Below are 55,890 nucleotides of genomic sequence, written 5' to 3'. Positions count from 1 at the left end.
TCTGCTGCTGACGACGACGGTGGTCAGCGGCGCGCTGACGGTGCCGGTGTGGACGGCGCCGACTGCCTTCGCACTGGGGCTGATGGCGCTGGTCGGCGCGATCGGCGCCGGCGCGCAGGTGCTGCTGACCCAGGCCTTCCGCCGCGCGCCGCCGGCGGTGGTGGCGCCCTTCGAATATACCGGCATGGTCTGGGCCAGCCTGTTCGGCTGGCTGGTGTTCGGCGATTTGCCGACCGTGCCGGTGATCGCCGGCGCCATGGTCATCATCGGCAGCGGGCTCTACATCCTGCATCGTGAAACCCTGGTGGCGCGTCGCCGGCTGGGTTCTTGACAGGACGGGGCCGGCGGCGACACTCTCGCCGCCTGTTCACGGCTGGGGTGCCCCTGCCTTTCGCCGGATCGGCGGATGCGGGGGCTGAGACAACACCCATCGAACCTGATCCGGGTCATGCCGGCGAAGGGAGCCGACCGGAACCCGACGGATCAGCCGCAAACGCCCCGTCCCCTCCGCGTCGCTCCGGTTGCCGGCGCGAGTTGAGGAGTTTTCGGTCATGCGGCGCGCGCTTCCCCTTCTGATCGGCCTGCTGGCGGCCACGTCCTGCCTGTCTCCGGCGGCGCGGGCCGACGACACGCTGTCCTTTCCGGTGCTGGTTCCGCTGACCGGATTCCTGTCGCTGGAGGGCACCAGCCAGCGCAACGGTGCCGTCCTGGCGCTGAAGCAGACGCCGGCCGGCGTCGCCATCGCGTCGGAGGTCGTCGACACCGGCACCTCGCCCGAGGCGGCGGTGACGGCGCTGGAGCGGGCGGCCGGCAGCGGAACCGTCGGGGCGGTCGCCGCCAGCATGCTCGGCACCCAGATGCTGGCGATGCTGCCGCTGGCGCAGGAGCTGAAACTGCCGCTGGTCACCGTGTCCGGCACCGCCTCGATCACCGAGCAGGGCAACCCCTGGGTCTTCCGCTTCTTCCCCGGCGACGCCGTGACCAAATCCGCCCACGCCCGCTATGTGGTGGAGGCGTTGGGCAAGCGGCACCCGGCGATCATCTATCAGACCACCGCCTATGGGCAGAGCGGCAAGACCCATCTCGACGCCGCCTTCAAGGCGCTGGGCGTCACGCCGGTGTTCGAGGAGGGGGTGGATCCGGCGGCCAAGGACCTGCTGCCGGTGCTGACCAAGGCGCTGGCCGCCAAGCCCGACGTGCTGGTGCTGCACCTGCATTCCGGCCCGACCGCGCTGCTGCTGCGGCAGGCGGCGTCCAGCGGCGTGACGCTGCCGATCGTCGCCGGCTCCGCCATGCATCAGCCGAGCACCGCGGCTCTGCTGGAACCGGCGGAGCTGAAGGGCGTCTGCGCCGAGACCGCGGCCTCGCCCATTTCCGGCGACACGCCAGAGGTCAAGGCCTTCACCGACGCTTACCGGACCGCTTTCGGTAAGGACCCGGACGCCTTCGCGCTCGGCCAGTATGATGGGATGACGATGGTGCTGGAGGCGGTGAAGGCCGGCGCCCGCACGCCCGACGCGATCCGCAAGGCGCTGTCGGCGGAGACGTTCAAGGGTCTCGCCATGACCTACAAGTCGGATGGCAAGGGCAACATGGCCCATTCCGCCGTCATCGTCTGCTATGACGGGACCAGCCGCGTGCCGAAGCTGGTGAAGCGGTACGACGACCCGACGCTCGCGGCGAAGTGAGCGGATGGCGGCGTTTCAACTGCTGGTCAATGGGGTGGCGCTGGGGGCGGCCTATGCCCTGGTGGCGCTGGGCTTCGTGCTGGTGCTGAACGCCACCTCGGCGGTGAATTTCGCGCAGGGCGACCTCGTGATGGCCGGCGGGCTGCTGGCGGTGGCGCTGGCGCCGCTGATCCCGTTGCCGGGCATCGTCCTGCTGCCTGTGGTGCTGGTGCTGATGGCGGCGTTGGGTCTGCTGCTGGCCCTGGCGGCCTATCTGCCGCTGCGCCGCCGGCCGCCGGTGTCGGTCTTCATCAGCACCATCGCGGTCGGCATCATCCTGCAGAACGGCGCCGCCATCCTGTTCGGGCCGGAGCCGCGCGCTGCACCGCCGCTGTTCGGCGACGAAACCCTGCACATCGCCGGGCTGGCGGTGCCGGAGCAGTCGCTCGCCATCGTCGCGGTGGCGGCCCTGCTGATCGGCGCGCAGCAATGGATCTTCGCGCGTACGCAACTCGGCCGCCGGCTGCGCGCGACGGCGCAGGATCCGGAGATGGCGCGCGCCTGTGGAGTGCCGGTCACCGCGATGATTCTGGTGACGTTCGCCATCGGGGCCGCCTGCGCGGGTGCAGCCGGGCTGCTGCTGGCCAACCGCTATTTCGTCACGCCGACCTCGGGCGGGGACCTGATTTTGAAGGCCTACATCGCGGTGACGGTGGGCGGTTGGGGCTCCGTGCCGGGCGCGGTGGTGGGGGCTTTGCTGATCGCGCTGTTCGAGGTCGGGGTGTCGTCGGTGCTGTCCTACCCGGTGGCGCTGGGGGCCTTGTACCTGACGCTGCTGGCGATCCTGGTGCTGCGGCCACAAGGGCTGTTCGGCGAAGCGGTGAAGCGTCGTGGTTGAGCGATCCGCGCAGCGCGTCCCCCTCACCCCAACCCTCTCCCCGGGGAGGAGAGGGGGCAGGGTCGGGGTGGAGAGTGTCATTCTGGCGGCTGGCGCCTTTGCTCTGCTGGGCTATGCGCTGGCCTTTGCCTCGCCCTATGGCCTGCGCGTCCTGACCGTTGCCGGGGTGTATGCGCTGGCGACCTTCGGCTTCCAGATCGTCTTCGGCCTGGGTGGTGCGCTGTCGCTGGCCCAGGGCGCCTTCTTCGGCGTCGGCGCCTATGTGACGGGCATCCTCGGCAGCCGCTACGGCCTCGGCTTCGAGGCGACCTTTCCGCTGTCGATGCTGGTTCCGCTGCTGCTGGCGCTGCCGGTCGGGCTGGCGGTGCTGCGGCTGGAGTCGCACTACTTCGCCCTGGCGACGCTGGGGATCGCGCAGGTGCTGCATCTGCTGGCGGTCAACCTGCCGGAGCTGACCGGCGGCTCCAACGGGCTCGCCGGAGTGCCGGCGGTGGTGCTGTTCGGCTGGGCGGTGCCGAGGGGCCTGCCGATGGCCGGGCTGGTCTGGGGGCTGGTGGCGCTCGGCGGGCTGATCGGCTGGCGGCTGGCGCGCGGGCGGCTCGGCCGGTCGCTGATCATGCTGCGCGACGATCCGCTGGCGGCGGGGACGTTGGGACTGGATGTCGGCCGGCTGCGGCTGGCCGCCTTCGGCATCAGCGCGGTTTTCGCCGGGGCCGCCGGAGCGCTGGCCGTCCATACCCAGCGCGTCGTCTCGCCGGAGGTGCTGGAATTTCCGATCATGGTCTCCATCCTCACCATCGCCATCGTCGGCGGGCGGGGGCGGATGGCCGGGGCGGTGCTGGGGGCCGTGCTGCTGCTGCATCTGCCGGAATGGTTCCGCTTCCTGGAGCGCGGCTATCTGGTCATCTACGGCGCCGCGCTGCTGCTGACCGTCGTGCTGGCGCCGGACGGGCTGACCGGGCTTCTCCACCGCCTTGCGGCCCGCCTCTACAGCGGCAAGCCCCGTATGCTGGCGGAGGCGAGGGAGCCGCCGCTGCCACCCGCCCAGCCGGATGGGCTGGCGGTCGAAGGCTTGCGGAAATCCTTCGGCGGCGTGCGGGCGGTGGACCGCGTGTCGCTGGACCTGCGACCGGGCAGCATCACCGGGCTGATCGGGCCGAACGGGTCGGGCAAGTCAACGGTCATCAACCTGCTGTCGGGGCTGGAGCGGCCGGATGCCGGCCGGGTGCGGCTCGGCGGGCAGGACGTCACCGGCGCCCGCGCCGACCGGCTGGCCCGTGCCGGGCTGGCCCGCAGCTTCCAGGCGGCGGCGCTGCCCAGTGGCGCCGGCGTGCTGGAGGCGGTGGCCGCGGCTCGGCTCGCCTTCGATCCGGACGCCGCGACGGCGGAGGCACATGCGCGCTGGGCGCTCGACCGGCTGGGCGTCGGCGAGCTTGCCGGGCAGTCCTGCGACGGGTTGCCGGCGGCGCTGCGGCGGCGGGTGGAACTGGCCCGCGCCCTGGTCCGCCGCCCGGCGGTCCTGCTGCTGGACGAGCCCGCCGCCGGACTGACCGACGGCGAAAAGGCCGAACTGGCGGTTTTGCTGCGCGACTTGGCGGGGGAGGGGATGGCGATCCTGTTGGTGGAGCACGACATGGGATTCCTGCTGCCGCTGGCCGGGCATGTGCTGTGCCTCGACCGCGGGCGGGTGATCTATGACGGATCGGCCGGCGGCGTGCGGCGGGACCCGGCGGTGACGACGGCTTACCTTGGCCGAGCGGATTTGGGCCGGGCGGGATCGGCATGACCGCGCTGCTGTCCATCCGCAACCTGACCGCCGGCTATGGCGGCGCCACTGCGCTCGATGACGTGTCGCTGATCGTCGCAGCCGGGGAGACGGTGGCGTTGCTCGGCGCCAACGGAGCGGGGAAGTCGACGCTGTTGAAGGCGCTGCTTGGCCTCGTACCGGCGCGGGGGGAACTGCGGTTCGACGGCGCCGATCTCGGCCCGCTGGCGACCGAGGCGCGGGTGAGGCGCGGCATCGGCTATGTGCCGGAGGGGCGGCGGGTTTTCCCCGGCATGAGCGTGCGCGACAATCTGGAGGTCGCCGGCCTGCCCGCCGCCCGCGACCGCGCCCGGGATGTCGAGCGCGTCTTCGCCCTGTTCCCCGACTTGGCCATGAAGAGCGGCGAGAGCGCCTGGCGGCTGTCCGGCGGCCAGCAGCAGATGCTGAGCCTGGGCCGCGCGCTGATGGGCCGGCCACGCCTGCTGCTGCTCGACGAGCCGTCGCTCGGTCTGTCGCCCAAGCTGGCCGACGAGGTCTTTTCCGCCGTCGGCCGCATCGCCGCCGCGGGCACCGCGGTGCTTCTGGCCGAGCAGAGCGCGGCACGCGCGCTGGCGGTCGCGCCGCGCGCCGTCCTGCTGCGGCTGGGCCGCGTGGTCGGCGACGGGCCGGTGGCGTCGCTGTCGGAAGAGGCGCTGCAGGGCGCGTTCTTCGGGGGGTAGGAGCATCCCCCTGCGTGTCCCGTGCAACAGGTGTCAGCCTCCCGCAACAGGAAGGGCGGTTGGGCTTGCGGATGGGGGCGGTCGCGGATAGCTTCGCCGCCACAACCATCTATGGATTACCTCGTGATGACCGCCCGCCTTGCCGTTCCGCTGTCCGCGCTCCTCCTGCTGGGCGTGGCGTCGACTCCGGCGGTGGCGGATCTGGTGCCGGTCGAGCCGAACATGCCGCCGGCCGCCTATTACGGGCTGCCCGAGCCGGAAGAAGAGATCCTGACTCCTGCCGCGCCGCAGCAGGGTGCCAAGCCGGCCAATCCGCCTGCCGCCGGCACTCCCGGCGGCGACAAGGCCGCCGCTCCGCCGAAGCCGGAGGGGCCGGGCGAACTGATCGAGAGCTGGGACGGCGGCGCCGCCAAGAAGAAGGACGGCAGCTTCGCCTATTGCGTGGCGGAGGGGGAATTCACCTCCGGCCATGTGCTGATGTTCGCCCGCAGCCCGAAGGGGGAGACCAACATCGGCATCGGCATTCCCGGTGCCGACCTGCCGAAGGGCGGCGAATGGCCGGTGACCATCGAGGTCGACAAGAAGCTGAAGCGGGAACGGGTCGCCATCGCTTCGCAGCCGGACATGCTGGTGGTCTCCAACGGCAAGGACGAGGAGCTGGTCAACGCCCTGATGGGCGGGAACGAACTGGTGGTTTCTTCGGCCTCGGACCGCATCGCCTTCAAGCTGGACGGCACGAAGAAGGTGCTGGGCGACCTGAAGACCTGCGTCGACAAGGGCGGCAACGTCCCGCCGATCAAGGTCGCCGCCGGCCGCCCGGCGGAGAAGAAGAACCGCCTGCCGGAAGGGCTGGACAGCCTGCTGACGGCGGCCGGGGTGCATGACGCCGAACTGGTGCCGATGGACAAGGTCCCGCAGGAGCGCCGCCCGGCCGACGTCGCCTGGCGCTTCGGGCCCATCGTCGGCGGCATCCGCGAGCGCGCGGTGGGCGAGGGCGCCAAGATCGACGAGCTGTCGGACAGCTTCGCCGACGCCATGAAGCAGCGCTGCGAAGGCACGCCGACGGTCAGCCTGAACCCGTCCGAACAGGCCGGTGCGGTCTGGCTGCGCACGGGATCGGTCGATTGCGCGATGCCGCAGGGAAAGCTGCACGTCACGCTCAATTTCCTGCTGTCGCAGCGCCGGCTGTTCACCGTGATCTTCCATGAGGCTGGCGAACCCGACGTCGGGCTGGCCGACAAGGTGCGCGACAACCTCGCCCAGGTGCTGCGCCGCGCCGGAACCGCGCCGGCGCCCACCACCACAGACGCGGCGCCGGTTCTGCCGGCACCCGTTCAGCCGGCACCTGCGGTGCAGACCCCCACTGCATCTCCCTCAGTATCTCCCGCACCGGCCCCATCCGCTCCGTCGGCGCCCGCGCCGGCGACGGTAAAGCCGCAATCAAAACCGCAGCAAGCCAAGCCCTGACGGAACTCACGCCCTTCCGGCCCATTGTCCCCTTACGGAAGGGCTACCAATCAGCGTGATCATGCCTGACAACTCGGCCTCCATCGACGGCGTGGGCGACAACGCCCGCGCCGGCAACGATCCCTATGCGACGCTCGATGCGTCCGCAGCCACAACCGTGTCCGACCGCTGGAGCGTACGCAACAGCGCGCTGGCTGTGGTGGTGCTTGCCGCGCTGGTCGGCGGGGTGGTCGGGCTGGCGGTCGGGCTTCTGCACGAAGCGGTGCTGCTGGCGCAGGCGCTGGCCTTCGACCTGCCGGAAGGCGAACGGCTGGGGCAGGGTGTGCCCGACCTGCTGCGGACGCTGGGCGTGCCGGTGGCGGGCGGGCTGCTGCTGGGTATCCTGTCGACGCTGGTGCGGCGCTGGCGCCCCAACGCCATCGTCGATGCGGTGGAGGCGAACGCGCTCTACGGCGGCAAGATGTCGCTGATCGACAGCCTGCGGCTGACGGTGACGACCGCCCTGTCCAACATTTCCGGCGCATCGGTCGGCATGGAGGCGGCCTATACCCAGGCCGGCGCCGGGATGGCCTCCTCGTTGGGGCAGCGGCTGCGGCTGCGCCGGGCCGATTTGCGCACCATGGTCGGCTGCGGGGCGGCGGCGGCCATCGCCGCGGCCTACCACGCGCCGCTGGCCGGCGCCTTCTATGCCTTCGAACTGGTGCTCGGCGGCTATACGCTGGCAGTGCTGGCCCCGGTCGGGGCGGCTGCGGCGATGGCGGTGGCGGTATCGGCCCTGCTGACCGGCGGCGAGGCATCGCTGGCGCTCGGTCGGCCGGTGGAAATCGCCGGCTGGGATTACGCCGCCTGCGGCGTCGTCGGTTTTTTGGCCGGCTGGCTCAGCATCCTCGCCATGCAGGCGGTGACGGTGGCGGAGCGCGGATTCAACCGCCTGCCGGTCCCCCGCTGGATGCGGCCGGCCATTGGAGGACTGACGGTGGGCGCGTTGGCGCTTGCTGTGCCGGCGGTGATGGGCAGCGGCCCCGGCGCTGTTCCGCCGGAGCTGGCGGGCGGCGTGCTGGCGCTGGGGGTGACGCTGGCGGCGAAGATCCTGGCATCGGCGCTGTCGCTGGGCTCGGGCTTCCGCGGCGGCCTGTTCAGCGCCTCGCTGTTCATCGGCGGGCTGTTCGGCGGCCTGCTGGGGCAGACGACCGCCGCCTTCCTGCCGGGGCTGGGGATCGACAGCGGCCTGCTGCTGCTGGTCGGCATGGGATCGGTCGCCGCCGGCATCGTCGGTGCCCCGGTCACCATGGTGCTGCTGGTGCTGGAGACGACGCAGGATCTATGGGCGGCGTCGGGCGTGCTGATCGGGGTGGTGCTGTCGACCACGGTGGTGCGTCAGGCTTTCGGCTATTCCTTCGCCACCTGGCGCTTCCACCTGCGCGGCGTGCCGATCCGCGGCGCCTACGACATCGGCTGGCTGTCTGAGCTGACGGCCTTCCGGCTGATGCGCCGCGACGCCAAGACAGTGCCCGCCACCCTGACGGTGGAGGCTCTGCGCCGCCTCTATCCGCTGGGGTCGACCAAGGCGGTCTTCGCGGTGGACGAAATGGGGCGCTATGCCGGAATCGTCGACATGTCGATGATCCACGACCCGGACCAGGACGCGGCTGCGACGGAGACGCGGGTCGGATCGCTGGCCTGCAAGGCCGACGCGGTCCTGATGCCGGGCGACGACGCCCGCACCGTGCTGAACCGCTTCGGCAGCGAGGAGGTGGAGGCCCTGCCGGTGCTGTCCTCTCCCACCGACCGGCGGATCATCGGCTATGTGACGGAGTCCTTCGCGCTCCGCCGCTATTCCCAGGCGCTTGAACGGCAGCGCGGCGAGGATCTGGGCGAGCGGGGGCTTTGGGGGCGCGACTGACGGACCCTCAAGGTTCGCTGTAGCCGGTGGGAACGATGCGAAGCTCGTAGCGGGCCGGGTCGTGCTGGAAGATCAGGCCGCCGAAGCGTTCGGAATAGGGCGGCAGATAGTCGAACTGCGCCTCCGCCGTCTCCACCACCCGGTCGCCGGAGCGCAGCTCTCCGCGCACGATCAGCGTTGCGGCGGTCGCGGCGGTCCGGTTGCGGATCTGGAAACGCACGGTGTGACCCAAGCCGCCGGTCCGCGTTTCCATCACGGTCACGTCCATCTCGCCGGGGACCGAACTGTGCTCCTTGAGAGCGTTTTGCACCATGTAGACGATCATCGCGGCGATCAGCAGCGCGCCGAGCCCCGCCACCACCCATTCGAGGGGGGAGGTCGGCGGTGCATGCTCCGCCTCGTCACTCGCCCGTGACACGTCGTTTACCCGTGAGTCGTCGTCGGTCGTCGCCATCGGCCTCTCTCCCCCCTTCACAGGATCAGGGTCACAGGATCAGTCGGGCCGCCGCCGCGCCGATGGCGCAGGGAAAGCCCAGGACCACGGTGGCGCTGATGATCTCGGCCAGCCCGGTGCCGTCGGTCCGGCCGAAGGTCCACAGCAGGTAAAGGCAGATCGCCAGCACGATGACATAGCCGACGACGGTGAAGCGCAGGAACAGGCTCCAGAACCCGACGCCGCCCGGCGGCTTCGACCCGCCGGGGAACTCCACCGCGTAGACGAAGGCGTGCATCAGCACCAGCGACAGCAGCAGCAACGCGATCTCCCGCCACGGATCCATCATGTAGGACAGCAGCACCATCTCCTCCGTCGGGGCGACGTTGAGGCCGAGGAACAGTGCCCCCACCCCCATCAGGAACAGCTCCTGCGGATAGGTCATCGCGGTCTGGCGCTGCATGCTCTCGCTGCTCTTCTCGCCCAGCTGGTCGCGGGCCAGCATGGCGCCGATGGCGGCTGGGAAGCTCTGCAGCGCGATCTTGCCGATCACCTCGCGCGCCGGCATGTCGACGGAAAGCACCTTGAAAACGCCGAGGATGACGACCGACATCACCACCGCCACGGCGATGGCGACGAAGGCGTCGGCAATGTCGTCGCGCAGGCTGGCGGTGGATTTGAAGCCGCTGACCACCGACAGCCCGACCAGCAGCGGGATCAGCAGCACCAGCAGCAGGACCAGCCGCCAGGAGTCCATGGTGAAGCCGATCCACCACATCTCCATCGTCATCAGCATCGGCAGCGAGAAGATCAGCGCTCCGGCGAAGGCCCGCGCCAATCCGACGAGGAAGGAGCGGTTGTCTTCGTAAGCGGGCCTGCCCGGCAACGCCGCCTCCGTCCGGCCTGTGTCGGCGGTCATGCATCGTCTCCTCAACCACCCTTTTGCCAACCCCGCCGCGATTACCGGGGCCGTACTTCCACCTTCAACGCTTACGGCCACGCACAGGTTTCGCGATTTCGCATGGGAACTTCGGATTGCCCACGAAACCGTCGAGCCTCGGCTGTGTTGACCCCGAGGGGGAAAATGGGCGTGGCCCGGCGAAGGGGAGGCGATCGACATGAACAGGGCGAGCCGGCGGTCTGCGCGAGCCTCTCTGCAGCCCGGCTTGCCCATTGCGGCGCTTGCCCTTTCAGGATGCGCCCTTCCCGGTGGTGGGGGGCGGCAGTCGGCCTTGGATGCCGCCGGGGTCAGTGCACAGGAAATCCTGGTCACCAGCTGGATCCTGTTCATCTGCGCCGGGGTGATCTTCCTGGTGGTGATGGCTCTGGCGCTCTACGCCGCGCTGGTCCCGCCGGAGCGGTTTCCCGGCCGCCGCGCCTGGGTGATCGGCGGCGGCATCCTGTTCCCGCTCGTCACCCTGACGGCACTCCAGCTCCATGAATTCGCCCTTGCCCGCCGTCTGGCGACCCTGACGCCGGAACCGGAGCTGGTGGTCGAGGTCACCGGCTACATGTGGTGGTGGGACGTCCGCTATCATGTGGAGGGACAGGAGCCGTTGCGCGGAGCCAACGAACTCGTGCTGCCGGCCGGGCGGCAGGTGGAACTGCGGGTCGCCAGCGCCGACGTCATCCACAGCTTCTGGGCGCCGAGCCTCGCCGGCAAGATCGACATGATCCCCGGCCATGTGAACCGGCTGCCGATCGTGGCGCAGCGGCCGGGGCTCTATCGCGGCCAGTGCGCCGAATATTGCGGCGCGCAGCATGCCTTGATGGCCTTCGACATCCGGGTCCTTCCGGCGGACGAATTCGACGCCTGGATGAGGACGCAGCGGCGCCCGCCCGCCGAACCGGAAACGCCGCAGCTCGTGCGCGGCCGGGACGCCTTCTTCGCCTTCGGCTGCCAGTCCTGCCATGCCGTGCGCGGGACGGAGGCGGCGGGGCTGGTCGGCCCGGATCTCAGCCGTGTCGGCGCCCGACCGTCGCTTGCCGCCGGGACGATGCCGACGCGGGTGGAGACCATCGCCGCCTGGATCCAGGGTGCCCAGCACATCAAGCCCGAGAACCGCATGCCGTCCTTCGACGTGATGGACGGCGAGACCCTGGACGCCATGGCCGCCTGGCTGGAGAGCCTGAAATGACGCTACGCACCGACGAGCCCCGCGACGAGTTCTCCGGCTGCAGGCCAACTCCCAGCCCCGTCCCCCGCCCGGAGGGGGAGGAGGAGAGGCTGCGCCGCCTCTGGCGGCTGCCGCGGGGAATCGCGCTGCTGACCGCGGTGAACAACACCAAGGTCGGCGTCTGGTACATCGGCACGGCGCTGCTGTTCTTCCTGATCGCCGGGCTGCTGGCGCTGGTGATGCGCCTGCAGCTGGCTGTGCCTGACAACGACCTGCTCGACCACAACACCTACAACCAGTTCTTCACCGTCCACGGCACCGGGATGATGTTCCTGTTCGCCGTGCCGATCGTGGAGGCCATCGGCGTCTATCTGCTGCCCTCCTTCCTGGCGGCGCGCGACCTGCCCTTTCCCCGGCTGTCGGCCTTCGCCTTCTGGGCCTATTTCTTCGGCGGCATCGCCTTTTTCTGCTCGCTGATCTTCGGGGCGGCGCCCGACGGCGGTTGGTTCATGTATCCGCCGCTGACCAGTTACGAGCATTCGCCGGGCATCAACGCCGATTTCTGGCTGCTCGGCATCGGCTTCATCGAGATCTCGGCCATCGCCGGCGCCATCGAGATCGTGGTCGGCATCCTGCGGACCCGTCCACCCGGCATGACGCTGGACAAGCTGCCGATCTATGCCTGGTCGATGCTGGTGATGGCGGGGATGATCATCTTCGCCTTTCCCGCCGTGATCGTCGCCACCGCCTTGCTGGAGATCGAGCGCGCCTTCCATTGGCCCTTCTTCATCGCGGAGAAGGGTGGCGACCCGCTGCTGTGGCAGCATCTGTTCTGGTTCTTCGGCCATCCGGAGGTCTACATCATCTTCCTGCCCGCCGCCGGGCTGGTGTCGATGATGGTGCCGACCCTGGCCCGCCGGCCGCTGATCGGCCATGATCTCGTGGTGCTGGCACTGGTTGGGACCGGCTTCTTCAGTTTCGGGCTGTGGGTCCACCACATGTTCGCCTCCGGCATCCCGTCGCTGTCGCTCAGCTTCTTTTCCGCCGCCAGCATGGCAGTGGCGGTGCCGAGCGGCATCCAGGTCTTCGCCTGGATTGCCACGCTGGGGGCAGGGCGGGTGCAATGGACGGTGGCGACGCGCTTCCTGTTCGGCTTCCTGTTCATCTTCGTGCTGGGCGGGCTGACCGGCGTGATGGTGGCGGTGGTGCCCTTCGACTGGCAGGCCCATGACAGCTACTTCATCGTCGCGCACCTGCATTACGTGCTGATCGGCGGCATGGTGTTCCCGGTCTTCGCCGGGCTTTACCACTGGTGGCCGACGCTGAACGGCCGGCTGCTGTCGGAGCGGTTGGGAAGCTGGGCCTTCTGGCTGATGTTCATCGGCTTCAACGTCGCCTTCTTCCCTATGCACATCAGCGGGCTGCTGGGCATGCCGCGGCGGGTCTACACCTATCCCGGCGATCTCGGCTGGAACCTGCTGAACATGGTGTCGACCGTGGGGGCCTTCGTGCTGGCGCTGGGCGTGCTGCTGGTTCTGGTCGACATGGCGCGCAGCGCGCTGGGATGGGGGGAGAAGGCGTCCGACAACCCGTGGAATGCCGGAACGCTGGAATGGCTGCCCAACGAGCTGTACGCCGTGCGCAGCATCCCGCATGTCACCGGCCTGTATCCCCTGTGGGACAATCCCGACCTGCCGCGCGAGGTGCGCGAGGGCGCCCATTTCCTGCCCGGCGCGCCCACCGACAGGCGGGAGACCATCGTCACCAGCCCGATCGAGGCGAAGCCGCAATATCTCATGCCGCTGCCGGGGCCGCATTGGGCGCCCTTCCTGGCCGGGCTGTTCACCGCCACCCATTTCATAAGCCTGACGCTGAAATTCTATTATTTCTCCCTGGTCCCCGCGGTGCTGGCGGTCGGGCTGGTGATCTGGTGGCTGTGGGGCCTGGATAAGGGGGCGGACCATCCGCCGCAGGATGTCGGCGGCGGCTGGCGCGTGCCGGTCTATGTGCAGGGGCCGAAGAACCATAGCTGGTGGGGCATGGTGGTGCTTCTGCTGGTGGACGGCACCGCCTTCGCCTGTCTGGTCTTCACCTATCTGTTCCTGTGGACGGTCAGCCCGGATGTCTGGCCGACGGATGGAGACGGGCTGCCGGGCCTGCCCTGGCTAGCCGGCGGGCTGGCGCTGTGGGGATTGGCGGCGCTGGCCATCGGCTGGGCGCGCTCCGCCGTGGACCGTAACCGGCATGGCCGGGTCCGTCTCGGGTTGATCGTGGCCTGGGCGGCGATGGTCGGCGGCATCCTGCTGGACGCCACTGCGCAGATGCAGACCGGCCTCGTCGGCGCGGACAGCGCCTATGGCGCCATCGCCTACATGCTGGTGGCGTGGCAGGGCTTCCACGTCGCGGTGATGACGCTGATGCTGGGTTACACGCTGGCGCGCTCCGCCGCCGGGCTACTGCATTCGGAGCGGCGGGTGACCTTCGACAACACCATGCTGATGGGCTGGTACAGCGCGGCACAGGGTGGGACCGCCCTGCTGCTTCTGCACCTGTTCCCGCGTCTTGCGATATGAGGACCGTCATGGCGAGCCGCAGCTTTCCCGCCACCTTCGTCGGAATGCTGGCGCCCTTCCTGATCTGGGCGGCGCATTTCGGCGTGGTCTACAGCATCAACGGAATGGTCTGCGCCCGAAAGCCGGAGGGGGCGCTGCTGTTCGGCCTGCCGCTGTCGATGGCGCTGGTCGGCATCGCGACTCTTCTCGCCATGGGCTGGGTGGCGATCCTGCTGGTGAAGGCGTTGCGTGGCGCCGGTCCGGCCGGGCATGTCGGCGGTGCCGATCCACGCCGCTTCGCCCGCTGGTTCGTCGTTGCCGGATCGGGCGCCGCATTGGTCGCGATCCTGTGGGTCGGCACGCCCGCCCTGATCGTCCCCGCCTGCGGCTGAGAGGTCGCCCCAAAAGGACTACGCCGGTTCCCGGACGCCGCGACGGCCTGAGGTGCCGTCGCGATGCCCCGGAACCGGCGTAGAGGACCGGCATTCGGTTGGCTGTTAAGCCGGGGTTATTTGGTGCCGTTCTGGCCCATCGAGCCCTGCGGGGTGCTCTGGTTCTGCGGGGTGTCGCTGGGCATCGCGTTGCCCCGCGGGGTGCCGGTGTTGCCCATGTTGTTGGTGTTGCTGGTCCCGCTGGTGCTGCCGGACGTGCCCGTGGTGTTGCCGCTCAGGTTAAGGGCGGACATCGTCTGCTGGTCGGCGCGGCCGGTGGCGCGCAGGCCGTTGTCGCGCTGGAACTTCATCAGGGCGCTGCGGGTGTTGGCACCCCAGACGCCATCGACGGTGATGTCGCGGCCGTCGTTGCGGTCGTTCAGCGCCTGCTGGATCTCGCGCACCTGCTCGTGGCTCAAGTGGCTGCTGGAGGCCATGGTGCCGGAGCGGTGGGTCGAGGAGCGGTGCGTGGAGCTGCCGCCGGAGGTCTCGTCCTTCACCTCTGCGGTGGCGCGGTCGGTTGCGCGGTCGGTCTTCTTGCTCAGGCTTTCGTCCATGCTGTTGCCGGCCACGGCACCGCCGACGCCACCCACAACCGCGCCGACCGGGCCGCCGACGACGGCGCCGGCCACGGCACCCGTGCCGGCGCCGGTCGCGGTCCGCGAGGTTTCCGTGCTGCCGCAGGCACTCAGCGCGAACAGGGCGCCGGCCGCGGTGGCGGTCATGACGATCTTCGAAATCCCACGCATGGTTGCCATCCTTCTCGATTACGATTCGATGTTGGCGACCCGCCGCCCGGTGCGGCCTGTACTGTCCTGCCGCACGGCAAGCGACAGCTGGGTCATGTGATGAACAATCAGCAGCGGGCCTTCTTGTTCCCTGACGTCCCGTCAGGATTTTCCGTCATCGCCCTTCACCATGGCGCGTTCGGGGGCGCGGCGGGAGTAATACTCCGCCACTGCATCGATCTGTTCGTCGGTCATGCGGCGGACTGCGGCCTCCATGATGCGGGACAGCGCCGTGTTGCCGCGCGCGCCGTCACGCCACAGCCGCAACTGGGCGGCGATGTAGGACGCATGCTGTCCGTCCAGGGTCGGATACCGGGGATCACGGGCATGCCGGGTGTCGGCCCCCGTTCCCCCATGGCAGCCGGAACAGGCGGCGACGCCATCGTCCGGGACGCCGGACTCCGCGATTCGCCGGCCCAGATCGAGCAGCTCCGGCGACGGATCGGCGGTCTTAACCGTTGCCGTTGCAGGCTTTTGCGCTGCGTAATGCTCGGCCAATCCGCGGATCGCCTCTTCGTCCAATCCGGCCGTCACCGGCTGCATGATGCCGCTGAAGCGGTTGCCGTCGGCGTAGGCCTGCAGCGTCTCGCGCAGATAATCCGCCGACTGTCCGGCGATCCGCGGGAAGGCGCCGATGCCGTCGCCGTTCCCGTCAAAGCCATGGCAGCGGGCGCAATCCTGCAGGGTCTCTCCCAAACCTCTGCTCATCGGACCGCTGGCGGGGCCGGTCAGTTCGGCCACCCGCGCATGGTCGTCGGCCCGCGTCCGACCGAAAGCGAGGCCGTGATATTCTTCCGCGCTCATCCCTTTGAGTTGCAGGAGAAAGGCGGTAACCGCCCAGGGTTCGTCCTTGCGCTGCTGGGCCGGCCAAGCCGGCATGCCGGCGTACTTGATGCCGTGCAGGGTGATCCAATACAGCTCCCGCGGCTTCCAGTCGGCCACCTTGTCGGGCAGATAGGGCGGCTCCGGCATCATGTGGCGGGAGATCGGGTTGCGCGTCGTGTCGGGGGCGCCGTGGCAGGGAGCGCAGCCATCCTCGTAATGGCCGGCACCGCGGCGGATCAGCGCCGGGTCGTCCAGATCGGGCGGCTCGCCGACGGAAGCGGCATGCGTCTCCACCGAACGGCGCATCGCCATTTCGAAGAACATCTCGACCGGCGTCCAATGCGCCTTGCTCGCCGCCACGCTGTAGAGTCCCGACCACGCGAACAGGAGCCCGCCGATCCCGGCTGCCACGCCTGCGATGGCGAGTGTCTTCAGGGTCCGCCACATCCGCTCAACCAGCCTTTCCGCCGGAGAGTTGCCCGTCTTCTTCTCCTTGGCGCAGCCAGCGCGCCGCACTGGCCAGCACCAGCGCGACATAGGCCAGCGACCCGACGACCCCCATGATGAGGCCGCCCAGCTGCTGGTCGGCCAGCGGCGACAGGCCCCAGGGCGCGGTGGTGGTCAGATGGTAGGGAAACAGCGGTGTCCCGGCGAAGATCAGCAGCGCCGCCAGCATCGCCAGATGGACCGAGGTGCCGAAGGCCGCCAGAAGGCCGCGCAGCCGCATCGCATTGTCGGTCGGCGCCAGGACCGTCCGCCATGCCACCACCGCCCCGGCGAACAGCGTGCCGTGCATCAGCCACAGCACGGCGTCGTTCGCCAGCGCCGCCAGGTAGGGGCCGGGCAGATGCCAGACCCACAGCGTGATGCCGAACAGTCCCCAGGCCAGCTCCGGCTTGCCGAGCGGCCTTGCCATCCTGCGCAGCGGCTCCGGCCACCGCACCGCACCGCTCGGCCAGCCGAGCACGAACAGCGGCGCCGCGACCTGGATGGTCAGCAGATGCTGGGCCACGCGGGCGGAAAACAGGGCGGAGGTCAGGCTGCACAGCGGGGAGACGAAGGCGACGCCCAACACCAGCCAGCCGGCGGCCAAGCACATGGACCGATGACCGGCTTGTCCGCCGCGGCCGGCCGGACGGCGCGCCACCACCGTCAAGCCGATCGCGGCCAGAGCGAAGGCGGCCAGCAGCACCGGATCGCCGTTCCAGGCGGTCGACAGCTCACCCGGCACCGGCGGAACACCGCAGTAGGGAACGAAGGGAAAGCTGTCTGTCGCCATGGCGCGGCCTCGCGGGTTCCGGGGACTCTGCATGCTCTCCAATGACGGGAATGGCGGGATGTTCCCGGAAAAGGCGACGGTTCCGGCGGCGAATGACCCGATGGGCAGGGAGCAGATCGGTCGCCGGGATGTTGATGCGCGCAAGGCCAATCGGAAACGCAGCCGGAGACCGCCATGCCCGCCGCCTCGCCCCGCCGCACCCGCGCCTATTCCGCCGTCTGCGCGGCCGTGCTGTCGGGGCTGCTCGCCGCCACGCCGGCGCATGCGCAGGGGCAGCCTGGAGGTGGCCAGAAGGCGCCGCCCCCGGCGGTGACCACCGCACCGGTGCAGAGCCGCGACGTCGCCCCCGCGTCGGAGTTCATCGGCCGGATCGAGGCCATCCGCTCCTTCGAGGCGCGTCCCCGGATCGAAGGCACGGTCGAGCAGGTCGCCTTCCAGGAAGGGCAGGACGTCCATGAGGGCGATCTGCTCTATGTGATCGAGCCGGCGCCCTATCAGGCCGCGCTCGACAGCGCCAAGGCCCAGCTCGCCAGCGCCGAAGCCAAGCTGCGCGAGGCCGAACGCGCCTACAACCGCGCCGAGGAACTGCGCCAGCGCGGCAACGTCTCGCAGGCGCAGCTGGATCAGGCGCTGGCCGACCGCGACGCCGCCCAGGCGGCGGTGATGATGAACCAGGCCCAGGTCCGCACGGCGGAGATCAATCTCGGCTACACCCGCATCACCAGCCCGGTGGACGGCCGCATCGGCGCCACGGCGGTGACGCAGGGCAACCTCGTCAACCCGTCCACCGGCGTGCTGGCGACGGTGGTGCAGCTCGACCCCATCCGCGCCGTCTTCTCGGTCGCCGACCGCGACCTGCTGGCCTTCCAGCGCAAGTTCGACGTCCGCCAGCCATCGCAGGCGACGGAGAAGTTTGTGCCGACCCTGGTCCTGCCCGACGGCAGCGACTATGCCGAGGAGGGCCAGATCGAGTTCGCCAACAACCGCGTCGATCCACAGACCGGCACGGTCAGCATCCGTGCCACCTTCGCCAACCCGCAGCGCCTGCTGCTTCCCGGCCAGTATGTGACCGTGCGGGTCCGGCGCGACCAGCCGGAACAGCGCCCGGTGGTGCCCGTCGCCTCGGTCCAGCAGGACCAGCAGGGGCATTATGTGCTGGTGCTGGACGACCAGAACCGGGTGCAGCGCCGCCCGGTGGAGACCGGCGCGCAGGTCGACCAGTCGCTGGTGGTGGAAAAGGGGCTGACCGCCGGCGAGACGGTGGTGGTCGGCGGTGTGCAGAAGGTGCGGCCGGGCATGGTGGTGCAGCCCACCCCGGCCGACGAGGTGGCCGAAGGAACCATGTCGGGGAGCGGGGCCGGCGCCGGTTCGTCCGGCGGTGCCGCTGCGGCCGGCGGCGCCTCCGGTACGGAGAAGGAGTGAGGCGATGTTTTCCGCGCTCTTCATCCGCCGGCCGAATCTGGCGATCGTCATCGCCGTCGTCACGCTGATCGCCGGCTTTCTGGCGCTGAACGCCATTCCAGTCGCGCAATATCCCTCGATCACCCCGCCGACCGTCCAGGTGTCGGCAACCTATCCCGGCGCCAACGCCCAGGTGGTGGCCGACAGCGTCGCCGCCCCGATCGAGGCCCAGGTGAACGGCGTGGAAGGCATGCTCTACATGTCGTCCACCAGCACCGACACCGGCAGCTATTCGCTGACCATCACCTTCGCGCCCGGCACCGATCCCGACATCGCCGCGGTCAATGTGCAGAACCGCATGTCACTTGCGACCGCAAGCCTGCCGTCGGAGGTGACGCGCCAGGGCGTCACGGTGCGCCGGCAATCGTCCAACATGCTGATGGCGGTGAACGTCTATGCCCCCGACGGCAAGTTCGACCCGATCTTCATCTCCAACTATGCCAGCCTGAACCTGCGCGATTCCATCGCCCGCGTCCCCGGCGTCGGCGATGCCCAGGTGCTGGGCGCGCTCGACTACAGCATGCGGATCTGGATGAACCCGGACCGCATGACGGCGCTGGGCATCACCGCTCCGGACGTGATCGCTGCGATCCAAAAGCAGAATGTCCAGGCCCCCGCCGGCCAGATCGGCGCCCCGCCCATCGGCGACGACCAGCAGCAACAGCTGACCATCATCGCCCGCGGCCGGCTGAACGATCCGCAGGACTTCGCCGACATCATCATCCGCAGCAACGAGAATGGCGGCATCGTCCGCCTCGGCGACGTGGCGCGGGTGGAACTGGGGGCGCAGTCCTACACCTCCTCCTCCAAGCTGAACGGCGCGCCCGCGGCGACGCTGGTCGTCTACCAGTCGCCGGGCGCCAACGCGCTGGACGTCGCCAAGTCGGTGCGGGCGGAGTTGGAACGGCTGTCGCAGCGCTTCCCCGAGGGGCTGAAATACGCGGTCGTCTTCAACACCACCAATTTCGTCACCGCCACCATCGAAGAGATCGTGCTGACGCTGGGCATCACCTTCCTGCTGGTGGTGGCGGTCATCTACGTCTTCCTGCAGGACTGGCGGGCGACGCTGATCCCGACGCTGGCGATCCCGGTGTCGATCATCGGCGTCTTCGCCGTGCTGCTGGTTCTCGGCTACAGCGCCAACACCATCACGCTGTTCGCGCTGATCCTCGCCATCGGCCTCGTCGTCGACGACGCGATCGTCGTGGTGGAGAATGTCCGGCGCGTGATGGAGGAGCATCCCGACCTGTCGTCGACCGAGGCGGCGGCCAGGGCGATGGGGCAGGTCGGCGGCGCCATCGTCGCCTCCACCCTGGTGCTGGCGGCGGTGTTCGTGCCGGTCGCTTTCCTGCCGGGCATAACCGGGCAGCTCTACCGGCAGTTCGCGGTGACCATCGCAGCGTCCTTCATCATTTCCGGCATCAATTCCCTGACGCTCAGCCCGGCGCTGTGCGGCCTGCTGCTGCGCAAGCCGACGGAGCCGTGGCGGCCGCTGGCGGCCTTCAACCGCGGGCTCGACCGGGTGCGCGACGGCTATGGACGGCTGGTGCATGGGCTGGGGCGGCGGCTGATCGTCGGGATGCTGCTGTTCCTGGCGATCACCGCCGGCGCCTTCGCCCTGCTGCGCGCCCTGCCCACCGCCTTCCTGCCGGCGGAGGACCAGGGCTATTTCTTCGTCAACGTCCAGCTTCCCAGCGCCGCCTCTGTCACCCGCACCCAGGCCGTGATGGACCGCATCAGCGAAACCATCAAGGAGGAGCCGGGCGTCGCCGACGTCATCGCCATTTCCGGCTTCAGCATCCTCAGCGGCCAGGGCTCCAACGTCGGGCTCGTCATCGCCGCGCTGAAGCCCTGGGCGGAGCGGGGGAGCGACCAGACGGTGGACGCCATTCTGGGCAGCCTGCGCCCCCGCTTCGGCGCGATGCCGCAGGCGACGGTCACCGCTTTCAACCCGCCCTCCATCCCCGGTCTGGGCGCAACCGGCGGCTTCGACATGCGGGTGCTCGCCACCGGCGGGCAGAGCCCGCAGGAGTTGGGGTCGGTGCTGCGCGGCCTGCTGGTCGCCGCCAACCAGGATCAGAACCTGCAGGCGGTGTTCAGCACCTACAGCGCCGACGTGCCGCACCTGTATCTGGACGTCGACCGCACCCGCGCCTCCCTGCTGGGGGTGTCGCCGGCCGACATCTTCACCACGCTGCAGGCGCATCTGGGCGCCAGCTACGTCAACGACTTCAACCTGTATGGCCGCGTCTTCCAGGTGAAGGTGCAGGACGCCGCCCGCTTCCGCGATCAGGTGAAGGAGATCGACCAGCTCTATGTCCGCAGCCAGTCGGGCGACATGGTGCCGCTGCGCAGCCTCGTGTCGGTGCGCACCACGCTCGCCCCCGACAGCATCACCCGCTACAACCAGTTCATGTCGGCCTCGGTCAACGGGCAGGCGGCGGCCGGCGTCAGCTCCGGTCAGGCGCTGACCGCCATGCAGGACGTGGCGCGGAACACCCTTCCGCAGGGCTATGCCACGGAGTGGAGCGGCCTGTCCTATCAGGAAAGCCAGGTCGGCAATCAGGGGCTGATGGTCTTCGGCCTCGCCCTGCTGTTCGGCTATCTGTTCCTGGTGGCGCAGTATGAGGACTGGCTGGTGCCGCTGGCGGTGCTGCTGTCGGTGGCCGTCGCCGTGCTGGGGGCGGGCATCGGGCTGTGGGTAGCTGGGATTCCCAACGACATCTATGCGCAGATCGGGCTGGTGCTGCTGGTCGGTCTGGCGGCGAAGAACGCCATTCTGATCGTCGAGTTCGCGCGGGAGCAGCGGGCCGACGGCCGGTCGATCGTCGATGCCGCGGTGGCGGGCGCCCGCCAGCGCTTCCGCGCCGTGCTGATGACCGCGCTGGCCTTCATCCTGGGCACGGTGCCGCTGCTGATCTCCACCGGAGCCGGCGCGGCCAGCCGGCGGTCGATCGGCACCACCGTGTTCAGCGGCATGGTGGCGGCGACGGTGATCGGCATCGTCTTCGTCCCGGTGCTGTTCGTCGCCTTCCAGCGCCTGACCGAACGGCTGCGCGGCCGCCCGCGGGCCGTCCGGGCGGAGAACAGGCGCGCCTGAAGTGCAGTCGGACGATCCTTGTGCCCAGCCGATAACGGGGTGGTTGCCACAGCCCCCATGAGAAGGGCTTAACGCTTTTCCCCTCCGGCGCCGCGTTGGAAGGGTTCCCCCATCGCGTTGGACACCCGGCCGGCGAAAATGTCCATGGTGGGCTACATCCGCCGTGGCGGTGCCGAACCTTCGGTGGTCCGGTGCCACCGCGATTCGTCTGCTGACCCCCCTCAAGGGCGGCATCCGCCCCCGCCGGGGAGCCCGCCACAGCAGGAGAGGCACGGCTGTATGCAGCAACGTCAGGCACGCGACGCACGTCTCGATCTCTTCAAGGGCGTGGCCCTTCTGATCATCTTCGTCAACCATGTCGGCGGGAACCCGCTGGCAAAGCTGATGCCAGCCCGTTTCGGCCCCTCCGATTCGGCCGAGATCTTCGTCTTCATCTCCGGCTACGCCATCGCGCTGGCCTATGGTCCGGTGCTGGCGGAGCACGGGTTCGCCGCCTGCCAGCGCAAGGCGCTCGGCCGCTGCCGGCAGCTTTGGACGGCCAACATCCTGACCATGCTGGTCAGCGCGCTGGTCGTCGCGCTCGCCGTCCATGTCGGCGATCTGCCGATGGAGGCGTCGAACCGGCTGGAGAGCTTCGAGCCGCTGTTCGAAACCCCTGTGACCGCCATCGCGTGGCATGTGGTGCTGATGTATCTGCCCTTCGCCTTCGACATCCTGGCGCTTTACATCCTGCTGGTGGCGGTGGCGCCGCTGTTCCTGTGGACCTATGCCCGCTTCGGCTATGCGGCGGTGGCGTTGTCGCTCGTGCTCTATCTGGTCGCCCAGGCGGCGCCCGGACTGATCCCGCCCAACCTGTGGGACGAGGATTGGAACTTCAGCCCGTTGGCCTGGCAATGCGTGTTCTTTCTCGGCACCAGTCTGGCGCTGGTGGTGCGCAGCGGCCGGGTCCGGCTGCCGCAGTCCCGCTGGCTGTTGGTCGGGTCGCTGGCGCTGCTGGCCGGCATGGCGCTGTGGAAGTTCGCGGCATCGGACATCGGCCATGCGCTGACGCCGGCTGCACTGCAAGGCTGGCTGCCGGAGCAGACCATCCCCTGGGCCGACAAGGACACGCTGGGGCCGATGCGGCTTCTGCATTTCCTGGCGCTGGCCTGTGCGGTGGCGCTGCTGGTGCCGCGCGATGCGGGGTGGCTGCGCTCCGCCCCCGCCCGGATGCTGATCGCCTGCGGCCGGCATTCGCTGCCGGTCTTCTGCGTCGGCGTCGTGCTGTCCATCGCCGGCACCGCCGTTCTGCTGGCCGGGCGGAACTCCGTGACGGTGCTGGCGGTCAATCTGGCGGGGGTCGCCGTGCTGCTGGTGATGGCGATGGTGCTGGAGCGGCGGCGGACCCGCCGGCAGCCGGCCAAGTCGGCGGTACCGCAGGCGGCCGTGCCGGAGACTCCGTGAAAGGGTGGCAAGCCAGGGCTGGGCTTCTTGAATCCTGCACCGGATGAGCGCATATTTTGGGAATGCAATTCAATCCGGCCATACCGTCCTACCAGACGCTGAAGCCAACGCCGCAGATGACGCCTGCAGCGCAGATCGCCATGTCCCCGGCGGTCCAGGCGGCGCAGCAGGTGGCGCCGCCGGTGCGCACCCAGACGGTGGCAGCACCCCAGGCGGCCGGTAAGTCCGACCAGACCCGCGAAGCCCGCACCGCCACCCAGGGCAATCAGGCCGTCGATACCACCGCCGGTGCGCTCGCCGCCCGGGTGAATTCACAGGGCTATCGCCAGCGCGGTTCGCTGCTGGACGTATCGGTCTAGAGCAACATCGCACGCCCATGGAAAAGGCGGCGGAGGGCTTTCCCTCCGCCGCCTTTTTTCCGTGCGCGGTCTTAGTGGGACAGCTCGCTCAGCGGACCCTTGCCCTTCACGGTCTCGTAGCGGCCCTTCTGCCACTTCTCCAGACCCTGGAGCTGCTGCTCGGTCATGTTGAGGGTGACCTTGTCGCCCTTCATGTGCAGCTTGTTCAGCGGCAGCACGACGTCCTTGTCGCTGACGTCGACGGTGTGGTCGACGTCGATCACGGCATAGAGCTTGTTGTTGTAGCGGACGACATCCTCGATCTCCGCCATGTTCTCGCCCTTGGCGCCATAGATGTCCTTACCCTTCAACTGGTCGACATGCATCTTCATCAGCGCCGGGTCGACGCTGTCGTCGACGGCGGCGACCGTCGGGTTGTTAGACTTGGTCACGCTGTTGTCCGAAGACGCGGCCAGGGCCGGCGTGGCGGCGAGAAGCGCGGCAGTGCAGCCCAGGACAAGATAGCGTTTCATCGGTTGGCTCCATCTTATTGAGATGTTGTGGCGGATCAACACCCCTGCCGGCCGATGGGTTTCCTGTTTCCCAAAAGAAATTGGGCCTTCCTCCCATTCGGAGAAAGGCCCAATTTCTTTGGTCTACCGTGGAACCGTTACTTCAGCTCGTCCATCGTGTTGATGACGTGGCTGACGATGCCGTAGTCCTTCGCCTCTTCGGCGAGCATCCAATAGTTGCGGTCGGTGTCCTTGGCGACCTTTTCGTACGGCTGCCCGGTCTCACGCGCGATGATCTGGTTCAGACGCTCGCGCATGCGGATGATTTCCTTCGCCTCGATGGCGATGTCCGTCGCTCGGCCGCCCGTTCCGCCCAGCGGCTGGTGGATCAGGAAGCGGGTGTTGGGCAGGCAGAAACGGTCTTCCTTCTTCGCCGCCAGATAGATGTGGCAGCCGGCGCTGGCGACCCAGCCCGTGCCCAGCATCTTCACCCGCGGCTTGATGAAGCGGATCATGTCGTGGATGGTGTCGCCCGCCTCGACATGGCCGCCCGGCGAGTTGACCACGACGGTGATGTCGTCGTCGTTCTCATGGGCGAGCGCCAGCAACTGGGCCGACACGACCTGCGCCAGCTTCATGTCGATCTGGCCGAAGATCAGGACCGTACGCGCCTTGAACAGGCTCTGCTGCACGGCGGCGAACTGCGGCTGGGCGCTTTCCTTCGACTTCTCGTCCGGTTCCTTTTCAGGTTCGTCGTCGAACCGGGTGTATCCGACCTGCGCCATTGATGTTCTTCTCCCTGGTATCGGAAGCGGGGTATCGGGACCGGGATGCGCCGCCGGAGAAATCCCCCGGCTGCCGTCCCGCTGCCGCATGCGCCTTGCCTGCTTCACCACATAGCCCGTCCGGCCTTCATGTTCAACGTCCGGCCGGCCAAAATCGATGGGTGCGGCCGCGGCCGAATGGGACGTTTGGAACAGCGTGCAACAGTTTTCCGGGGATGTTCCACTGTTCCATTCACCGAACACGCGGGTGTCCTTCCAGTTGGCGCGGCCCGGGTGGCGCGGCACGATGGTCTTTCCTACCACGAGGCGGCGGCACGGGTAAGGGGCGGCGGGAAACCGGTTGCGCGGCATTGACGCCGTTCACCCGACGCCGCCAAACTCCGCCCGCGAAAGGGACGGGAGTGCGACGGAATGCGCGGGAACGGAACGGGCCGGTCTGAAGACGGAGCGACGGGCGTATCGGTCATCATCGCAGCCCACCGCGCTCACGGCACCATCGTCCGTGCGGTGCGGAGCCTGTTGGAGCAGGAGTGGACGGAGTGGGAGGCGGTGATCGTCAGCGACGACGGCACCGATTACCGCCCGACGCTGCAGGCCGCCGGAATCGACGACCCGCGGCTGGTCTTCGCCAGCACCGGTCGGGTGGGCGCCGGGGCGCCCGCCGCGCGCAATGCCGGGCTGGATGCTGCGCGGCTGGCGCTGGTGGCGCCGCTGGACGCCGACGACCGCTTCCGCCCCGGCCGGCTGTCGGCACTGGTTCCGCTGGCGCTGGCCCATGGCGCGGCCTTCGACAATGTCGCGGTGGTGCGTGACGAGGACGATTCGCCGCTGCTGCGCCTGTATGAAGACGGGCAGGCCCCGGCCCTGCTGGACGGCGAAGGATTCGTGGCGACCTCCGTGCCGATGTTTCCGGTGGTGCGGCGCGATCTGGTGCCGGGCTGGGACGAGGACGTGAATTTCTGCGATGACGTGGTCTTCAACGTCCGGGTGCTCGACGCCACCGGCCCGGTGCCGCTGGTGGCGACGCCGTTCTATGAATATCGCCAGCGCGCCGGCTCCATCACCTTCTCCGCCGACAGCGGCGAGCGGGCGGAGCGCTGTTACCGCCATGTGCTGGAGCGGCTGGCCGGCGATGGGCTGGGCATCCGGGACGAGGCGCTGCGACAGGTCTTCGCCCGGTCCATCGCCGCCAAGCGCGCCCGCAACGCCGCCTATGAGGCCGCCTTCAAGGCTGGCCGCTGCGCCAATTTCCAGGAGTTCCTGGCGCTGGGGGAGGGGTGAACCCGTAAAGGCCAAGCTCCCGCTGGCTTTGCTTTACCATTTTGTGTCAGTTTTGGTGCGTCGCACATAGCCGGACCGGACACGGGTAAATTCCATGAACGCCCCGACCTGCTGCCTCGCCCGCATTCCCGCCAATGGGAAGTTCTGGCTGAAGAACGCGCGGGTCCATGACGGATTTCGTGACATCCGGATCGAGAATGGCCGCGTCCGGGCGCTGGTGGCGGCCGGCGAGTCGCCCTGCTGCGCGCCGGGACTCGATCTGGAGGGCGGAGAAGTCCGCCGGATGGACGGCGACGAACCAGTAGCGGCCGGCGATCCCGCCGATCTGTGGGTGACGCTGTGCGGCGGCCGGACGGTGCCGATGCGGGCCGGCCGGCTGGAGAGCGGCGGGCCTCAGGACGTGGCCGCGACAAACGGACCGGCGGACGGTTCTGATCGCTGAACCTTCTCGACTCCGGATGTGAACTGAACGATATAGTTCAGTTTGCCCGGCGCCCTTTTCGGTTGCGCTGCGGTAGAACGAAACCCGTCCGGATCCCGGTCCCATGCGCCACACGCTTCGCATCGCTGCACTTCTCGTCCTGGCGGCTCTCGCCGGCGGGGCTTACTGGTATTTCGTGAAGCAGGGCGGGACCGTCGCCGGGCTGACCGCGATGGTGACCGGTGCCGTGTCCGGCGGTGCGCCCGCTCCGGGAGGCGCCTCGGGGGGAGCCAAGCCGCCGGGCGGCGCGCCGCCGATGCCGGTGGAGGCCGTTCCGGTCCGCGTCGGGATGGTGGAGCGGACGGTGACCGCCGTCGGATCGCTGCTGTCCAACGAATCGGTGGTGATCCGGCCGGAAATTGCCGGCCGCATCAGCGAGATCGCCTTCAAGGAGGGGCAGCGCGTCGCCAAGGGCACCGTGCTGGTCCGGCTGGACGACGCCATCGCCCGCGCCACGCTGGCCCAGGCGCAGGCGAGCATCGCCTTTTCCCGCGCCGAACTGTCGCGCGCCGACCAGTTGATGCGCCAGAACACCGGTCCTATGCGCAACCGCGAACAGGCGGCCGCCAAGCTGCTGGCCGACGAGGCGGCGGTGCAGCTGGCCAAGGCGCAGCTCGACAAGCAGGTCATCACCGCGCCCTTCGACGGCGTGCTGGGGTTGCGCAAGGTGTCGGTCGGCGATTTCGTCCAGGCCGGCAAGGACATCGTCAACCTGGAGGACATCGACACGCTGAAGCTGGACTTCCGCGTGCCGGAGATGTTCCTGCCGGCGGTGAAGGTCGGGCAGACGGTGAAGGTGGCGGTGGATGCCTTCGGCGGACGCAGCTTCGACGGCACCGTCTATGCCATCGACCCGCTGGTGGACGTGAACGGCCGCGCGCTGGCGATCCGCGCCCGCGTGCCCAACCCGGACGGCTCGCTGCGCCCCGGCCTGTTCGCCCGCGTGTCGCTGACACTGACCACGGTGCCCGACGCGGTGCTGGTGCCGGAACAGGCCATCGTCGCCTTCGGCAAGGACCAGTATGTCTTCAAGGTGGTCGACGGCAAGGTGGCGCAGACCCGCGTCACGCTGGGCGAACGCCGCAATGCGGAGGTGGAGATTTCCAAGGGCCTCGCCCCCGGCGACATGGTGGTCACCGCCGGCCAGCTGAAGATCCGCGACGGTGCGCCGGTGGCGGTGGTTCCGAACAAGCCGGCCCCCAACGCATCGTCGGGGAGCTGAACCGATGATCCTGTCCGAGATTTCGGTCCGCCGTCCCGTCCTGGCGACGGTGATGAGCCTCGCCCTGATGCTGATCGGCATCGTGTCGTACCAGCGCCTGTCGGTGCGCGAATATCCCAAGATCGACGAGCCGGTCGTCACGGTGGAGACGACCTATAAAGGTGCCTCGGCCCAGATCATCGAAAGCCAGGTGACCCAGACGCTGGAGGACAGCCTCGCCGGCATCGAGGGCATCGACGTGATGTCCTCGATCAGCCGGGCGGAGAAATCGCAGATCACCCTGCGCTTCCGGCTGGACCGCAACGTCGATGTCGCCGCCAGCGACGTGCGCGACCGGGTGGGCCGCGTCCGCGCCGCCCTGCCGTCGGAAATCGACGAGCCGGTCATCGCCAAGGTCGAGGCCGACGCCCAGCCGATCATCTATCTCGCCTTCTCCTCCGACCGGCATTCACCGCTGGAGGTGACGGACTTCGCCGACCGCTATGTCAAGGACCGGCTGCAGAACCTGCCCGGCGTGGCGCAGGTGCGCATCTTCGGCGAGCGCCGCTTCGCCATGCGGCTTTGGCTCGACCCGCAACGGATGGCCGCCTACCGGGTGACGCCGCAGGATGTCGAGAACGCGCTGCGCCGGCAGAATGTCGAAATCCCGGCCGGCCGCGTCGAAAGCGTGGCGCGCGAGTTCACCGTGGTGTCGGAGACCGACCTGCGCAGCCCGGCCGAGTTCGAGAACATCATCCTGCGCGACGATGCGGGCTATCTGGTCCGGCTGCGCGACATCGGCCGGGCGGAGCTGGGCGCGCTGGACGAGCGGGTCAGCGCCCGCTTCAACGGCCGCGGCGCCGTCGCCATCGGCGTGGTGAAGCAATCCACCGCCAACCCGCTGGACGTGTCGAAGGCGGTCAACGAGGCGCTGCCGAAGATCACCGCCGCCCTGCCGGAGGGCATGGGGGTGGATGTCGCCTATGACAGCTCGGTCTTCATCGCCAAGTCGATCGATGCGGTGTTCCACACGATCTTCGAAGCGATCATCCTGGTCGTGCTGGTGATCTTCTTCTTCCTGCGCTCGTTGCGGGCGACGCTGGTGCCGCTGGTGACCATCCCGGTGTCGCTGATCGGCGGCTTCGCCCTGATGTACGCCTTCGGCTTCTCCATCAACACGCTGACGCTGCTGTCGATGGTGCTGGCCATCGGCCTCGTCGTCGACGACGCCATCGTCATGCTGGAGAACATCTTCCGCTATGTGGAAGAGGGCATGAACCCGTTCCAGGCGGCGTTGAAGGGATCGCGCGAGATCGGCTTCGCCGTCATCGCCATGACCATCACGCTGGCGGCGGTGTACGCCCCCATCGGTTTCATGACCGGGCGCACCGGGCGGCTGTTCACCGAATTCGCGCTGACGCTGGCCGGTGCGGTGATCGTGTCGGGCTTCGTGGCGCTGACGCTGTCGCCGATGATGTGCTCCAAGCTGCTGAAGCATGAGACCAAGCACGGCCTGCTCTACCGCGCCATCGAGCGGTTCCTGGAGGGGATGACCAACGGCTACCGAGGGCTGCTGCGCCTGTCGCTGCGGGCGCGGCCCGTGGTTCTGCTGATCGGGCTGGGCGTCGCCGCGGCCAGCTATGTGCTGTTCACCGGGCTGAAATCGGAACTGGCGCCGGTCGAGGACCGCGGCACCATCGTCGGCATCGCCATCGCGCCGGAAGGCTCGACGCTCGACTACACCATGGGCTACGCCCAGCGGATGGAGGCGCTGTTCCGCCAGATCCCGGTGCTGGAGAAGTTCTTCGTCGTCGTCGGCTTCCCCGTGGTGAACCAGGGCATCGCCTTCGTCCGCCTGATCGACTGGGACCAGCGCGACGTGAAGCAGCAGGCGATCACCGCCCAGCTGTTCCCCAAGATGTTCGGCATCCCCGGCATCCTGGGCTTCGTCACCAACCCGCCCTCGCTGGGCCAGAGCCCGATCGACAAGCCGGTCAATTTCGTCATCCAGACCTCGCTGCCCTTCGAGGAACTGCAGACGATGGTCAACGCCATGATGGCGGAGGCGCGCAACTTCCCCGGCCTGACCAACATCGACACCGACCTGAAGCTGAACAAGCCGGAATTGCGGGTGTCGCTCGACCGCGACAAGTCGGCCGATCTGGGGGTGGATGTCGACACTGTCGGCCGCACCCTGGAAACGCTGTTGGGCGGACGGCAGGTCACGCGCTTCAAGAAGGACGGCAAGCAGTATGACGTGATCGTCCAAGTCGCCAACATCGACCGCCGCAACCCGGACGACATCGCCGGCATCTATGTGCGCGGCGGCACCTCGGCCACCGGCGGGCCGGGGCAGATGATCTCGCTCGCCAATCTGGTGAAGGTCGAGGAGCGGGTGGCGCCGAAGGAACTGAACCACTTCAACAAGCTGCGCTCCGCCACCATCACCGCGACGCTGGCGCCGGGAACCTCGCTGGGCGAGGCGCTGGCGGTGATGCAGGCGGCGGCGAACAAGGTGCTGCCGGCCACCGCCCAGACCGACTATGCCGGGCAGAGCCGCGAGTTCCGCGAATCGGCGACCGGGCTCTATTTCGTCTTCGTGCTGGCGCTGGCCTTCATCTATCTGGTGCTGGCGGCGCAGTTCGAGAGCTTCATCGACCCCTTCGTCATCATGCTGACCGTGCCGCTGTCGATGACCGGCGCGCTGGCCGCCTTGCAGATGAGCGGCGGGACGATGAACGTCTACAGCCAGATCGGCCTCGTCACCCTGGTCGGCCTCATCACCAAGCACGGCATCCTGATCGTGGAGTTCGCCAACCAGCTCCAGCGCGCCGGGACCGACATCCGCAAGGCGGTGGAGGAAGCCGCCGTGCTGCGCCTGCGCCCGATCCTGATGACCACCGGCGCCATGGTGCTGGGCGCGGTGCCGCTGGCCTACGCCAAGGGGGCGGGTGCCGAAAGCCGGCAGGCCATCGGCGCCGTCATCGTCGGCGGCATGACGCTGGGCACGCTGCTGACCCTGTTCGTCGTCCCGACGGTCTACAGCTATCTCGCCCGCAAGAAGCCGATGCGGGACGAGGCTGCGGAGCAGGGCGCCGATGGGGGCGCCGCCCACGGCGTGCCCCATCCGGCGGAGTGAGGGGGGACCGGCGCCATGGCCAGCGTGCTGATCATCGACGACGACGACGTGGCCCGCGCGGTGCTGCTGCGCACGCTGACGATGGCCGGTCATGAGGCGGTCGGCGCCCGCGACGGGGTGGAGGGGATGTTGCGGTTCCGCGACCGTCCGGCCGGCAATCCCGTCGATCTGGTCATCACCGACATCTTCATGCCGAACCAGGAGGGGCTGGCGACGATCATGGAGCTGCGACGCGGCGCGCCGTCGCTGAAGATCATCGCGATTTCCGGCGGCGGCGCCCGCGCCTCGCTGGACGTGCTGCCGGTGGCGGAGGCGCTGGGCGCGCACCGCACCCTTCGCAAACCCTTCACCCCAGCCGAGGTGATGGAGGTCGTGCGCGAGGTTCTGGAGGGGTGAGGTGCCTTTCCCCGAAGCGCGAAAGCGCCGCCCTCCGGTGGAAGGCGGCGCTTCGTGTTGTGGTGTTCCAGCCGATTGGCCTGACCGGGCCTTATTCACGGCCTGGGTCAGGGCGCCCGCAGGTCAGGCGGCGAGCCGTTCTTCCTGTACTCGTCGGCTCCGACGAAGGCGTTCGAAGAGCTGCTGGACGCTGTCGGGGCTGATCCCATCGCGCGCCATCACGGCGATCACGATCGGATCTTCGAGCAGTTCGGAAAGGGTCGGCGTCTTGCTGCGGTCCATGCGTCCCTCCCTTAGAGTCCGGCTTCCGGGGGCCGTTGCCGTCCCGGAAGGGGGATCGGCGGACGGTCGAAGCCGGCAATGGCGATTGGCCTAATCCCTGCTGCGCGCTCGTCTCGGCTTTCGGTATCCGGATCGCCGCCGGGGATATACCCCGTCCGGTCCGGATTGTGGGTCTAAAATACAATATGGCGACCATAACTCAGATGGGGTGGTAATGTCACCCGTCCTTTTGTCAACAGCCGCTATATCTTTGTTCAATGCAGTAATGACCAGCCGCGCAGCGGTGGCGGGCGCGGTTACGCCTGACCCGGCCGGCCGCGCGTCAGGCTGGTGCCGGCCGCCGAATCGCCCGAGTCGGCCGCGGGAATGGTGACGTCGACCTGGACCAGGCGCACTTTGGCATGGGACAGGCAGAGGTCCGCGGCGCGGTCGGCCAAGTATTCGGCACCCGATACGTTGGATTCGGCACAAAGACGGCGCAAGTCTTCGACGATGTCCTCGTAAGACATCACCGCGGCGATGTCGTCGGGAAAACCGGGGCCGGGATGGGTGACGGTCAGCGTCAGGTCGAAGCGGACATCCGGCCGGTCGGTGCGGCCGGCGAGCGCCACGGCGGCGGCGAACCCGCGCACCAGAATGGTGTAGGTGAGCGGCGCGCCGCCCGGCTGGACCAGCATGGTCCGTTTCACGCTATCGTCCGACAACACACTCTCCCGGCCGGCGGGCGGGCGCCGGCGTTGCGTTCAGGCCGGCACTATAAGCGGTGCGGCGGCGGCATGCCACCGCACTTGGACCATTGCACTTGGACCACCACACTCGGCGAGACGTTCGTCAAAGCCTGTCGGCGATGCGGACGACGGTCTCGCGGCCGGGAACCTCGTCGCGCAGGGCGTCGATCCGCCGGTTCAGCACCGGGTGGACGATGTCGGCGGCGATGTCGGCCAGCGGGCAGAGCACGAAGGCGCGCTCCGCCATGCGGGGGTGGGGGATTTCCAGATCAGGCTGCGCCACCACGCGGTCGGCATAGAGCAGGATGTCGATGTCGATGGGGCGCGGGCCGAAGCGCAGGCCGCCGAGATCGCGGCCCAGCGTCGCCTCGATCTCCTTCAGGAAGCGCAGCAGTTCCGCCGGGCCGAGGCGGGTGGTGCCGCGCACCGCCATGTTCAGGAAGGCCGGCTGGTCGGTGACATACATCGGCGCCGTCTCGTACAGGGCGGACTGGGCGTCGATCTTCACCGCCTCGCCCAGCCGCCGGATCGCCTCGGCGAGGTTGGCGGCGCGGTCACCCATGTTGCCGCCGAGCGCGAGATACACCGTCACGGCAGAGGCGGAGGGAGAAGGGGAGGGCGTAAGCTCGGCCATGGCGTCGGCGGTTCCGATATGCTGGTATGGACAGGGGACGGAACTCCTAGCAAATCCGGGCCCGTCCGTCACTTCCGGGCCGCAGAGACCCTTCCGGGAACGGACGGGCGGCGGCGGGGTTTCAGCACTGTATCAACCGGTTGAGAAGAACCCGGCGATGACACGATATTCTGGTGGAGGACGAGACATGGGCCAAGGGATGGGGAAGGCCATGGGTAAGGCAAGGACCGTGGGCGCTGCGATGATTCTTCTCGGCGGCACGGCCGTCCTCCTTGCCGGCTGCGCCACCGGTCCCGATCCGGAGATTGCCCGCCGCGCCCAGACCGCCATGGTCGGCATGCCCAAGGCCGACCTGCTGGCCTGCGCCGGCGTTCCGGACCGTCAGGCGACTGCGGCGGGCCGCGAATACTACACCTACGTCGCCCGTCCTGCGGTGGCCTACAGCCCCGGCAGCAGCATCGGCATCGGCGCCGGCAGCTTCGGCGGCAGCGGCGGGGTGGGTCTCGGTCTCGGCTTTGGGGTGCCGGTCGGCGGCAGCACCTCGACCGGCTGCGAGGCGACGGTGGTGATCGGCCCGCGCGGCACGGTGGAGCAGGTCAGCTACCCGGCCGGCGCCTCGCTGTCCGCCTGCACGCCGATCGTCAGCAACTGCATGGCGCCGCGCGGGTGAGGGCGTTCACGGGTAAGACTTTGAGATGAGGCGGCCGGGGCTGTCGCAGCGCCCGGTAATGCCATATTCTCAACCGTAACCCCGGCCGCAGCCGGGGCGAGAGACGCCCGCAAAGGGCCGCATCAGGGTTGGCAATTGGGTTGGAGGAACCACGAACCATGGATATGAGCGGAAGCCACCGGATCGAGGCCAGCCGCGACGCGGTGTGGGCGGCGCTGAACGATCCGGAAATCCTGCGGCAGTGCATTCCCGGCTGCGAGGAGGTGGTCCGGCAGTCCGACACCGAGATGACGGCCAAGGTCGTCGCCAAGGTCGGCCCGGTCAGCGCCAAATTCGCCGGCAAGGTCACCCTGTCCGACCTGGACCCGCCCAACGGCTACACCATCACCGGCGAAGGGTCGGGCGGTGCCGCCGGCTTCGGCAAGGGCGGCGCCACCGTGACGCTGGCCGACGATGGCGGCGCCACGCTGCTGAGCTACACCGCCAAGGCTCAGGTCGGCGGCAAGCTGGCGCAGATCGGCTCCCGGCTGGTCGACGCCACCGCCCGCAAGATGGCGGAGGAGTTCTTCGCCCGCTTCACCCGGATCGTCGGTCCGGCACCTGTGGAGACAGCCCCCGCGGTGGAACCGGTGGCGGGCGAAGCGGCCGGCGCCGCCGCCGCGCCCCAGCCAGCCTCCCAGCCTGCCGCCACCCGGCCTGCGGTCTATTCAGAGCCCGCGGCTAAGCCCGCCACCCGCATGGTGGAACCGCCGCCGGAGATCCCGCTGCCGCTGCCGGTCGGCCGTGGCAAGGGGGGCGGAGCCGGCAATTTCTACGTGCCGTGGGCGGCACTTCTTGTGATTGTGGTTCTGTTCGCGGCGCTTGCCTGGATGAATTAGCGCGGCAAATTGTTCATTGGTCGTACGGCGGCATCAAAGGGGGTTTGACCCCCTTACGGAATGTGTATGCTGCCGCGCGATTCCGGCCGGCGCCGTCGGCCGGTGGATCCATCGGAAGGGAAGCCGAAGAATGAAGAAGCTGTTGATGGGCGTTGCCGCCATCGCCGCGGTCGTGATGGGTGCCGGTGCCGCCCAGGCGGCCGACGCCGCCGCCGGCAAGGATGTCTTCAAGGTCTGCATGGCCTGCCACACCGCCGAGCAGGGCAAGAACAAGGTCGGTCCGTCGCTGTTCGGCGTCGTCGGCCGTCCGGCCGCGTCGATCGAGGGCTTCAAGTACTCGGCCCCGATGAAGGAAAAGGGCGCCGCCGGCCATGTCTGGACCCCGGAGAACCTGGACGCCTACATCAAGGCGCCGAAGGAAATCGTCCCGGGCGGCACGATGGCCTTCGCCGGCCTGAAGGACGACGCCAAGCGCGCCGACCTGATCGCCTTCCTGTCCGAGCAGAAGTAAGACCGTATCCCCCCGCCCGGCGGCAGGGGGATTACGGCGAAGTGATCACGGACGGCGAAAGGGCCGGTGGCGATGCCACCGGCCCTTTTGCTTATGCGCCTGGTCCTTTGGTCCCGAGTCTCAGCCGGCAGCCTCCAGGCTTTTGCTGGCGACCTCGTAGACGTCGGGCGACAGGCCCGGCGTGGCGACGATCCGCTGCAACTCGGCCTTCATCAGCCCTTGGCGGGCCGCGTCATAGCGCCGCAGACGGGAGAAGGGTCCCATCAGCCGGGCTGCAACCTGTGGGTTCATCGGGTCCAGACGCAGGACCTGATCGGCCAGGAAGCGATAGCCGGCGCCGCTGGCGTCATGGAAGCGGACCGGGTTGCCGTTGGCGAAGCCGCCGATCAGCGCATACACCTTGTTCGGGTTCCGGATCTCGAAGGCCGGATGGCCGAGCAGGGCGGTGACGCGGGCCTGCGTGTCGGCGCGGTGCGACATCGCCTGCACGCTGAACCACTTGTCGACCACCAGCGCCTCGCCTTTCCAGCGCTCGTAGAAGTCGGCAAGCGTCTTCTCTCCTTCCGGCGAGGCGGCGTTGGACAGGAACTGCAGCGCCGCGATCTCGTCGGTCATGCCCTGGGCGGTACGATACTGGGTCAGGCAAAGATCCAGCGCCTCTGCGTCCTCCAGCGCCATCAGATAGGCGAGGCACAGGTTCTTCAGCGCCCGCTTGCCGATGGCCTCGGCATCGACCGAGAAGGGCTCCTGGCTGCTGTTGCGGCGGTAGAGGTCGAGGAACTTGGCCCGCAGGCGCCCGGCCAGCGTCTTGCGGGCGAATTCCCGCACCGCGTGGATGGCGTCGGGATCGACCACCGGCATCTGGGTGCCGAGATAGGCCTCTGTCGGCAGCACCAGCGCCTGGGCGGCGAAGGCCGGGTCGCGCTGCGCATCGTCCAGGATCTTGGCGAAGGCGTCGGCATAGCCCTCCGGCAGCACCAGATCGCGCCCGGCCTGCTGGTCGGCGACGAGGTTCAGCAGGATGCGAGTACCGAGAATCTGGCCGGCCTCCCACCGGTTGAAGGCGTCGCTGTCATGCGCCATCAGGAAGGTGAGGTCGGCGTCGGTCAGGTCGGTCTTCAGCTTCACCGGGGCGGAGAAGCCGCGCAGCAGCGACGGCACCGGCCGGGCCGGGACGTCGCGGAAGGTGAAGCTCTGGTTTTCCGCCGTCACATGCAGGATGCGGCTGGTGCCGGCGGCGGCGTCCTCACCGTCCAGGCGCAGCGGCAGGTCCTGCCCGTCGGGGCCGAGCAATCCGACCACCAGCGGGATGTGCATCGGCTGCTTGGTCGGCTGGCCCGGCGTCGGCGGCACCGTCTGCTTCACCGTCAGGGTGTAGGTCTTGGCCGCCGAATCATGGCTGCCGGCGATGTCCAGTTCCGGCGTGCCGGACTGGCGGTACCACAGCTGGAACTGGGTCAGGTCGACGCCGCTGGCATCGGCCATGGCGGCGACGAAATCATCGCAGGTGACTGCCTGCCCGTCATGACGCTGGAAGTAAAGGTCGGTGCCCTTGCGGTACTTCTCCGGTCCCAGCAGGGTGTGGATCATGCGGATGACTTCCGCACCCTTGTTGTAGACGGTGGGGGTGTAGAAGTTGTTGATCTCGACATAGCTGTCCGGGCGCACCGGATGGGCCATGGCGCCGGCATCCTCCTGGAACTGCACGGTGCGCAGCCCCTGGACGTCGGCGATGCGCTTCACCGCGCGGGAATGCATGTCGGACGAGAATTCCTGGTCGCGGAAGACGGTCAGCCCTTCCTTCAGCGACAGCTGGAACCAGTCGCGGCAGGTGACGCGGTTGCCGGTCCAGTTGTGGAAATACTCGTGCGCGACCACCGCCTCGATGTTGAGGAAATCGGTATCGGTCGCGGTCTCCGGCTTGGCCAGGATGTATTTGGTGTTGAAGACGTTGAGCGACTTGTTTTCCATCGCCCCCATGTTGAAATCGCCGACCGCGACGATGTTGAAGATGTCGAGGTCGTATTCCAGACCATAGACCTCCTCATCCCAGCGCATCGACTTGATGAGCGAGCGCATGGCGTGGTCGATCTTGTCCTCGTTCCCCGGCTCCACATAGATGCGCAACGTCACGTCGCGGCCGGACGCGGTGCGGAAATGGTCCTCGCCATGGACGAGCTTGCCGGCGACCAGCGCGAACAGGTAGCAGGGCTTGGGGAAGGGGTCCTCCCAGCGCGCCCAGTGGCGGCCGTCTTCCGAATCGCCCGACGCGGCCAGATTGCCGTTGGACAGCAGCACCGGATAGCGCGCCTTGTCCGCGGTGATGGTGGTGCTGTAGCGCGCCATCACGTCCGGGCGGTCCATGAAGTAGGTGATCTTGCGGAAGCCTTCCGCCTCGCATTGCGTGCAGAAGTTGCCGGAGGACTTGTAGAGCCCTTCCAGCGCCGTGTTCTCCTGCGGCTTGATGCGGACGATGGTTTCCAGGGTGTAGCTGTCCGGCACCTCCAGCACGATCAGGTGATCGGGGGTGACGGTGAATTCGTCCGGCCCCAGAGTCCTGCCGTCCAGCGCCACCGACACCAGATCCAGCCTCTGCCCGTCGAGCGACAGCGGCTCCGTCGCGGCATCGGGGCGGGCCGGGTTGCGGCGGATCGCGAGCACCGCGCGGACGGTGGTGACATCCTCGCCCAGGTCGACGAACAGGTCGACCGTGTCGATCAGATGCGCCGGCGGGCGATAGTCCTGAAGCCGGATGGCCTTCGGCGTGCCTTTGTCCATGTGCCTTGTCTCTGGTCTGTGTCTGTCTTGCGGATCAAGCCGGTCGGGACAGGTCCGAGGGACAAGGACTGTAGCAAGGCGGGGACTGGCTGTCTTGAGTGGGAATGGGGGAGGGGCGCGGCGCGCGCCCCTGGAATGCTCTACCTCTTGACCTGGGCGACCTTCAGCAGGGTGAAGGCACCCATCTGGTCGATGTATTGCTGATAGAAGAAGCGCCATTTCTTGCCGTTGCGCACCCCGACCAGCGTGACCTTGACCCCGTCGGTGCCCGGCACGTTCATGTATTGCGACTTGTGCAGGGTGGTGGCGTGCATGCGCATGCCCTGGCGCAGCCCGGCCTCGTCGATCCGTCCCTGGGCGGTCTGCAGATTGCCATGGGAGGCGGAATAGGTGCCGCCGCCATGGTCGCTGAAGCCGAAGGAACAGCCGTCCATCGTCGGCGTGAACATCACGTCGGCCTCGTCGTCCAGAACGACGAGATGCTTGAAATCCTGATCATAGGGCAACCAATAGGCGTTCCAGCTGTCCGGCTGGTTGCCCTGGTCGTAGCGCACCGACCAGACCTTGGCGTTCTTGGTCGTAAACTGCGAGACGATGCCGGTGCCCTTGCGGGTGCAGTTCATGCCGTCGTCGCTGAGGCTGAAGCTCTTGACGCCGCCGACGCGGTAGTTGGGCTGGTAGGCCTGATACTGGATCCAGATCAGGTTGTTCTTGAGGAAGCTTTCCGGATTCGCGACCAGATCGGCGATGTTCGGCATGTGCGCGACTTTCCTGCTGGGTGGATCAGAGGACGCCGAAGACGGGGCGCTTGTATCCGGCCTCCGTCTCGTTGCCGGACAGGAACCAGTAGGCCTTCATCAGCGCGAACTGCTGGTTGTCGTCGCGCAGCAGCACATAGGCGCAATAGACGGTGCCGTCGTCCGGCCGCAGGAAGGCGGCGATCCACGGGTTCTGCCGGGTGCCGATGTGGGCGGCGTGGCCCAGCTTGCGCGTGATGTCGTTGCGGTAGCCGACCAGCGTCGCCGCATGTCCCTGGCGGAAGGGCAGAGCCGAAAGTTCCTGATAATTCTGCAGGATGCGCGGGTTGCCGTCGCCTTCCTCGGCATACCACTGCGCCACCTCCATGTACTCGTTGGCCCGCGCGTTCGCACGGTCGTACCGAGCCTGCTTCTGCCGGTCGGTATGACCGGCGGCGGTCTTTTTCAGAAAGCTGATGAGTCCCATGGTCCGCGCCCCTCCCATTCTCCGGATGGGACGCTAGCAGAGCAATCGGGAAGGCGCAAAAGGGCGGGGGTCATATGATTGTATGCGGTTTGGGGGGCGGCGGGAATGCACCGCGTCGGACACGTCTGCGCCGTTGGCGTTTTCTGAAGTTCCTATCCTACAGGCTTTCGACACTTTCTATGGCATGTCGATCCACAGGCGGAAAACGATTCCCTCGAACTCCCAATCTGTTCTAAAAAGCTATATCGGCAAATTTCTAGCATCGGCATCATGCGCGTTTGCGCAGAAATGACCGCGAAGTGCATCAGGCCAATATGGTGGGGCAAGTGACGGCTAACACATTGTTTACGATCGGCTATGAGGGTGCGGTCGTAGATGACTTCATAGCTACCTTGCTTAAGGTTGGCGTCCAGACGGTCATTGATATTCGCGATGTCCCTGTGTCGCGTCGTCGCGGTTTTTCTAAGTCCTCATTGTCGCAACATTGCGTGGATCAAGGGCTGGCATATGTACACCTGCGTCCCCTCGGAGACCCAAAAGAGGGGCGGGAGGCGGCGAGAGCCGGTCGTTACGAACAGTTTCATACTATCTTTTCAACGCACCTCAGCACGCTTGGCGCGCAGAGTGCGCTAAGTGAAGCGATCAAGATTGCAAGCGATAGCGTCTCTTGCCTACTATGCTACGAGCGGGATCACCGTTTCTGCCACCGTAACATTGTGGCGGGTGAGATGAAAAGGCTCGGGGCATTCACCTTGAGGCACATTGGAGTGCCACAGGGAAAATAGCAGCCGAGCCCATTTTTGGGGACGGCTAATGGTCGAAAGTGATTTAAAGTCAGGGGAAGCAGAAGCGATTGTTTTAATCAAAGCCGCGCCACAGGTAGGCCTCAAGCATGGCGAGACAGTTTGTTGCGCGGCTTTGGATATATATGGAAAGTGGCTGAGGCTTTATCCAGTTTCTTTTAGGTATTTAGATGAAGGTAAAAAGTTTTCGCGTTGGGATCGAATTCACTTCCGTTGGCGGCTTCCAAATGATGACCGTCGTTTAGAGTCACGTAGAGTTGATCAAGATACTCTGTCCATTGTTGGTAGCTTGAAGCAGTCGGAACGGCAAAGCTTCCTGGATAGAGCAATCGTTACCAGTTTAGACCGCGAGCGGCAGGCGGGTCGCAGTCTTGCTCTCTTAAGAGTTGAAGTTCGCGACTTCCGATACCAGAAGAAGAATCCTGATGAGTTGCTAGCAGAAAAGGCAAAATTTGAAAGTCTGCGGGCTCAGAGGGACATGTTTAATAGCAAGAAATTGATCCCATACGAACCTTGCCCTTACCGATTCAAATACCGATATAAGACTGATGATGGAGACCGTGAAGGAACCTGTCAAGATTGGGAAATTGAAGCAACTTTTTTTCGATGGTCAAGAGAGTATGGGGAGAAACCTGCTCTTGAAATGATGGAAAAGACATTTGGTGAAGAATACCCTCATAAAGGCATGCTCCTGGCCATGGGGACGCATTCTGTTTACCCAGACCGTTGGCTTATTAATGGGGTGATTCGTTTGGATCGTATACAGCAGATGAGTTTGCTTTAAAAGTAAAGCACTGGGCCAGAGCCGCTCTTTTTTCGGCTGTCATGGCGGAAGAGGTGGGATTCGAACCCACGGTAGGCTCACACCTACGACGGTTTTCAAGACCGTTGCCTTAAACCACTCGGCCACTCTTCCTTCGGCCCACGGGAGTAGCGAATGCGTCGCGGTGGGTCAAGTGTCGCGCGAAGGCTGTTGCGATTTGCTCCTCAATTCCGGATCGGGCGGCCCAGGGTGCGCAGGCGGCGGGTCGGTTTGGGCGGGCTTGGGCTGTCGGAGAAGTCGGGTAGGCTGGGAGCGCGGGCGATGGTCTTGCGGATCAATTCCGCCGTGGCGTCCAGATCGTCCAGAATCTCCGGCGCCACGCGGTCGGCATAGCGGGGGCTCAGCAGGCGGGTGCGGGTCTGGTCGATGCTGCGCAGTTCGGGCTCGAACAACTCGCGGGCGCCGATGGGCAGGACCTGATCCTCGCGCATGCCGGAGAAGTAATTGCGCATCGCCCGCACCAGCATGCGGGTCAGCAGCAGATCCATCCGCTCGAACTCGGCACGCAGATCGCTGAGACGCGACTCGTCCACGCCGTGCAGATGCTCCTCGGTCAGGGCGAAGAGGGCGCGGATTTCCTCGACCTTGCGGCGGAAGTCGAGGAAGGAGGCGAAGCGGTCGTCGCCCATGTCGCGCTGGGCGCGCTCGGCAAGCTGGGAGGCCTCGGTCGCCTGACGTTCCAATGCCGCCAGCAGAGACTTCACCCGTTCCCGGCCGTTGTCGCCCCCCCACGCCATGCCCGCCCGTCGCTCCCCCGATGACCGCGCCCGCCCGGTTGTCGTCCGGGGCGCGCAGTCATCCTAGAAGCGAAAGTTTTAACAAAATGCTTTTTGTCACGCGGATTCCACAGCCGCGGTCAGGCGTCGCGCAGGTCCAGGATGACCGGGGTGTGGTCGGAGGCCTTTTCCAGGCCGCGCGGGCCGCGGTCGATGGTGCAGCCGGCCAGACGGTCGGCGGCCTGCGGCGACAGCAGGAAATGGTCGATGCGCAGGCCGTTGTCGCGCGGCCAACTGCCGGCCTGATAATCCCAGAAGGTATAGGCGCGGTCGTCGTCATGCAGGGCGCGGTACGCCTCGGTCAGGCCGAGATTCAGCAGGGCGCGGAACTTGGCGCGCGATTCCGGGCGGAACAGCGCGTCGCCGGCGAAGGCCTGCGGCGAGAAGACGTCGCGCGCCTCCGGGATGATGTTGTAATCGCCGCCTAGCACCACCGGGATTTCCTGCGCCAGCAGGGTCCAGGCATGGTCGTACAGCCGGTCCATCCAGCGCAGCTTGTAGGCGAATTTCTCGCCCGGCACCGGGTTGCCGTTGGGCAGATAGAGCGAGGCGATGCGCACGCCCGACACGGTGGCCTCGACATAGCGGGCCTGTTCGTCCTCAGGCTCACCGGGCAGGCGGGTCAGCACGTCCTCCGCCGGGGTCTTCGACAGCAATGCCACGCCATTGTAGGCCTTCTGCCCGACGGCATTGACGTGATAGCCGAGATCCTCGAACGCCGCACGCGGGAAGGCGGCGGTCTCGCATTTGATTTCCTGGAAGAGCACGACGTCCGGGGACGCCGCGCGCAGCCAGTCGGTGATCAGCGGAAGGCGGGCCTTCGCCGAGTTGACGTTCCAGGTGGCGATCTTCACGAAACAGGCCTGCCTTCTTTTCTTGGTTTTGGGCGGTCAGACCGCGGCCTTAGACCGCGAAGGAATTGCCGCAGCCGCAGGACGCGGTGGCGTTCGGGTTCTTGATCTGGAAAGCGGCACCCATCAGGTCCTCGACATAATCCAGCGTCGCGCCGGCCAGCAGATCGAGCGAGGCGTCGTCGGTGACCACCTTCGTGCCGTCCTTCTCGAAGACATGGTCCTCGTCGGTCGCGGTTTCGTCGAAGGTGAAGCCGTACTGGAAGCCGGAGCAGCCGCCGCCGGAGACGGTCAGGCGCAGCATCAGCTTGGGATTGCCCTCCTGCTCGATCAGGAAGGCGACACGCTTGGCGGCGCTTTCGCTGACGCCGAGGACGCGGGTTTCGGTGGGCAGTGCGGTGTCGGGCATGGGATGGCCCCTCTGGTGCGGTGCGGGAGTTGCGACAAATGTAAGGGGGATCGGGGGCTTCGTCAAAGTATGGGCACCCTTGCGCCAAACCGTTGCGCTTCTGGCACGCTTGTCCGTCGGCAGCGCCGGGGGGCGGGGCATAGCACGCCTTCGCCGTTGCGCCTGCGTTTTCCCGCCGGTAGTGTCCGCCCCATGACGGCGGACTGTTCCCACGATCGGCTGGCTCCCTTTGCCTGCAACCCGGCGGACACGCGCGGGCGGCTGGTGGCGGAGCCGGAAAGCCCGACGCGCTCGTGCTTTCAGCGCGACCGCGACCGCATCGTGCATTCCGGGGCCTTCCGCCGGCTGAAGCACAAGACGCAGGTCTTCGTCTATCACGAGGGTGACTATTACCGCACCCGGCTGACCCACAGCCTGGAGGTTGCGCAGATCGCGCGCTCCATCAGCCGCACGCTCGGCCTGAACGAGGATCTGGCGGAGGCGGTGGCGCTGGCCCACGACCTTGGTCACACCCCCTTCGGCCATGCCGGCGAAGACGCGCTGAACGCCTGCATGGAGCCGTTCGGCGGCTTTGCCCACAACGACCAGACCTTGCGCATCCTGACGCGGCTGGAACGGCGCTATGCCGAGTTCGATGGGCTGAACCTGACCTGGGAAGCGGTGGAGGGCGTGGTCAAGCACAACGGCCCGCTGCTGCCGCTGCTGCCCGGACAGCGGCTGCCGACGACGATCGCCGCCTTCCAGGGCGAGTGGGATCTGGAGCTGCACACCAATCCGGGGGCCGAGGCGCAGGTGGCGGCGCTGGCCGACGACATCGCCTACAACAACCACGACATTGACGACGGCCTGCGCGCCGGCCTGTTCACGGTCGAGGAGGTGGCGGAACTGCCGCTGGTCGGCCCGATCATCCGCGAGGTCTGTGACCGCTATCCGGGGCTGGAGCGCTCGCGCCTGATCCATGAGACGGTGCGGCGGATGATCAACGCCATGGTCGTCGATCTGGTGACCGAGACGCGGCGGCGGCTGGCGGAGCACAAGCCGGGAAGCGCGGCCGAGCTGCGCGCCCTGCCGCTGGCGATGGTCAGCTTCTCCGACGGGATGCTGGAGGCGCAGCGGCCGTTGCGCGCCTTCCTGCGCCAGCGCATGTACCGGCATTATCGCGTCAACCGCGAGATGAGCAAGTGCAAGCGCGTGGTGCGCGCCCTGTTCGAACTGTTCATGGACGAGCCCAACACCCTGCCGACCGAATGGCAGCGCGACATCGCCAAGGCAGGCGGCGACGCCGACCTTGCGGTGCGTGCCCGCCATGTGGCCGACTATATCGCCGGCATGACCGACCGCTACGCGCTGGCCGAACATGACCGGCTGTTCGACCTGCATGTAAAAACCTGACGCGTGAAGACCTGAGCCGCGAGGCTCCTGTGACCTCCTGAAAAGACGACCTGAGACGATGAATATTTTCAAGGCCTTCGAGACCGATATTCGCAAGCTGCTGGAAGAGCTGGCCGCGGAGGGTGCCATCCCCGCCGGGCTGGACAGCAGCCGTCTGACGGTCGAGCCGCCGCGCGATGCCTCGCATGGCGACCTGTCCACGAACGCCGCGATGATCCTGGCGAAGCCGGCGAAGATGGCGCCGCGCGCCCTGGCGGAACTGCTGGTCGCCAAGCTGAAGAGCCGCGCCGACGTGGCGTCGGTCGAGATCGCCGGTCCGGGCTTCGTCAACCTGCGCCTGACCCCGGACGTCTGGCGTGATCGCATCCGCGACGTGCTGACCGCCGGCACTGCTTATGGCGACAGCGAGTTGGGCGGCAAGACGCCGGTCAATGTGGAGTATGTGTCGGCCAACCCGACCGGCCCGCTGCATGCCGCCCATGGCCGCGGCGCCGTGTTCGGCGACGCGCTGGCCTCGCTGTTGGAAAAGGCCGGCTACGCCGTCAGCCGGGAATATTACATCAACGATGCTGGCGCCCAGGTCGATGTGCTGGGGCGGTCCACCTTCATCCGCTACCGCGAGGCGCTGGGCGAGGAGGTGGGCGAGATTCCGGCCGGCCTCTATCCCGGCGAATATCTGAAGGAGGTCGGGCAGGCCCTGGCCGAGCGCGACGGCAACCGCTGGGTCGGCACCGACGAGTCCGAATGGCTGCCGGCCTGCCGCGACTTCGCGATTTCCATGATCATGGGCTGGATCAAGGAGGATCTCGGCGTCCTCGGCGTCACCATGGACGTCTACAGCAGCGAGCGCGCGCTGGTCACCGCCGGTGCGGTCGACAAGGCGCTGACGGCGCTGGAGGAACGCGGCCTGATCTACACCGGCGTGCTGGAGCCGCCGAAGGGCAAGAAGCCCGACGATTGGGAGCCGCGCCCGCAGACCCTGTTCAAGTCCACCGATTTCGGCGACGACGTCGACCGGCCGCTGAAGAAGTCGGACGGCTCCTTCACCTATTTCTCGAACGACATCGCCTATCACTTCGACAAGTACAAGCGCGGGTTCGGCAGCCTGATCGACGTGTGGGGCGCCGACCATGGCGGCTACGTCAAGCGCATGCAGTCGGCGACCACCGCGGTGACTGAGGGCAAGGCGTTGCTGGACGTGAAGCTCTGCCAGCTGGTCCATCTGATGCAGAACGGCCAGCCGGTGAAGATGTCCAAGCGCGCCGGCACCTTCGTGACGCTGCGCGACGTGATCGATCAGGTCGGCAAGGACGTGGTCCGCTTCATCATGCTGACCCGCCGCAACGACCAGACGCTGGATTTCGACTTCGCCAAGGTGACGGAGCAGTCGAAGGACAACCCGGTCTTCTACGTGCAGTACGCCCACGCCCGCTGCCGCTCGGTCCTGCGCCATGCCGCGACGGCGCTGCCGCAGCTTGACCAGATGCCGGCCTCGCTCGCCTCCGCCGCCAACCTCGCCCGGCTGGATGCGGAGGAGGAGATGGCGCTCGCCAAGCGCATGGCCACCTGGCCGCGCGTGGTCGAGGCGGCGGCGGAGGCGCATGAGCCGCACCGCATCGCCTTCTTCCTCTACGATCTCGCGAGCGACTTCCACGCTCTGTGGAACCGGGGCCGCGACGATGCCTCGCTGCGCTTCCTGATCGAGGGCGATGCGGAGCTAACGACCGCCCGTCTGGCGCTGATCGCCGCGGTGGCGACGGTCATCGCGTCGGGTCTGAAGGTGATGGGTGTCGAACCGGTGGAGGAACTGCGTTCATGAGGTACGACGGCGACGTCAACTACGCGGCCAATCCCTATGGGATGCCGCCCCGACAGTCCGCGAACAAGCGCGGGCTGCTGGCGCTCGGCTTCGCCGTGGTCGGCGTCGTTGCCTTCGCCGGTGCGGCGGTCGTCGGGCTCCGCGGGCATGACCGGCTGTCCGGCGACGGCCCGCCGCTGCTGGCCGCTGATCCCACCCCGCCCAAGTCGCGTCCCGACCAGCCGGGCGGGATGGAGGTGCCGCACCAGGACATCCTGGCCTATGAGCGGCTACGCGACCATGACGGCGGGCGCGGCAATCAGGTGGAACGGCTGCTGCCGCCGCCGGAGGTGCCGCTGCCGCGCCCGGTGGTGACGCCGCAGATGCCGGCCGTGGTGCCGCTGCCGTCGGTCCCGTCGGTGGCCCAGCTGCCGCCGGGCGCCACCGCCACCGTGCCGCGCGACAGCGTCGCCGCGGCGGTCGCGGCTGTCGCCCCGCTGACCGCCCCGGAGCCGGCACCCGGCCTGTCCGCCACGGACCCGGCCGCCGCGCCGCCGGTTCAGACCCAAGCCACCCAGGCGCCGCCCAGCGTGGTCGCCAAGCCGCAGCAGCCGCCCGCCGCTCCCTCTAAGCCGGTTGTCCAGCAGCAGGCCTCTACGGCGAAGCCCCCCGCTCCGCCGCCGGTCCAGCAGACTGCCGCTCCGTCGATGGGACAGCTGATCGCCAAGCTGGAGGCCGCCTCGCTGCCGGCCGCCCCGGCCAAGGCGGCGCCTCAGCCGGCGAAGGCTGCGCCCGCCGCCATGCCCGCCCCCACGCCCGCTGTTGTCGGCGGCAGCGGCGGCTGGCGGGTCCAGCTGGCGTCGGTGCGCAGCGAAGGCGAGGCCGCGGCCGAATGGCGCCGTCTGGCCGGGCGCCATTCCGATGCGCTTGGCGGCCTGTCCATGCATGTCGCCAAGGTCGATCTCGGTCCGAAGGGCGTCTTCTACCGGGTGCAGGGCGCCGGCGCCGATGAGGCGCGGGCCAAGTCCGTCTGCGCCCAGCTGCGCGCACAGAATGTGGGGTGTGTGGTTGTCCGTCCCTGATTCGGTGGGTCGTAACCTAGTGGACCCCGCCACCCCGGTTGCCCGTCCGCGCGCGGTCGTCTTCGGCTGCGCCGGGCTGGAGGTGACGCCCGACGAGGCCGCCTTCTTCCGCGACGCCGATCCGCTCGGCTTCATCCTGTTCCGCCGCAACTGCGACAGCCGCGACCAGATGCGCCGGCTGGTGGACGATCTGCGCGCCAGCGTCCGTCGGCCGGACGCCCCGGTGCTGATCGACCAAGAGGGCGGCCGGGTCGCGCGGATGCGCCCACCGCATTGGCCGGCCCACCCGCCGATGGGCGTGTTCGGCGCGCTCGCCGAAAGCGACGCCGCGGCCGGGCGTGAGGCCGCCCATGAGGCCGCTTGGATCAACGGCCGGCTGCTCGCCCATATGCTGGCGGAGGTCGGCATCACGGTCGATTGCGCCCCGGTTTGCGACGTTCCGGTCGAGGGCGCGCACGACATCATCGGCGACCGCGCCTTCTCGCGCGATCCCGCCCTGGTGATCGATCTCGCCCGCGCCACCGCCGACGGGCTGCTGGCCGGCGGCGTGCTGCCGGTGGTCAAGCATATCCCCGGCCACGGACGCGCCTTCGCCGACAGCCATGCCGAGCTGCCGGTGGTGGAGGCCGATCGCGCGACGCTGGAAGCCACCGACTTCGCCCCCTTCCGCGCGCTGGCCGACCTGCCGCTGGCGATGGTGGCGCATGTGGTGCTGAAGGCCATCGACCCGACGGCGCCGGCCAGCACCTCCGCCATCGTGGTGCGCGAGGTGGTGCGGGGGCCGTCGATCGGCTTCGGTGGCCTGCTGTTCAGCGACGATCTGTCGATGAACGCGCTGCAGGGCGACCCGAAGTCGCGGGCGGAAGCGGTGCTGGCGGCCGGCATGGATGTCGTGCTCCACTGCAACGGCGATCTGGCCGAGATGCGGTCTCTGATCGACGCCGTGCCGGCGCTGAGCGGCGCGGCGGCCGAGCGCTGGGCGCGGGCGGAGGCGATGCGTCACGCGCCGGAACCGGCGGACATCGCGGCATTGACGACCCGGCTGGCCGAGCTTCTCGGCACGGCCCAAGCCTGACGGACGGGAGCGGACGATGGAGGAATGGATCTTCCAGGTGACGGCCGTGGCCCTGCCGGCCATCCTCGCCATCACCATGCACGAGGCGGCGCACGGCTTCGTCGCCTGGAGGCTGGGCGACGACACCGCCTATCGGCTGGGGCGCGTCACCTTCAATCCGATCCGCCACATCGACCCGTTCGGGACGATCCTGCTGCCGGCGCTGATGTATTTCACCACCGGATTCGTCTTCGGCTGGGCCAAGCCGGTGCCGGTCAATTTCGCCCGGCTGGACCATCCACGCCGCGACATGGTGTGGGTGGCGCTTGCCGGTCCGGGGACCAACTTCCTGCTGGCGGTGGCGTCGGCGGTGCTCTGGCGGCTGGTCAATCCGGAAAACAGCTATATCGAACTGTGGATCCGCTCCGCCGCCGAGGTGTCGGTGCTGGTCAACGTCATCCTGATGGTCTTCAATCTGATCCCGCTGCCGCCGCTGGACGGCGGACGGGTCGCGGTCGGCATCCTGCCGGATTTTCTGGCGGTGCCGCTGGCGAAGCTGGAGCGCTTCGGGCTGCTGATCCTGATGGCGGCCTTCTTCCTGCTGCCGATGCTGGGGCGGCAGATCGGCATGGATCTCAGCGTCATGCATTGGGTGCTGGGCCCGCCCGTGGATGCGGTGATCGACTTCATCCGCATCCTGACCGGCAACGACTGAAAGCGATCATATGGCTGATCTGGTGGCCGATCTGGTGGCCGGGCGTGTGGGCGACGCCCCCGCTGCCGCGGAGGCGTCGCCGTCCGAGCAGCTTCTGCTGGTGCTGGACGGCTTCGAGGGACCGCTCGACATGCTGCTGGCGTTGGGGCGTGACCAGAAGGTCGACCTGACGCGCATCTCCATCCTGGAACTGGCCGACCAATATCTCGCCTTCGTGGCGGAGGCGCGGAAGGTGCGGCTGGAGCTGGCGGCCGACTATCTGGTGATGGCGGCGTGGCTGGCCTACTTGAAGTCGCGCCTGCTGCTGCCCGAACCGGAGGGGGAGGAGCCGTCCGGTGAGGATATGGCGGCGGCGCTCGCCTTCCAGCTCCAGCGGCTGGAGGCGATGAAGGGCGTGGCCGAAAAGCTGTTCGCCCGCCCGCGCCTGGGCATCGACGTCCACCCGCGCGGCGCGCCGGAGGATTTGGACCTGCAGCGCAAGTCGGTCTACGAGGTCACGCTGTTCGACCTGCTGCGCGCCTATGGCCAGCAGCGCGCCCGCAAGGACTCCTCGGTCCTGCACATCGCCCCGGTCCGCCTTTATTCGATGGAGGAGGCGGTGCAGCGCCTGTCGTCGCTGCTGGGCCGCATGCCGGACTGGGCGACGCTGGCGAGTTTCCTGCCGGGCGGGGAGGGCGGCGGGCTGCTGACCCGCTCCGCCCTGGCTGCCCATTTCGCGGCGACGCTGGAGCTGGCGAAGGCCGGCCGGGTGGAACTGCGCCAGGAGGGCGCTTTCGCCCCGCTCTATGTCCGCGGACGCTCCGGCGATTCCCAGGGCGGCGACAATTCGGAAGAAGCACAGTCCCATGATTAAGGAAGTCACCGACGCCCACGAGGCGGAGGCCCGCATCGGCAGGCTGCGCCTGTTGGAGGCGCTGCTGTTCGCCTCGGCCGAGCCTTTGGACGAGGAGACGCTGGCCGGACGGATCGGGACGGAGGTCGGCCCGCTGCTGGAGGAACTGCGTGCCCATTACGCCCCGCGCGGCGTCAATCTGGTGCGCACCGGCGGCGGCTGGGCCTTCCGCACCGCGGTCGATCTGGCGCCGGAGCTGCGGCGGGAGGAGGAAGTGTCGCGCAAGCTCTCGCGCGCCGCCATCGAAACGCTGGCGATCATCGCCTATCACCAGCCGGTGACCAGGGCCGAGATCGAATCGATCCGTGGCGTCGCCACCAGCAAGGGCACGCTGGACCTGCTGATGGAACATGGCTGGATCCGGCCGGGCAAGCGGCGGGAGACGCCGGGCCGGCCGCTGACCTGGATCACCACCGACCATTTCCTCGATCATTTCGGGCTGGAAAGCCTGCGCGACCTGCCCAGCGTCGACGACCTGCGCGCCGCCGGCCTGCTGGACAGCCGCCCGGTGCTGCTCGGGTTGGGGACGGCGGGTGACGACAGCGCGCTGGGGACCGACGGCGATGCGTGACTTCCGGGCGGGACCGCGTTTTTAGGGGGCTGCCGCGCGAATTCCCGTGAAAGCTCAATGACAACCGTTTAAGGATGGTGGGGCGAACGTTGCGGCCCTACGGCCTTTCTGCCATAGTGCCGCCCCGCCGCTAAGGCCGTTCAAACGTGATAGGCGCGCCATGGGTTCTTTCAGCATCTGGCACTGGATCATCGTTCTTCTGATCGTTCTTCTGCTGTTCGGCGCCGGTAAGCTGCCGAAGGTGATGGGCGACCTCGCCAAGGGCGTGAAGTCCTTCAAGGCTGGCCTGCAGGACGACAGCGACGATGCAGCCCCGGGCAGCAACGCCAAGACCATCCCGAACCAGCCGGCCAACACGGCCGAAACCGCGGCCAAGAAGGACGAGGCGGTCCGCAGCTGACCGGCGGGCGCGCGGGCGCCCATTCGGAACGCCGCGCGCCGACCCTGCCCACCGCATTCGTGAAGCCGGAAGAACATGTTCGACATCGCTTGGTCCGAACTGATGGTGATCGCCGTGATCGCCCTTGTGGTCATCGGACCCAAGGATCTGCCGAAGGCGATCTTCACGCTCGGCAAATGGGTGCGTAAGGCCAGAGGCGTCGCGCGCGAATTCCAGACCCACATCGACGACATGATGCGGGAAACCGAGTTGGACGAGCTTCGCAAGGAAGCGCTGAAGACCCGCGACCTGAACATCAAGAAGATGATGGAAGACACCATCGATCCGAAGGGAGAGGTGGGCAAGGCCTTCGATCCCAAGAGCTTCGATGTCGGGCTGAACGGCCATCAGGGCAGCACCCCGGAGCCGGACCTGCCGCAGGTGCAGGCGCCCTCCGCTCCGGCGCCCACCGCTCCGGCGGTGACCGACAGCGTGGTCCCGTCGGCTGCCCCGTCTCCGATTACCACCGAACCGCCGCAACCGGTTCCGGCCCCTGTGCCGCAGCCCGCTCCGGCCCCTCGGCCGGATGCCGTGGCCTCCGCCCAGCCGACCGACAAGCAGACCTGAAGATAAAGACGGGCCATGACCGGCGAAACGCAGCAGGACGAACTCGAAGACAGCAAGATGCCGCTGATCGATCACCTGATCGAGCTGCGGAACCGGCTGATGTGGTCGATCGGTGCAATCCTGATCGCCTTCCTGCTGTGTTATGCGGTGTCGGACAGGATCTATAACTTCCTGGTGCAGCCGCTGGCCGACCTGCTGGCGGGGCAGGGGCGGCGGATGATCTACACCGGCCTGACCGAAGCCTTCTTCACCTACGTGAAGGTGGCGTTCTGGGCCGGCTGCTTCATCTCCTTCCCGATCATCGCCGCACAGATCTGGATGTTCGTGGCGCCGGGGCTGTACAAGCACGAGCGCAAGGCGTTCCTGCCCTTCCTGGTGGCGACGCCGGTGATGTTCCTGACCGGCGCCGGCATCGTCTATTACTTCATCTTCCCGATGGCCTGGCGCTTCTTCCTGGGATTCGAGTTCCATCCCGGCGGCGACGCCAACGCCCTGCCCATCGAGTTCGAGGCGCGCGTCGGCGAATACCTGCATCTGGTGATGTCGCTGATCTTCGCCTTCGGCATCGCCTTCCAATTGCCGGTCCTGCTGACGCTGCTGGTCCGCGTCGGCATCATCAGCACCGACGCGCTGGCGTCGAAGCGGCGCTATGCCATCGTCGGCGCTTTCATCGCCGCCGCGGTGCTGACCCCGCCGGACGTCATCAGCCAGGTCAGTCTGGCGCTGCCGCTGATCGCGCTCTACGAAATCGCGATCATCATCGGCCGCCGGATCGAAAAGGCGCGGGCCGAGACGGAAGCCCAATAGTCGGCCGGGCTTTTTGTCTGCCGTGACGCAGGGTAATAATCCGTCCGTCGTGGACATGCCGCCATTCTCGCGCTAAAAGCACGGTTCGGCCAATGGAAGGCCGCAGCCGCGCACCCGGAGCCTTGACCGTATGCAGACCGCCAACGACATCCGTCGCACGTTCCTGGATTTCTTCGCCAAGCAGGGCCATCAGAAAGTCGATTCGTCGCCGCTCGTGCCGCGCAACGACCCGACGCTGATGTTCACCAACGCCGGCATGGTCCAGTTCAAGAACGTCTTCACCGGTGCCGAGACGCGGCCGTACAAGCGCGCCGTCACCTCGCAGAAATGCGTACGCGCCGGCGGCAAGCACAACGACCTGGACAATGTCGGCTACACCGCGCGGCACCACACCTTCTTCGAGATGCTGGGGAACTTCTCCTTCGGCGATTATTTCAAGGACGACGCCATCGCGTTCGCCTGGAACCTGATCACCAAGGAATATGGTCTGCCGGCCGACAAGCTGCTGGTGACGGTCCACACCTCCGACGAGGATGCGGCGGCGATCTGGCGCAAGGTCGCCGGCCTGTCGGACGACCGCATCATCCGCATCCCGACCGACGACAATTTCTGGCGCATGGGCGACACCGGCCCCTGCGGCCCGTGCTCCGAGATTTTCTTCGATCACGGCCCGTCGATCGCCGGCGGCCCGCCGGGCAGCCCGGACGAGGATGGCGACCGCTTCATCGAGATCTGGAACCTCGTGTTCATGCAGTATGAACAGCTGGGTCCGGACAATCTGGTGGCGCTGCCCAAGCCGTCGATCGACACCGGCATGGGGCTGGAGCGTCTGGCCGCCGTCCTGCAGGGCAAGCACGACAACTACGACATCGACCTGATGCGGGCGCTGATCATGGCGTCGGCGGAGGCGACCAAGACCTCGCCGGACGGCGCGCATGCCGTGTCGCACCGCGTCATCGCCGACCATCTGCGCTCCACCTCCTTCCTGATCGCCGACGGCGTGCTGCCGTCGAACGAGGGTCGCGGTTATGTGCTGCGCCGCATCATGCGCCGTGCCATGCGCCACGCCCACATGATCGGCGCGCGCGAGCCGCTGATGCACCGTCTGGTCCCGGCGCTGATCCAGCAGATGGGCGACGCCTATCCGGAGCTGAGCCGCGCCCGCGCCCTGATCGTCGAGACGCTGAAGCTGGAGGAAACCCGCTTCAAGCAGACGCTGGAGCGCGGCCTGCGCCTGCTGGAGGACGAGGTCGGCCATCTGGGCGAAGGCCAGCCGCTGGCCGGCGACGTCGCCTTCAAGCTGTACGACACCTACGGCTTCCCGCTCGACCTGACGCAGGACGTGCTGCGCGGCCAGGGCCGGGCGGTGGACGAGGCCGGCTTCAAGGCGGCGATGGACGAGCAGCGCCGCAAGGCCCGCGAATCCTGGGCCGGCTCGGGTGAGGTCGGCACCGAGAAGCTGTGGTACGAGATCAAGGACGAGCTGGGCGCCACCGAGTTCTTCGGCTACGACACCGAAGTGGCCGAGGGCAAGGTGACCGCCATCGTCAAGGGCGATGCCCGCGTCGAGGCCGCCACCATCGGCGATCAGGTGATGGTCGTGGTCAACCAGACGCCCTTCTACGGCGAATCGGGCGGTCAGGTCGGCGATTCCGGCGTGATCTTCTCCGCCGGCGGGGCCGAGGTCGCGGTTTCCGACACGTTGAAGAAGCTGGGCGCGGTGTGGGCGCATGTCGGCACCGTCACCAAGGGCACCCTGAGCGTCGGCGACGTGGTCGAACTGCGCGTGGACACCGAGCGCCGCGCCGCCATCCGCGCCAACCACTCCGCCACCCACCTGCTGCACGAGGCGCTGCGCCATCGCCTGGGCGACCATGTCACCCAGAAGGGCTCGCTGGTGGCGCCGGAGCGTCTGCGCTTCGACATCAGCCAGCCGACCGGCCTGTCCGCCGCCGACATCGCCGCCATCGAGGACGAGGTGAACCGCCGCGTCCTCGCCAACAGCGAGGTCATCACTCGTCTGATGTCCCCGGACGAGGCCCGCGCCCAGGGCGCCATGGCCCTGTTCGGCGAGAAGTACGGCGACGAGGTCCGCGTCGTCTCCATGGGCGGCCCGCATGGCGAGGTGGACCGCGATTACTCGATCGAGCTGTGCGGCGGCACCCATGTCCGCCGCACCGGCGACATCGGCGTGTTCAAGATCGTCTCCGAAGGCGCCGTCGCCGCCGGTGTCCGCCGCATCGAGGCGCTGACCGGCACCGGCGCCAAGGCGTGGCTGTCCGAACGCGACCATCTGCTGACCGAGGCGGCGAGCGTCCTGAAGGTCAAGCCCGACGAGGTCCCGGCCCGCGTGGCGGTCCTGGTCGAGGAACGCCGCAAGATGGAGCGCGAGTTGGCCGAGCTGCGCCGGCAGGTCGCCCTTAGTGGAGCGATGGGGGGCGGTGGCGCGAAGGCCGATGGCGGCAATGAGGCCAAGGACGTCGCCGGCGTGAAGTTCGCCGCCCGCGTGGTCGAAGGCCTGCCGGCCAAGGACCTGAAGCCGATGGCCGATGAGCTGAAGAAGCAGGTCGGCTCCGGTGTCGTCGTGCTGATCGCCTCGAACGAGGGTAAAGCCTCGATCGTCATCGGCGTGACCGACGACCTGACCGGCAGCTTGAGCGCCGTCGATCTGGTCCGCGTCGGCGCCGAGGCGCTGGGCGGCAAGGGTGGCGGCGGCCGGCCGGACATGGCCCAGGCCGGCGGCCCCGACGCCTCGCTGGCTCCGGCGGCGGTCGAGGCCATCGAAAAGGCGATCGCGGCCAAGAAGGCCTCCTGATCGCACTGAAACCCGGCCCCCGGATCGCTCCGGGGGCCGTTTTTCTGTTCGTGCCGTCTTCATAAGGTCCGGCGATGGAACTGCCCACTCTGCCCTTCACCGTGACCGACTGGGCCGCTGTCCCGGTCACCGAACATCCGGGCGAAACCGGCAAGGCGCTTTGGCGCAGCTTCCATGCCGGGGACCTGCGGGTTCGGCTGGTCGAATACACGCCGGGCTATCTGGCCGACCATTGGTGCGACCGCGGCCATGTGCTGTTCGTGGTCAGCGGCGAACTGATTACCGAGCTGAAGGACGGCCGCCGTTTCGTCCTGACCGCCGGCATGAGCTATCAGGTGTCCGATTTCGGCGACGAACCGCATCGGTCCTCGACCGAAACCGGTGCCACCCTGTTTATCGTGGACTGAAACCTTCTCGCTTGAGGGAGCCCACCCATGCGCTTCACCGGAACCGACCGCTATGTCGCCACCGACGACCTGATGGTGGCGGTCAACGCCGCCATCACGCTGGAGCGGCCGCTTCTGGTGAAGGGCGAGCCCGGCACCGGCAAGACCGTGCTGGCGGTGGAGATCGCCCGCGCGCTGAACAAGCCGCTCTTGTCCTGGCATGTGAAGTCGACGACCAAGGCGCAGCAGGGCCTCTACGAATACGACGCGGTCAGCCGCCTGCGCGACAGCCAGTTGGGCGAGGCGAAGGTCCACGACATCGCCAACTACATCGTCCGCGGCAAGCTGTGGGAGGCCTTCGAGGCGCCGGAGTCTCCGGTCCTGCTGATCGACGAGATCGACAAGGCCGACATCGAGTTCCCCAATGACCTGCTGCTGGAACTCGACCGTATGGAGTTCCACGTCTACGAAACCCGTCAGACGATCAAGGCGGCCAAGCGCCCCATCGTCATCATCACCTCCAACAACGAGAAGGAGCTGCCGGACGCCTTTCTGCGCCGCTGCTTCTTCCACTACATCCGCTTCCCCGAACGCGAGACGATGGAGCGCATCGTCGAGGTCCATTACCCCGGCCTGAAATCCGCCCTGCTGCGCGAGGCGCTGAACCTGTTCTACGACCTGCGCGAGGTTCCGGGGCTGAAGAAGAAGCCCTCGACCTCCGAGCTGTTGGACTGGATCAAGCTGCTGATGGTCGAGGACGTCGATCCCGAGACCCTGCGCGCCAAGGACGCCCGCACGCTGATCCCGCCGCTGTGCGGCGCGCTGCTGAAGAACGAGCAGGACGTCCACACGCTGGAACGGCTGGCTTTTCTGGCCAAGCGGGGGCGGTGAGGGGCGGAGTTCTCAAGGCGGCTGCCCCCTCCCCATCCCTCCCCCTCTTCGAGGGTAAGCGTTGTGTGACGACACCTCCGACGTGATCGTGGTTCATGAAATATTCCGTTGGTCGCAGCTCAGCGGGGTAAGA

52 protein-coding genes, 1 tRNA gene and 1 riboswitch (1 of these 54 only partly in view) are annotated in these 55,890 nt (G+C 67.8%); of the genes, 36 read left to right on the top strand and 17 right to left on the bottom strand.

The window, feature by feature from the left end:
* The 7 genes from TSO5_RS19370 to TSO5_RS19340 all read left to right on the top strand — a co-directional run.
* Positions 1-331, top strand: partial view of a DMT family transporter gene (locus tag TSO5_RS19370; RefSeq protein WP_109153079.1) — the 3' portion only. It extends 584 nt beyond the left edge of the window; only the last 331 of its 915 coding nucleotides appear in the window; its start codon lies beyond the left edge, outside the window; its stop codon occupies positions 329-331.
* Between the two features lie 33 nt (positions 332-364).
* A riboswitch (TPP riboswitch) is annotated at positions 365-480 on the top strand.
* A 71-nt stretch (positions 481-551) separates the two neighbouring features.
* Positions 552-1,688, top strand: coding sequence for an ABC transporter substrate-binding protein (locus tag TSO5_RS19365; protein WP_109153078.1), 1,137 nt, complete (start codon positions 552-554; stop codon positions 1,686-1,688).
* A 4-nt stretch (positions 1,689-1,692) separates the two neighbouring features.
* On the top strand, positions 1,693-2,565 hold the full coding sequence (locus TSO5_RS19360) for a branched-chain amino acid ABC transporter permease (RefSeq protein ID WP_109153077.1): 873 nt from the start codon (positions 1,693-1,695) through the stop codon (positions 2,563-2,565).
* Between the two features lie 67 nt (positions 2,566-2,632).
* Positions 2,633-4,351 carry a branched-chain amino acid ABC transporter ATP-binding protein/permease gene (locus TSO5_RS19355; RefSeq protein ID WP_109153076.1) on the top strand — a complete coding sequence of 573 codons (1,719 nt, stop codon included), beginning with the start codon at positions 2,633-2,635 and terminating at the stop codon, positions 4,349-4,351.
* On the top strand, positions 4,348-5,049 hold the full coding sequence (locus tag TSO5_RS19350; protein WP_109153075.1) for an ABC transporter ATP-binding protein: 702 nt from the start codon (positions 4,348-4,350) through the stop codon (positions 5,047-5,049). Before TSO5_RS19355 ends, TSO5_RS19350 begins: the two co-directional genes overlap by 4 nt.
* A 126-nt stretch (positions 5,050-5,175) precedes the next feature.
* Positions 5,176-6,516: a hypothetical protein gene (locus tag TSO5_RS19345; RefSeq protein WP_109153120.1), complete on the top strand. Its 1,341-nt coding sequence runs from the start codon at positions 5,176-5,178 to the stop codon at positions 6,514-6,516.
* Positions 6,517-6,577: 61 nt separating this feature from the next.
* Positions 6,578-8,419, top strand: coding sequence for a chloride channel protein (locus tag TSO5_RS19340; RefSeq protein ID WP_109153119.1), 1,842 nt, complete (start codon positions 6,578-6,580; stop codon positions 8,417-8,419).
* Between the two features lie 7 nt (positions 8,420-8,426).
* Here TSO5_RS19340 and TSO5_RS19335 read toward each other — a convergent pair whose 3' ends face one another.
* Both TSO5_RS19335 and TSO5_RS19330 read right to left on the bottom strand, forming a co-directional pair.
* Positions 8,427-8,873, bottom strand: coding sequence for a TIGR02588 family protein (locus tag TSO5_RS19335; protein ID WP_109153074.1), 447 nt, complete (start codon positions 8,871-8,873; stop codon positions 8,427-8,429).
* 31 nt (positions 8,874-8,904) lie between these two features.
* A complete protein-coding gene (locus TSO5_RS19330; RefSeq protein ID WP_109153073.1) occupies positions 8,905-9,771 on the bottom strand; it encodes a TIGR02587 family membrane protein in 867 nt (288 codons plus the stop codon).
* A 313-nt stretch (positions 9,772-10,084) separates the two neighbouring features.
* Here TSO5_RS19330 and coxB point away from each other — a divergent pair, with 313 nt between their 5' ends.
* Genes coxB through TSO5_RS19315 form a run of 3 tightly spaced genes read left to right on the top strand, consistent with a single transcriptional unit; the run spans position 10,085 to position 13,913 of the window.
* Positions 10,085-10,990 (top strand): cytochrome c oxidase subunit II, encoded by a 906-nt coding sequence (gene coxB, locus TSO5_RS19325; RefSeq protein ID WP_247870833.1) that lies wholly within the window; start codon positions 10,085-10,087, stop codon positions 10,988-10,990.
* Positions 10,987-13,542: a cytochrome c oxidase subunit I gene (ctaD, locus tag TSO5_RS19320; protein ID WP_109153071.1), complete on the top strand. Its 2,556-nt coding sequence runs from the start codon at positions 10,987-10,989 to the stop codon at positions 13,540-13,542. The genes coxB and ctaD overlap by 4 nt, the downstream gene beginning before the upstream one ends.
* 8 nt (positions 13,543-13,550) lie before the next feature.
* On the top strand, positions 13,551-13,913 hold the full coding sequence (locus TSO5_RS19315; protein WP_109153070.1) for a hypothetical protein: 363 nt from the start codon (positions 13,551-13,553) through the stop codon (positions 13,911-13,913).
* Positions 13,914-14,029: 116 nt separating this feature from the next.
* Here TSO5_RS19315 and TSO5_RS19310 read toward each other — a convergent pair whose 3' ends face one another.
* From TSO5_RS19310 to TSO5_RS19300, 3 genes are all read right to left on the bottom strand, one after another.
* Positions 14,030-14,701: a peptidoglycan-binding domain-containing protein gene (locus TSO5_RS19310; protein WP_109153069.1), complete on the bottom strand. Its 672-nt coding sequence runs from the start codon at positions 14,699-14,701 to the stop codon at positions 14,030-14,032.
* A 141-nt stretch (positions 14,702-14,842) separates the two neighbouring features.
* On the bottom strand, positions 14,843-16,012 hold the full coding sequence (locus TSO5_RS19305; RefSeq protein ID WP_109153068.1) for a c-type cytochrome: 1,170 nt from the start codon (positions 16,010-16,012) through the stop codon (positions 14,843-14,845).
* Positions 16,013-16,016: 4 nt separating this feature from the next.
* Positions 16,017-16,844, bottom strand: a complete 828-nt coding sequence (locus tag TSO5_RS19300) for a cytochrome c oxidase assembly protein (RefSeq protein WP_109153067.1) — start codon at positions 16,842-16,844, stop codon at positions 16,017-16,019.
* Positions 16,845-17,018: 174 nt separating this feature from the next.
* Between TSO5_RS19300 and TSO5_RS19295 the strand changes: the two genes are divergently transcribed.
* The 4 genes from TSO5_RS19295 to TSO5_RS19280 all read left to right on the top strand — a co-directional run bounded on the left by TSO5_RS19295 (position 17,019) and on the right by TSO5_RS19280 (position 23,207).
* Positions 17,019-18,266 carry an efflux RND transporter periplasmic adaptor subunit gene (locus TSO5_RS19295; protein WP_109153066.1) on the top strand — a complete coding sequence of 416 codons (1,248 nt, stop codon included), beginning with the start codon at positions 17,019-17,021 and terminating at the stop codon, positions 18,264-18,266.
* Between the two features lie 4 nt (positions 18,267-18,270).
* Entirely contained in the window at positions 18,271-21,405 is a 3,135-nt protein-coding gene (locus TSO5_RS19290; protein ID WP_109153065.1) for a multidrug efflux RND transporter permease subunit, read from the top strand.
* A gap of 279 nt (positions 21,406-21,684) precedes the next feature.
* Entirely contained in the window at positions 21,685-22,848 is a 1,164-nt protein-coding gene (locus TSO5_RS19285) for an OpgC domain-containing protein (protein ID WP_109153064.1), read from the top strand.
* A 62-nt stretch (positions 22,849-22,910) separates the two neighbouring features.
* Positions 22,911-23,207: a hypothetical protein gene (locus TSO5_RS19280; protein WP_109153063.1), complete on the top strand. Its 297-nt coding sequence runs from the start codon at positions 22,911-22,913 to the stop codon at positions 23,205-23,207.
* A gap of 71 nt (positions 23,208-23,278) precedes the next feature.
* Here the strand turns inward: TSO5_RS19280 and TSO5_RS19275 are convergent, their stop codons facing one another.
* Together TSO5_RS19275 and TSO5_RS19270 are read right to left on the bottom strand one after the other, a co-directional pair.
* Positions 23,279-23,719: a PRC-barrel domain-containing protein gene (locus TSO5_RS19275; RefSeq protein WP_109153062.1), complete on the bottom strand. Its 441-nt coding sequence runs from the start codon at positions 23,717-23,719 to the stop codon at positions 23,279-23,281.
* A gap of 137 nt (positions 23,720-23,856) precedes the next feature.
* Positions 23,857-24,483 carry an ATP-dependent Clp protease proteolytic subunit gene (locus TSO5_RS19270; RefSeq protein WP_109073003.1) on the bottom strand — a complete coding sequence of 209 codons (627 nt, stop codon included), beginning with the start codon at positions 24,481-24,483 and terminating at the stop codon, positions 23,857-23,859.
* Between the two features lie 411 nt (positions 24,484-24,894).
* Here TSO5_RS19270 and TSO5_RS19265 point away from each other — a divergent pair, with 411 nt between their 5' ends.
* From TSO5_RS19265 to TSO5_RS19245, 5 genes are all read left to right on the top strand, one after another.
* Entirely contained in the window at positions 24,895-25,764 is an 870-nt protein-coding gene (locus TSO5_RS19265) for a glycosyltransferase family 2 protein (RefSeq protein ID WP_109153061.1), read from the top strand.
* 94 nt (positions 25,765-25,858) lie between these two features.
* On the top strand, positions 25,859-26,206 hold the full coding sequence (locus tag TSO5_RS19260; protein WP_109153060.1) for a hypothetical protein: 348 nt from the start codon (positions 25,859-25,861) through the stop codon (positions 26,204-26,206).
* Between the two features lie 103 nt (positions 26,207-26,309).
* Positions 26,310-27,467 carry an efflux RND transporter periplasmic adaptor subunit gene (locus TSO5_RS19255; RefSeq protein WP_109153059.1) on the top strand — a complete coding sequence of 386 codons (1,158 nt, stop codon included), beginning with the start codon at positions 26,310-26,312 and terminating at the stop codon, positions 27,465-27,467.
* 4 nt (positions 27,468-27,471) lie between these two features.
* A complete protein-coding gene (locus TSO5_RS19250; protein WP_109153058.1) occupies positions 27,472-30,585 on the top strand; it encodes an efflux RND transporter permease subunit in 3,114 nt (1,037 codons plus the stop codon).
* A 15-nt stretch (positions 30,586-30,600) separates the two neighbouring features.
* Positions 30,601-30,981, top strand: coding sequence for a response regulator (locus TSO5_RS19245; protein ID WP_109153057.1), 381 nt, complete (start codon positions 30,601-30,603; stop codon positions 30,979-30,981).
* Positions 30,982-31,104: 123 nt separating this feature from the next.
* Here the strand turns inward: TSO5_RS19245 and TSO5_RS32975 are convergent, their stop codons facing one another.
* From TSO5_RS32975 to folK, 3 genes are all read right to left on the bottom strand, one after another.
* On the bottom strand, positions 31,105-31,263 hold the full coding sequence (locus TSO5_RS32975) for a hypothetical protein (RefSeq protein ID WP_199230941.1): 159 nt from the start codon (positions 31,261-31,263) through the stop codon (positions 31,105-31,107).
* Positions 31,264-31,559: 296 nt separating this feature from the next.
* On the bottom strand, positions 31,560-31,967 hold the full coding sequence (locus TSO5_RS19240) for a dihydroneopterin aldolase (RefSeq protein WP_247870832.1): 408 nt from the start codon (positions 31,965-31,967) through the stop codon (positions 31,560-31,562).
* 127 nt (positions 31,968-32,094) lie between these two features.
* Positions 32,095-32,625, bottom strand: coding sequence for a 2-amino-4-hydroxy-6-hydroxymethyldihydropteridine diphosphokinase (folK, locus tag TSO5_RS19235; RefSeq protein WP_109153055.1), 531 nt, complete (start codon positions 32,623-32,625; stop codon positions 32,095-32,097).
* Between the two features lie 211 nt (positions 32,626-32,836).
* Between folK and TSO5_RS19230 the strand changes: the two genes are divergently transcribed.
* The 3 genes from TSO5_RS19230 (at position 32,837) to TSO5_RS19220 (ending at position 34,684) form a co-directional block, all read left to right on the top strand.
* Positions 32,837-33,295 (top strand): hypothetical protein, encoded by a 459-nt coding sequence (locus TSO5_RS19230; protein WP_109153118.1) that lies wholly within the window; start codon positions 32,837-32,839, stop codon positions 33,293-33,295.
* Positions 33,296-33,453: 158 nt separating this feature from the next.
* Entirely contained in the window at positions 33,454-34,173 is a 720-nt protein-coding gene (locus TSO5_RS19225) for a carbon monoxide dehydrogenase subunit G (protein WP_109153054.1), read from the top strand.
* A gap of 130 nt (positions 34,174-34,303) precedes the next feature.
* The gene (locus tag TSO5_RS19220) at positions 34,304-34,684 is read left to right on the top strand and encodes a cytochrome c family protein (protein ID WP_109153053.1); all 381 of its coding nucleotides are present in this window, start codon (positions 34,304-34,306) and stop codon (positions 34,682-34,684) included.
* A 120-nt stretch (positions 34,685-34,804) separates the two neighbouring features.
* Here the strand turns inward: TSO5_RS19220 and pepN are convergent, their stop codons facing one another.
* From pepN to TSO5_RS19205, 3 genes are all read right to left on the bottom strand, one after another.
* A complete protein-coding gene (pepN, locus tag TSO5_RS19215) occupies positions 34,805-37,462 on the bottom strand; it encodes an aminopeptidase N (RefSeq protein ID WP_109153052.1) in 2,658 nt (885 codons plus the stop codon).
* A 140-nt stretch (positions 37,463-37,602) separates the two neighbouring features.
* Positions 37,603-38,220 carry a hypothetical protein gene (locus TSO5_RS19210; RefSeq protein WP_109153051.1) on the bottom strand — a complete coding sequence of 206 codons (618 nt, stop codon included), beginning with the start codon at positions 38,218-38,220 and terminating at the stop codon, positions 37,603-37,605.
* Positions 38,221-38,245: 25 nt separating this feature from the next.
* The gene (locus TSO5_RS19205) at positions 38,246-38,686 is read right to left on the bottom strand and encodes a hypothetical protein (protein ID WP_109153050.1); all 441 of its coding nucleotides are present in this window, start codon (positions 38,684-38,686) and stop codon (positions 38,246-38,248) included.
* Between the two features lie 813 nt (positions 38,687-39,499).
* On the opposite strand from TSO5_RS19205, the gene TSO5_RS32320 reads away from it, so the two are divergent.
* Positions 39,500-40,273 (top strand): hypothetical protein, encoded by a 774-nt coding sequence (locus tag TSO5_RS32320; RefSeq protein WP_146203810.1) that lies wholly within the window; start codon positions 39,500-39,502, stop codon positions 40,271-40,273.
* Between the two features lie 42 nt (positions 40,274-40,315).
* Here the strand turns inward: TSO5_RS32320 and TSO5_RS19195 are convergent.
* The 4 genes from TSO5_RS19195 to erpA all read right to left on the bottom strand — a co-directional run bounded on the left by TSO5_RS19195 (position 40,316) and on the right by erpA (position 42,348).
* A tRNA-Ser gene (locus tag TSO5_RS19195) sits at positions 40,316-40,405 on the bottom strand.
* 71 nt (positions 40,406-40,476) lie between these two features.
* Positions 40,477-41,049 (bottom strand): hypothetical protein, encoded by a 573-nt coding sequence (locus tag TSO5_RS19190; protein ID WP_109153048.1) that lies wholly within the window; start codon positions 41,047-41,049, stop codon positions 40,477-40,479.
* Between the two features lie 119 nt (positions 41,050-41,168).
* The gene (locus TSO5_RS19185) at positions 41,169-41,942 is read right to left on the bottom strand and encodes an exodeoxyribonuclease III (protein ID WP_109153047.1); all 774 of its coding nucleotides are present in this window, start codon (positions 41,940-41,942) and stop codon (positions 41,169-41,171) included.
* Positions 41,943-41,991: 49 nt separating this feature from the next.
* Positions 41,992-42,348 carry an iron-sulfur cluster insertion protein ErpA gene (gene erpA, locus TSO5_RS19180; RefSeq protein ID WP_109153046.1) on the bottom strand — a complete coding sequence of 119 codons (357 nt, stop codon included), beginning with the start codon at positions 42,346-42,348 and terminating at the stop codon, positions 41,992-41,994.
* Positions 42,349-42,540: 192 nt separating this feature from the next.
* Between erpA and TSO5_RS19175 the strand changes: the two genes are divergently transcribed.
* The 13 genes from TSO5_RS19175 to TSO5_RS19115 all read left to right on the top strand — a co-directional run bounded on the left by TSO5_RS19175 (position 42,541) and on the right by TSO5_RS19115 (position 55,757).
* Positions 42,541-43,740: a deoxyguanosinetriphosphate triphosphohydrolase gene (locus TSO5_RS19175; RefSeq protein WP_109153045.1), complete on the top strand. Its 1,200-nt coding sequence runs from the start codon at positions 42,541-42,543 to the stop codon at positions 43,738-43,740.
* Between the two features lie 58 nt (positions 43,741-43,798).
* Positions 43,799-45,559 carry an arginine--tRNA ligase gene (gene argS, locus TSO5_RS19170; RefSeq protein ID WP_109153044.1) on the top strand — a complete coding sequence of 587 codons (1,761 nt, stop codon included), beginning with the start codon at positions 43,799-43,801 and terminating at the stop codon, positions 45,557-45,559.
* Positions 45,556-46,620: an SPOR domain-containing protein gene (locus TSO5_RS19165; protein WP_109153043.1), complete on the top strand. Its 1,065-nt coding sequence runs from the start codon at positions 45,556-45,558 to the stop codon at positions 46,618-46,620. The genes argS and TSO5_RS19165 overlap by 4 nt, the downstream gene beginning before the upstream one ends.
* Positions 46,621-46,639: 19 nt before the next feature.
* Positions 46,640-47,695: a beta-N-acetylhexosaminidase gene (gene nagZ, locus TSO5_RS19160; protein ID WP_109153042.1), complete on the top strand. Its 1,056-nt coding sequence runs from the start codon at positions 46,640-46,642 to the stop codon at positions 47,693-47,695.
* A 16-nt stretch (positions 47,696-47,711) separates the two neighbouring features.
* Positions 47,712-48,389 (top strand): site-2 protease family protein, encoded by a 678-nt coding sequence (locus tag TSO5_RS19155; RefSeq protein WP_109153041.1) that lies wholly within the window; start codon positions 47,712-47,714, stop codon positions 48,387-48,389.
* A 10-nt stretch (positions 48,390-48,399) separates the two neighbouring features.
* Positions 48,400-49,242 (top strand): ScpA family protein, encoded by an 843-nt coding sequence (locus TSO5_RS19150; protein WP_247870831.1) that lies wholly within the window; start codon positions 48,400-48,402, stop codon positions 49,240-49,242.
* Positions 49,235-49,852: an SMC-Scp complex subunit ScpB gene (scpB, locus tag TSO5_RS19145; RefSeq protein WP_109153040.1), complete on the top strand. Its 618-nt coding sequence runs from the start codon at positions 49,235-49,237 to the stop codon at positions 49,850-49,852. Before TSO5_RS19150 ends, scpB begins: the two co-directional genes overlap by 8 nt.
* Before the next feature lie 160 nt (positions 49,853-50,012).
* A complete protein-coding gene (locus TSO5_RS19140; protein WP_042704372.1) occupies positions 50,013-50,252 on the top strand; it encodes a twin-arginine translocase TatA/TatE family subunit in 240 nt (79 codons plus the stop codon).
* Positions 50,253-50,327: 75 nt separating this feature from the next.
* Positions 50,328-50,858, top strand: coding sequence for a Sec-independent protein translocase protein TatB (gene tatB / locus TSO5_RS19135; protein WP_109153039.1), 531 nt, complete (start codon positions 50,328-50,330; stop codon positions 50,856-50,858).
* Positions 50,859-50,873: 15 nt separating this feature from the next.
* A complete protein-coding gene (gene tatC, locus TSO5_RS19130; RefSeq protein ID WP_109153038.1) occupies positions 50,874-51,665 on the top strand; it encodes a twin-arginine translocase subunit TatC in 792 nt (263 codons plus the stop codon).
* A gap of 130 nt (positions 51,666-51,795) precedes the next feature.
* Positions 51,796-54,480, top strand: a complete 2,685-nt coding sequence (gene alaS, locus TSO5_RS19125; RefSeq protein ID WP_109153037.1) for an alanine--tRNA ligase — start codon at positions 51,796-51,798, stop codon at positions 54,478-54,480.
* A 74-nt stretch (positions 54,481-54,554) separates the two neighbouring features.
* Positions 54,555-54,887, top strand: a complete 333-nt coding sequence (locus tag TSO5_RS19120) for a DHCW motif cupin fold protein (protein ID WP_109153036.1) — start codon at positions 54,555-54,557, stop codon at positions 54,885-54,887.
* 27 nt (positions 54,888-54,914) lie between these two features.
* Complete coding sequence (locus tag TSO5_RS19115) at positions 54,915-55,757, top strand: MoxR family ATPase (RefSeq protein WP_109153035.1); 843 nt, start codon at positions 54,915-54,917, stop codon at positions 55,755-55,757.
* Positions 55,758-55,890: the final 133 nt, after the last annotated feature.

Origin of the sequence: Azospirillum sp. TSO5 (assembly GCF_003116065.1) — a bacterium.
Classification (GTDB): Bacteria; Pseudomonadota; Alphaproteobacteria; order Azospirillales; family Azospirillaceae; genus Azospirillum.
This window is presented reverse-complemented; position numbering and strand designations above follow the sequence as displayed.

What these genes read in the sequence shown, in the direction of transcription:
- TSO5_RS19315 (WP_109153070.1), top strand. Translation starts at nt 13,551, where the DNA reads ATGGCGAGCCGCAGCTTTCCCGCCACCTTCGTCGGAATGCTGGCGCCC.
- TSO5_RS19310 (WP_109153069.1), bottom strand. Translation starts at nt 14,701, where the DNA reads ATGCGTGGGATTTCGAAGATCGTCATGACCGCCACCGCGGCCGGCGCC.
- TSO5_RS19350 (WP_109153075.1), top strand. Translation starts at nt 4,348, where the DNA reads ATGACCGCGCTGCTGTCCATCCGCAACCTGACCGCCGGCTATGGCGGC.
- folK (WP_109153055.1), bottom strand. Translation starts at nt 32,625, where the DNA reads ATGGCCGAGCTTACGCCCTCCCCTTCTCCCTCCGCCTCTGCCGTGACG.
- TSO5_RS19230 (WP_109153118.1), top strand. Translation starts at nt 32,837, where the DNA reads ATGGGTAAGGCAAGGACCGTGGGCGCTGCGATGATTCTTCTCGGCGGC.
- TSO5_RS19165 (WP_109153043.1), top strand. Translation starts at nt 45,556, where the DNA reads ATGAGGTACGACGGCGACGTCAACTACGCGGCCAATCCCTATGGGATG.
- TSO5_RS19260 (WP_109153060.1), top strand. Translation starts at nt 25,859, where the DNA reads ATGAACGCCCCGACCTGCTGCCTCGCCCGCATTCCCGCCAATGGGAAG.
- TSO5_RS19365 (WP_109153078.1), top strand. Translation starts at nt 552, where the DNA reads ATGCGGCGCGCGCTTCCCCTTCTGATCGGCCTGCTGGCGGCCACGTCC.
- TSO5_RS19345 (WP_109153120.1), top strand. Translation starts at nt 5,176, where the DNA reads ATGACCGCCCGCCTTGCCGTTCCGCTGTCCGCGCTCCTCCTGCTGGGC.
- TSO5_RS19265 (WP_109153061.1), top strand. Translation starts at nt 24,895, where the DNA reads ATGCGCGGGAACGGAACGGGCCGGTCTGAAGACGGAGCGACGGGCGTA.
- TSO5_RS19140 (WP_042704372.1), top strand. Translation starts at nt 50,013, where the DNA reads ATGGGTTCTTTCAGCATCTGGCACTGGATCATCGTTCTTCTGATCGTT.
- scpB (WP_109153040.1), top strand. Translation starts at nt 49,235, where the DNA reads ATGATTAAGGAAGTCACCGACGCCCACGAGGCGGAGGCCCGCATCGGC.
- TSO5_RS19205 (WP_109153050.1), bottom strand. Translation starts at nt 38,686, where the DNA reads ATGGGACTCATCAGCTTTCTGAAAAAGACCGCCGCCGGTCATACCGAC.
- TSO5_RS19255 (WP_109153059.1), top strand. Translation starts at nt 26,310, where the DNA reads ATGCGCCACACGCTTCGCATCGCTGCACTTCTCGTCCTGGCGGCTCTC.
- TSO5_RS19150 (WP_247870831.1), top strand. Translation starts at nt 48,400, where the DNA reads ATGGCTGATCTGGTGGCCGATCTGGTGGCCGGGCGTGTGGGCGACGCC.
- TSO5_RS19305 (WP_109153068.1), bottom strand. Translation starts at nt 16,012, where the DNA reads ATGTGGCGGACCCTGAAGACACTCGCCATCGCAGGCGTGGCAGCCGGG.
- TSO5_RS19340 (WP_109153119.1), top strand. Translation starts at nt 6,578, where the DNA reads ATGCCTGACAACTCGGCCTCCATCGACGGCGTGGGCGACAACGCCCGC.
- TSO5_RS19275 (WP_109153062.1), bottom strand. Translation starts at nt 23,719, where the DNA reads ATGAAACGCTATCTTGTCCTGGGCTGCACTGCCGCGCTTCTCGCCGCC.
- TSO5_RS19335 (WP_109153074.1), bottom strand. Translation starts at nt 8,873, where the DNA reads ATGGCGACGACCGACGACGACTCACGGGTAAACGACGTGTCACGGGCG.
- TSO5_RS19245 (WP_109153057.1), top strand. Translation starts at nt 30,601, where the DNA reads ATGGCCAGCGTGCTGATCATCGACGACGACGACGTGGCCCGCGCGGTG.
- pepN (WP_109153052.1), bottom strand. Translation starts at nt 37,462, where the DNA reads ATGGACAAAGGCACGCCGAAGGCCATCCGGCTTCAGGACTATCGCCCG.
- TSO5_RS19210 (WP_109153051.1), bottom strand. Translation starts at nt 38,220, where the DNA reads ATGCCGAACATCGCCGATCTGGTCGCGAATCCGGAAAGCTTCCTCAAG.
- argS (WP_109153044.1), top strand. Translation starts at nt 43,799, where the DNA reads ATGAATATTTTCAAGGCCTTCGAGACCGATATTCGCAAGCTGCTGGAA.
- erpA (WP_109153046.1), bottom strand. Translation starts at nt 42,348, where the DNA reads ATGCCCGACACCGCACTGCCCACCGAAACCCGCGTCCTCGGCGTCAGC.
- TSO5_RS19330 (WP_109153073.1), bottom strand. Translation starts at nt 9,771, where the DNA reads ATGACCGCCGACACAGGCCGGACGGAGGCGGCGTTGCCGGGCAGGCCC.
- TSO5_RS19155 (WP_109153041.1), top strand. Translation starts at nt 47,712, where the DNA reads ATGGAGGAATGGATCTTCCAGGTGACGGCCGTGGCCCTGCCGGCCATC.
- TSO5_RS19175 (WP_109153045.1), top strand. Translation starts at nt 42,541, where the DNA reads ATGACGGCGGACTGTTCCCACGATCGGCTGGCTCCCTTTGCCTGCAAC.
- TSO5_RS19250 (WP_109153058.1), top strand. Translation starts at nt 27,472, where the DNA reads ATGATCCTGTCCGAGATTTCGGTCCGCCGTCCCGTCCTGGCGACGGTG.
- TSO5_RS19190 (WP_109153048.1), bottom strand. Translation starts at nt 41,049, where the DNA reads ATGGCGTGGGGGGGCGACAACGGCCGGGAACGGGTGAAGTCTCTGCTG.
- TSO5_RS19360 (WP_109153077.1), top strand. Translation starts at nt 1,693, where the DNA reads ATGGCGGCGTTTCAACTGCTGGTCAATGGGGTGGCGCTGGGGGCGGCC.
- TSO5_RS19290 (WP_109153065.1), top strand. Translation starts at nt 18,271, where the DNA reads ATGTTTTCCGCGCTCTTCATCCGCCGGCCGAATCTGGCGATCGTCATC.
- TSO5_RS19270 (WP_109073003.1), bottom strand. Translation starts at nt 24,483, where the DNA reads ATGGCGCAGGTCGGATACACCCGGTTCGACGACGAACCTGAAAAGGAA.
- TSO5_RS19295 (WP_109153066.1), top strand. Translation starts at nt 17,019, where the DNA reads ATGCCCGCCGCCTCGCCCCGCCGCACCCGCGCCTATTCCGCCGTCTGC.
- alaS (WP_109153037.1), top strand. Translation starts at nt 51,796, where the DNA reads ATGCAGACCGCCAACGACATCCGTCGCACGTTCCTGGATTTCTTCGCC.
- TSO5_RS19285 (WP_109153064.1), top strand. Translation starts at nt 21,685, where the DNA reads ATGCAGCAACGTCAGGCACGCGACGCACGTCTCGATCTCTTCAAGGGC.
- TSO5_RS32320 (WP_146203810.1), top strand. Translation starts at nt 39,500, where the DNA reads ATGGTCGAAAGTGATTTAAAGTCAGGGGAAGCAGAAGCGATTGTTTTA.
- TSO5_RS19220 (WP_109153053.1), top strand. Translation starts at nt 34,304, where the DNA reads ATGAAGAAGCTGTTGATGGGCGTTGCCGCCATCGCCGCGGTCGTGATG.
- TSO5_RS19120 (WP_109153036.1), top strand. Translation starts at nt 54,555, where the DNA reads ATGGAACTGCCCACTCTGCCCTTCACCGTGACCGACTGGGCCGCTGTC.
- TSO5_RS19115 (WP_109153035.1), top strand. Translation starts at nt 54,915, where the DNA reads ATGCGCTTCACCGGAACCGACCGCTATGTCGCCACCGACGACCTGATG.
- TSO5_RS32975 (WP_199230941.1), bottom strand. Translation starts at nt 31,263, where the DNA reads ATGGACCGCAGCAAGACGCCGACCCTTTCCGAACTGCTCGAAGATCCG.
- tatC (WP_109153038.1), top strand. Translation starts at nt 50,874, where the DNA reads ATGACCGGCGAAACGCAGCAGGACGAACTCGAAGACAGCAAGATGCCG.
- TSO5_RS19225 (WP_109153054.1), top strand. Translation starts at nt 33,454, where the DNA reads ATGGATATGAGCGGAAGCCACCGGATCGAGGCCAGCCGCGACGCGGTG.
- TSO5_RS19300 (WP_109153067.1), bottom strand. Translation starts at nt 16,844, where the DNA reads ATGGCGACAGACAGCTTTCCCTTCGTTCCCTACTGCGGTGTTCCGCCG.
- ctaD (WP_109153071.1), top strand. Translation starts at nt 10,987, where the DNA reads ATGACGCTACGCACCGACGAGCCCCGCGACGAGTTCTCCGGCTGCAGG.
- TSO5_RS19280 (WP_109153063.1), top strand. Translation starts at nt 22,911, where the DNA reads ATGCAATTCAATCCGGCCATACCGTCCTACCAGACGCTGAAGCCAACG.
- tatB (WP_109153039.1), top strand. Translation starts at nt 50,328, where the DNA reads ATGTTCGACATCGCTTGGTCCGAACTGATGGTGATCGCCGTGATCGCC.